Here is a 56876-nt window from a genome sequence, read left to right on the forward strand (position 1 = left end):
GGGCCTGCTCGACGTAGACCGTCCGCGGCGCCTGCTGCGGGGCCTCCTGCACCACCGGGATCGGCGGCTTGATCGTCTCGGCCGACGGCGGGTTCGCGGGCACGTCGGCGGCCTCCTGGCGCGCCGGGGCCGGGGCGGGCGCGGGGACCTGGCTGGGCACGATCGCGCTCTGGGCCGGGCTGGGACGCTGGTCGGCGGTGGGCCGGATGCTGATGGCCAGCGAAACCACAAGCGCGGCAACGCCGATCACGAACAGCGAGGTCAGTGCGCTGCCCACCAGCAGGAACGGTTTACGGCCTTCGTCGACGGGACGCATCTCGGTGGGGGCGAACTCGTCGACCACGTCCTCGGCGCCGACGGGCGCGAGCTGGGTGTCCGCGCCGGCCAGCCCGGCGTACACCGAGCCGGCCGTGGTGCCGTCGGGATCCTGGGAGTAGGCCAGTCCGACGGTGGTGGCCTCGAAGGCTGGTGCGGCCGCCGACGCCAGCGCGGCGCCGCGGGCGAGCGCGAGTTCCGCGTCGTCGGGCGCGCTGACCGGAAGCGACACGAGGTGCTCCAGGTGAGCCTTCACCGAGCTGATGTCCACCCCGGAACCGACGACGAACATGCCCTGAGGTGGCGCCTCCTGGGCCGCGACCGCCTCGGCCATCTCGGTGAGCACGGCCATCGCGTCCGCACTGTGCAGACTGCGGCTGAGCACTTTGACCACCGACCCGTCGTCGGTCTGCACGACCGACAGCGTGGCGGTGTCGCGGTCGACGAACAGCAGTGCGGTGGTGTCGTAGCCGACGGCCCGGCCCACCGCCTGGGCCAGCGAGGCCGCGGCGTGACCTTCCGAAACCAGCATGACGTCGTCGATGCCGTGCGTGGCCAGCGCGTCACGCAGCGCGGTGGCCTCGGTGTGATCGCTCCAGGTGACACCGATGGTTCTGAGGTGATGCCCCCCGGTCTCGGCGCTCTCCTTGGTGCCCTGGATCGCCGACACCACATGCTCGGCGACATTTGCTGACCCGTCGGCAGAGTCGACGTGGAAAACGTCGTGGTCAACCGTGACGCCGTCTGCCTTTTCCCCCTCGACCAGCACCATGCGCACCGTCGTAGGTGTCATCGACACACCTAATACGATGTCCACTGACCCCTCCCGAAACGTTTGCTGCAGCTTTGCGGTCGGCACCGCTCAATCGGGCACGGCGAGCCGACAACTAGATACTTCATCGGCGCTTTCAGCTGCTGCGTTACATCCCACACTGTTAGCTGACAGCGGTTGAAGACCTGGCCGGAACGCGACGGCACGAATGACCGGTGGCGCCGGTGCTCCCGACACTACCCCCGATGGATGAGATGCGACTGTGACGTTTCTGCTCAGTCGTTCTTGACGAAGTTCTGGTAAGACCGCGACGGAGTCGGGCCGCGCTGACCCTGGTATTTGGAGCCGACCGAGCTGCTGCCGTATGGGTGCTCGGCGGGGCTGGTCAGGCGCAGCAGGCAGAGCTGGCCGATCTTCATGCCGGGCCACAGCGTGATCGGCAGGTTCGCGACGTTCGACAGCTCGAGGGTGATGTGGCCGGAGAAGCCGGGGTCGATGAACCCGGCCGTGGAGTGGGTAAGCAGGCCGAGCCGGCCGAGGGAGGACTTGCCCTCCAGCCTGCCGGCGAGGTCGTCGGGCAGGGTGCAACGTTCCAGCGTGGCGCCCAGCACGAACTCGCCGGGGTGCAGCACGAACGGCTCGCCCTCCTTGGGCTCGACCAGGCTGGTCAGGTCGTCCTGCCGCTGGGCGGGATCGATGTGGGTGTACCGGGTGTTGTTGAAGACCCGGAACAGGTTGTCGAGGCGGACGTCGACGCTGGAGGGCTGGACCAGGCTGTCGTCGAACGGGTCGACGCCCAGCCTGCCCGCCGTGATCTCGGCGCGGATATCGCGGTCGGAGAGCAGCACCGCACGAGCGTATCCGCACGCCGCCCGGTCAGGGGCAGGCGGCGGGTGCGTCGTCGCGGACCGCGCGGTCGGCGGGCAGCGTGTAGGTGACCACCGCGTGCGCGTCGCCCGGACCTTCGTTGCGCACGGTGTGCGGCACACCGGCCGGGATGAAGACGGACTGACCGGCCGGGTAGGCGACGGGCACGCAGTCGGGTGCGGACTGGACGTGGACCGTGCCCTCGGTGATGACCGTGTGCTCGGGTCCCGGGTGGGTGTGCCAACCGCTGCCGGCCGGGCCGTTGAGCTCCAGCTCCTGGACGTACAGGGTGGTCGGTTGACCCACCGACACGATGACGACGGGCGCGTTGGTGGTGCCCTGGCCGAGTTCGGTGCGCTCGACGTCGCCCTCGGGCGGGGTGGCCCCGGCCGTGGCCGGGGCGATGGTGGCGGCGATGACGGCTGCGGCGAAGGTGACGACGTGCTTCATGGGCTTCCCTCGGAGTGTGTGTGGCCGGCCGGCGGCCACCTCCCGCGGACGGACCGCCGGATGTTAGCCTTCCTGATCAAGCAGGCCGATGTAGTTCAATGGCAGAACATCAGCTTCCCAAGCTGAATACGCGGGTTCGATTCCCGTCATCGGCTCCACGTTGAGCCGCGGAAACACTATGAGGAGTTCCAAGCGGCCGCTTGAAGTTCGTGAACGTGGGTCGCCGCCGCCTTGTGGCGGAGTCCCGTTGACCGGGCACTGTCCGCCGAAACCGATCCGCTCCCATTAGGTCGGCGTCGCGCCGAGGCTGATGTGCAAGTGTCGCACCACCGCGTCGGCAACGGCCTCAATCGGAGTCACCTTGCCCCTGGTCACCCAGTCGGTGAGCCACACCTGCAAAGCCGAGATAACCAGAGCGCCAGCAATTTCCGGACGCAAGCCGGTGATTTCCCCGGCCTTGACGGCGGCCTCGGCGGCTCGGGTGATCATCTCCATGCCGGTCCGCCAGGCGGCGCGCTGACCACCCCTCCCAGCGTCGCCTGACGGTGATGCCCAACTCAAGCCCTCGTTGATGTGGAGTTGCAGGAAGTGAGGATGCGCGGCGAAGAACTCGACCTCGGCGCGGACACCGACCAGGATGGCCTCCAACGGCGACTCGACCGTCTCCGTGCGAGCGTGCACGGCGCTCACGAACTCCTGCATGCGCTCGGCGTTGAGGGCGTCCCAGATGTCGTCCTTACCGGCGAAGTGCTTGTAGACCGTCGCCAGCGACACCCCGGCGGTCTTGGCGATCTCGCTCATCCGCGCATCGGTGAAGCCGGTCTGACTGAACTCGTACTCTGCCGCAGCCACGATCTGTTGCCGATACATCGTGCGGCGCGCATCGGCGATGTCGGCGACCGGCGATGAGGATCGGGGCGTCGCCATCATCACCTACCCGTCTTGAATCGACCCTTGCCACCCGCCAAGTGGGTGCTACGGTGCCACAGTAATTGCCGTTCTGCATGAAAGAACAATGATTACTCACCTGACCACGAAGATGAGGGAACGTGCCGATGGCGACCGTAGAGGCAGCACAGGAAGACGCGCAGCCGATCACTGCGAAACTGCCACGGTCGCGTGGACTGCGCATTGCGTGGATCGTGGCGTTCGGCTCGCTGGTCCTGTCGTTCCCGATCTACAGCCACCTGGCATTTCACAGCAGCGTGGACCGCGTCGTCATCGCCAACGCAATGGCCGTGCAAGTCACCCTCGCCTACTTCATCGGCATCTTCGCGGCGCTGCTTCCCATCCCATCGCTCCGCAACTGGACCCGATTCCAGCGCGTCCAAGGGGTCGTGCTGCCCTTCGTGATCGCCTCCTACACAACACATCTGACCTGGGAGCTTGGCTGGCTGATCATGCACAAGGCCATCGCAGGAGCGCGCAATGCGGCCTGGGCGTATCCCTGGTGGAACTACATCGACGGCGGCGATCTGCGCTACCTGCATGCCGAACCCAACTTCATGATGGTCGAGGTGCTCTCGGTGATGAACGCCTGCGTGGGCATCACCGGACTCATCCTGTTGTTCCGGTCCAAGTTCACCGACTACCGGGGAACCCTGCTCGTCATGACGACCGCCGTGACACACACCGTGCTGACCTGGTACTACTACGGCACCGAGATCATGGCCGGGTTCCCCTCGGTCAACACCGACAGCATCATGGACCTCGGCGTGAAGTTCATCCTGCTCAACGGTCCCTGGTTGATCGCGCCGTGGTTCGTACTCGGATGGGGATACACGATGCTCAAGAAGCAATTCGCTCTCGCGACACGGCCTTCCGCGCTGCCAGGTAAGTAAGCAGACCAACTGACGTGACCACGCAGCCACCGATCTTCAACCTGACCGAACCTGGACCCGCGTTCGCGGAGTTCGTTTCAGGGATCGACGGATCGAAACCATATCGGCGCGTCACTTTGTCGGCTCATCGCTCCCAGCGCAGTCGTCTCTCGGGCGTGATCGTCATCCCACGGGTACGTCTGGATCGAGAGCGTACGGTTCGTCCTTCCCCGCTCTCCGGTCTGCCGCCAGTCCGCAGCAATCTCGGCGGCCGCACGGCACGGCCAACGAAGCCAACGCGCTGAACTGCGGCTTCCCAACACCGCCAGCGCGGCAAAGGCCCGCAAACGCCCAGCACGTAATTCGCGCTGTACTACGACGCGCGTCGCAGTTCTTGTTGTCACGGCGATATCACAAAGTCACGCCGATCTGTGCGAACAACCACCGACACACCCGGACGCCGAGCCGCAGGTCAGTGCGCATCCACAGACCTTCGGAGACACCTGTGGATGCCCGGATCGACTTCCCGAGCTGAATACGCGGGTTCGATTCCCGTCATCGGCTCCACGTTGAAGAGGCGGCGCTTCCCAAACGCCCTCTACCCATCCCGCCAGCACCGTAGATTCGCGGCCATGGGCGGCAACCAGCGCAGCGCCGTCGGCCGCGGGATCGTCCTGGTCGCGCTGCTCGTCGCAGCAGGGTGCGGAGGCGGCAACGACGAGGCCGCCGACGAGCCGGACTGCCCTTCGGTTACTTCCCTCCCCCCTGGAACGACCCCGACCACCGATCCGCGGTGTGTCGAGCGCGCAACCGAACGCGAGACATCCGGTCCCGCTACCGCCGCGCAAGAACAGCGCAGCACCTGGACCGGCTCGTTCCACCTGGAGTCGACCGGGCACGACTGCACGTCGTCATACGACGGAGACGCCCGGGTTGAGGTAGAACCCGGGGGCGCAGCAAACGGTTTCGTCAGCGCAGACGGCTCGTACAGCTGCGCCGGGGCGCCGACGATCACCGAGACCCACAGCGCTCCACTGAAGGGGATGTTCACCGGCGACGCGTTCCGGCTGACCGCTCAGGGCGAACTCGGTCTCGCGACCACGTGCTTCCTCTCTGAGGTCACAGTCCCAGTGGAGGGGGATTTCGCGTCAACGGCATACACCTACACAGCACCCAGCGGCGACGTCTACAACTGCCGCATGACCCTCGACCGCGCGCCGGCCGGCTAGGCCGCATGGCCAAAGATTCCCAAACTGAGAACGCGGGGCGATCGATCCCTCACCATCGCAGGTAGCTCCGGGGGGAAGGAACTTGTCATGGCCATCACGCCTGATCAGGTCGAGCTGGTGGCCCGCCGCGTGGCTGACGACCTTCTGACACCGCTTAATAAGCGGGACCGCGACGTCGACGATCGGATGACACGCGAGGCTGCCGCACCAGTGGTCTACAACGCGTCCCGTGATCTGATGGCGGCCGTCGCGGGAAATGCCGCGCTCGACGAGGTGCTGATCGACGCGAAGCACTCAAGTGGGTACTCCACCGCGGGGTTTCGCGGCTTCAAGGCGAAGGTGCTGCTACTCGTCGCGACCAACCACAGACTTTGGTATTGCCGTCACGACGACGGCGCAATACAGCAGCTGCAGCCCGTCGACTACCGGTCACTTACCGTGACGAAGAAGCGCATTTCACTGACGGCGCCGAAGCTGGAGGGCACGACCATCACCTGCGGCGGCGCGACCGCCGAGTGGCTGACCCAGTTGCAGTCGGGTCGTCGCGTACCAGCAGCTTGGCTGCAGCCGGAGCAATCGCCCCGAGCAGCGGTCGCCACCCACGGCCGACCGCCCTCCGGCTGGCACCCCGATCCTTACCGGCGCTATCAGCTGCGGTACTGGGACGGCGCCCGTTGGTCCCAGCACGTATCGACAAACGGCGTCGCCGCCGTCGATCCGCTAGGCCCGTAGCACTTGTCCGTGCGGTGCCCGATCGGACAGGTTCGGCAAAGCCTCTGGCTGCACGACAGGCACATGGCGAACAGGGGTGATTGCAGAGGCCTCACGCGCGGGAAGAGCAGAGTCATCCAGTTCCCCGATGATCGGGACGATGCCAATCGCTGCGAGCGCATCGACCACCCTCGGGGGTGCGGGTCAGACCGCGCACGGTGTGTCCGTCACGGATCAAGCGCTTGGCAACAGCTACACCGATATAGCCGCGCGCCGGTGAGAAAGACGTCGATTGGAACTCCTGGTGTCAGAAACGATGGAACGACGGGTGTTTCAGCTGCGGAATCGTCCCGCAGCGCGCAGGGCATCATCCAGCGGCGCGCGTTGCTGTCGGTCACCGAACTCACAGATGCGGGTGATGCGGCCGTCGTGAACAGTGATCAGTAGGCAACGAGAGATACGCACCGTGACGCCGGACTCCAGCTCACCCGATGCGGTTGCCGCCATAGCGAAACCGTCGGTGTCGACCTTGAGCGACCAGACGTGGTCGGAGTGGCCCCGCACGATCTCGGCGGTCGCGCCGAGCATCCGTAGCATCGCGGCCGCGAACTCCCGACCCGGCAGCACCATCGTCTCGTGGTCGAAGCTATGCCAGACCTCGACATTCTCGGCGAACAACTCCTCGAAATCGGGATCTTCCTCTACCAACGTGTACGCCTGAACGAATCGGCCGGCAACCCGCGCAACCACACTCAGCGCTTCAGTATCGACCAACGGCTCCTTGGGTCCACCCGCGGCGGCCGTGGATGGGTCATCTTCAGTCATGATTCAACTCCTGAAATGTCTAGCGCGGGCGGAACTTCGGTTCGAGAACCTGTCCGTATCGAGAGTTCATCTGGACTGAACCATGCGCAAGGATCCTTGCTGTTCAGGCAAAACCACTACGCAACCGCCAGAAGGGTTTTCAGTTCGGTCCTGCCGGCTTCGTCCAGCGCCAGCAGCGGTGCCCGCGGGTCGCCGACGGAGACGCCGAGCAGCTCCAGTCCGGCTTTGACGGTGGTCGGCAGCCCACCGGCGACGATGAAGCGCAGCAACGGTGCCAGGTCGTCGTAGATCTCCTGGGCCCGGCTGAGCTCCCCGTCGCGGACCGCCGTGTACAGATCCAGGCACGGCTGCGGCCGCAGATTCGGCGCCGCCGTGCACCAGCCGGCCGCCCCCTCGGTCAGGGCGTCGAGCACCAGCGGGTTGCTGCCGTTGTAGAACGGTAGCGCTCCCCCGGTGAGCTCCTTGATGCGCTGCATACGGCTCAGGTCGCCGGTGGATTCCTTGACCATCGCGACGTTGTCGATGTCGGTGAACATCCGCACCAACAGCTCGGGGCTCATGTCGATGCCGCTGGTGGCGGGGTTGTTGTAGGCCATGATCGGCAGGTCGGTGGCCGCGGCGACGCTGGCGTAATGCCGGGCGATCTCACGGTCGGTGAGCTTCCAGTAGGACACCGGCAGGATCATCAGTGCGTCGGCTCCGGCCCGCTGCGCGTACTTGCCGCGCCGAATCGTGTTGGCAGTGGTCAGATCCGACGCCCCGACGATCACCGGCACGCGGCCGTTCACCACCCCGACGGTGGTGTCGACGACGGTGTCGAACTCAGCCTCGGTCAGGTAGGCGGATTCTCCGGTGCTGCCCAGCGGGGCGATGGCGTGGGCGCCGGTGGCGACCAGCTGTTCGACGAGTGCGGCGAGCTTGCCGGTGTCGATGTCCTCGCCGTTACTGGTGAAGGGAGTGACGGGGTAGGCGATGATGCCGTGGATCTCGGTGGTGGCGGTGGTCATCAGAGGGTTCCCTTACGTGTGGTCGGGTCAGCGGTCGAGGGCGTCGGGATGGTTGGCGAGGGCGCGCCGGGCGTAGTAGGCGAAGTTCGCCTGGCTGCGCTTGGGCGTCAGCGTCCAGTCGTGGGCCTCGCGGGCCAGTCGGTCGGGCAGCGGCGCGATGGTGCCCGCGGCCATGGCGGCCAGTTGCAGCTTGGCGGCGCGCTCGACGAGCATCGCCAGCGAGCAGGCCTCCTCGACGCTGGCACCGGCGACGACGTGTCCGTGGTGGGCCAACAGGATCGCCTTCTTGTCGCCGAGGGCCGCGGAGATGATCTCGCCCTCTTCGTTGCCCACCGGCACACCCGGCCAGTCGGGAAGGAACGCGCAGTCGCCGTACAGCGGCGCGATGTCCATCTGGGAGACGACGAGCGGAACTTCGAGCATGGACAGGGCCGCCACATGGAAGGGGTGCGTGTGAACGATGCAGTTGACGTCGGGGCGGGCCCGGTAGATCCACGAGTGGAAACGGTTGGCGGGGTTGGCCATTCCTTCACCGTCGAGGACTTTGAGGTCTTCGTCGACGAGCAGCAGATTGCCGGCGGTGATCTCGTCGAAGCCGAGGCCGAGCCGCTGCGTGTAGTACGTACCGGGGGCCTCCGCGCGGGCGGTGATCTGGCCGGCGAGGCCGGAGTCATGTCCGGCGTCGAACAGCGCGCGACAGGTCACCGCCAGCTTCTCCCTCAGCGTCAAGCTGGATTCGGTGACGTTGCGGCTCAATCCGTCGAGGGCACGCCGCATCAGATCGCTCTTCGAATCGTGCATGGTGCTGGTCATCTGAATCTCTCCTTCCGAGTTCCCGTGAATGACACGTTGGAGACGATAGGACACACAGTGTCCTATCGTCAATCGGGTATTCTGCTGGCGTGAGTGGTTTGTTGCGTGCCGTCCGCCAAGAGCGGGGTATGACGCTGGATGACCTGGCGGCCGACACCGGCCTGACCAAGAGCTACCTGTCCAAAGTGGAGCGGGGGCAGAGCGTCCCGTCGATCGCAGCCGCACTGAAGATCTCTCGTGCCCTTGAAGTGGATGTGGCGCAGCTGTTCTCAGACGATCCCGAAGTCGCGACGATCAGCGTCGACCGGGCCGCCGAGCGGGGCGCCGATCGCCACCACGCGGTCGCCGCGCGCATGCTGGGCAAGGAGATGTCGCCGTTCGTGGTGCGCCCGGGCCGCACCTTCACCACCCACCCCCACCCCACCCACCTCGGACAGGAGTTCATCTTCGTCCACTCCGGCAGGGTGGAGCTCAGTCACGACGGCCGGATCATCGCGCTGGAGGCCGGCGATTGCGCGTACTTCGATGCCTCCGCGCCACACAAGTTGCGCCAGATCGGAGAGGACGCCGCCGAGGTGGTCGTGGTGGCCGGCAACGCGCCGCGGCCGGGCGCGCCCAGGCGCCGCGGCTAGCGGACCCGCCGCAGCACGGCCGACAGGTGATGCTGCAGCGGCTGTCCCACCGCGGCCATCCGCAGCGTGTAGGTCAGTGTGTCGCCGCGGAGCTCGATGGACCTGCCGACGGCCGTCACCTCTTTCGCCGACCCACTGCGACCGATGGAGCTCGAGACCAGTTCCATCCGCAGCCCGTCGCCGTCCGCGGTGAGCTGCCCCTCCTGGATCTCGGTGATGCCGGTCGGGTGCGCGAGGATCCATTCGATGCGGTCCGGCGCAGACGCGCGCAGATAGCCGGTCTCGGCGTGCAGCGGCCGGCCGTCGTCTGCAGCCCGTGTGCGCTGGGCGTAGGTCAGGAACGGCTTGCCGACATGACCGAACGTGATCTCTTCCGTATAGCCGAACGGCTCGATCGTCGGGTATTCACCCGAGCCCTCACCGACCCAGGTGCCCAGCAGCGGTGCCAGCGCGGCCACATCGGGGTGCAGAGCGGGAACGGAATCAGCCATCAGGCCAGGGTACGTCGGGTCCGGAGCGATCCCCGACGGCCGGCGAATCTGCAGTTGTTGCTCACAATCACCGTGTGAATGAGCAGGAAGTTCAGTCTCGGCGGACGCGGGGAGGTGCTTTGTTGCGACGGCCGACTCGGGGCCGACGAAGTTAGCGCGGGCCGGACGGCGGGCCGGTCGGTGGGCCGGTCGGCGGGCCGGTCGGTGGGCCGGTCGGTGGGCCGGTCGGATGGCCGGTCGGTGGGCTGATCGGAGTCACGGTGATCGGCAACCAGTGGGTGCCCGGTCCCTCGCCGGGGCAACCCGCACCCCCGACGGTGATGGTCCGTTCACCGGAAAAGCTGCCGTCGGGGTTCGGGATCAGATAGTCCGAGCGCACCGACTGCACAGCGCTGGCGGGATTCATGCGATCGCAGAGGTAGGGATAGTCACCGCTGGTCTCCCAGCGGTCGTTGTTCCATCTGTACTCGAACACCGTCGGCGCACCGGGGTTTCGAGAAAGGTCGTCTGAGTTGTCCATGCTCACCGCGCAGCCAGCCACGTCGCAGCGGGCGGTGTATTCGACCTGAAAGGTCTTGGCGGGCATCGGCGTCGGCGCACCGTTGAACGTCTGCTTCGAGAAGTCGACGGACACGTCGTAGAACCCGTACAGCAGCGGAGGCGTAGGGCGATCCGCATCCGCGACCACGGGCGGCGCTGCCAGCACCCCGCATCCTGTCAGCGCTGCGGCGCCCAGTGCCCTGGCGAGATTCTTCGGCATCGGACCAGTTAACCCGCCGCGCACCGTCCACGTCCGGCAATCGGGCTGCCACCCTGCGCGGCACAGCCCTGCGCGGGCGCGAATCGCGATTAACTTTCTGACTCATTTTCGAGACGTCCCGCTAACGACAACATAGGTTGTCAAGGTCTCGGATGCCGTCGCCAGAAGGGAGTCGTCCGCGATGGAAGAGGTCGACCTCAGGGAAAGCCGCCGACGAATCCGGTCCCTCACGTACGGCGTCGCGGCGGCGACGATCGCCGCAGTCGTGGCGGCCGTTCCCGTACAGGGCACGGCATGGGCCGACTCCCCCACCGTCGAGTCGACCTCCAGCACGACCGTCGACGCCGCTCCGGCCGCGCCCGACACCGCCACAGACGCCGACACCGGGGAGCAGGCCCAGCCCGACGTCGGCGCTGAGGAGCCGGCCGAGTCCGAGGTCGACACCGAGGGGCCCGCAGATCCTGGCGATCCCGAGGAGCCGGCGGCCCCTGAACCCGAGGACACCGAGGACGTCGAGGAGCCTGGGGCCGTACCGGGCGAGGCGGAGGGCGGCGGAGATCCCCGGCCCGTCCAGCCCGACGAGACCGAAGCTGTTGCAGTAGAGTCACTTTCGGACGACAGCGACGCCGAACCGGACGCGGAATTCTCCCGCGACGTCGTCACCACCGGGCCCGCCGAGCGGACCGGTGCGGCGGTCGCGACGGTGACCCCCGCGGCGCAGCTGCTGACGATCGAGGTCCCCGACACCGAGGCGCCGGCGCTTGTCCCGGCCCCGGTGATCACCACCACGACCACCATCGAGGCGCCGCCGAGCGCGCCGAAACCGTTGTCGCCGTTGGCCAAACTGCTGCAGCTGCCCGGCCGGCTCATCAACGCCTTCCTGCAGGTGTTCGACCTCACGTCCTCGGCGAGCACCCCCCGCAGCCCGCTCAGCCTCGGGCCGATCAACGACCTGTTGTTCGCGGCGTTCCGCGAGTTCGAGCGGCTCCTCGGCCTGGATCAGCCGCCGGCGGTGCAGCCGGCGGTTCCGGCCCTGACGTACGACGGGCCCACGACGGCGACGACGCCGACGGTGGCCCAGTTCCTCAACGCGTCCGCGGCCGGCTACGTGCTGGGAGGTGCCCCCGCCGATCTGGTGCCGTTCACCGTCAACGGATTCCAGATGTCGTCGACCAACATCTTCTCGGGCATGGTGGCCAAGACGTGGGTGACGCCGCAAGGGCAGATCATCATCGCCTACCAGGGCACCACCGGCGGATCGAACCTGCTGTTCAACCCGCTCATCACGGTCAGCCAGGTGCTGGCCGACCTGCAGGTCATCTTCACCCGGACCACGCCGTGGGCCTTCCACGATGCGCTCTACTTCGCGAAGCGGGTGCAGATCAGGGCAGCCGAGCAGGGGTACAGCTCCGAGAACATCTTCGTCACGGGCCACTCGCTCGGCGGCTGGGAAGCCCAGTACGTCGCGCAGCAGATCGGTCTCGCAGGCATCGGCTTCGAGGCGCCCGGCATCAACACCCGCGTCCCGGGCAACGGCGCGGACGCGATGTTCGTCAATGTCGGCACCTACGGCAGCGCCGCTCCGTACATGTCCACCGATCTACCGGGCCTGCAGCCCTTCATGCCGCCCTACGTCCCCGGCGGCGGCAGCAAGCCGCACTACGGGCCGATCGTGATGATCGGGGACCCGGCTGCCATCACGCCGCTGCGCAACGCCTCCGCGCTGTGGGGCAAGAGCCTGATCGGCAGCGTGATCTTCCTGGTGGACTTCCTCGGCAACTTCTTCCAGTACCACCTGCCCGGCGTGCAGGCCCACCACCTCGACGTCGTCCCCGATCCCGGCATGGTGCCCTGGATGGGGCGGCCGAGCGGACCCGTCCACACCGGCTGGGGCGCCCTGTCGATTCAAGGGCTGATGAAGGCCGCGTCCGACGCTGGACAGCTGTTCAGGCCCTGACGGCAGATCGATTCCCGCGACATCGGTGGGTTTTGCAGCCAGAACCCTGCCCATTCCGTTTACCGTTTGAGGGTGCCAAGCATGGATCGTCGCCGCGCAATGTTGACGCTGGGGTTCGGGATGGCCGCTGCCGCCCTGCCATTTCCGAAGGCCGGGGCCCAGCCGGTGATCGGCGACGCGCCGCCCCCGGGACCGTCCGGACCAGGGCTTCCGGAGGCCGCCGTACCCGGGCTGCTGTTCGCCGACGAGTTCAACGGACCGGCCGGCTCGCCGCCGAACCCCGCGGCGTGGTTCATCGTCCCGGCTCGGGAGACCATCCGGAACCCGCACGAATGGGACAAGCCGTTCAACATGGGCCGGTACGTCACCGACCAGGAGCATGTCTTCCAGGACGGGAACGGCAACCTGGTCATCCGGGCGACGCGCGGTGAGGGCGCGAACATCCAGGAGAAGTACGCCAGCGCGAAGATCATCGGGAACTGGCGCGGCGGCGTCGGCACCACGTGGGAGGCGCGCATCAAGCTCAACTGCCTGACCGACGGCGCCTGGCCCGCTTTCTGGTTGATCAACGACAACCCCGTGCGCGGCGGCGAGGTCGACCTCGTCGAGTGGTACGGCAACCGGGACTGGCCCTCGGGCACCACGGTGCACGCGAAGCTGGACGGCACCATGTTCCAGACCCACAAACACCCGATCGACTCGGCATGGCACACCTGGCGTATGACGTGGCTGCCGACCGGCATGTACTTCTGGAAGGACTACCAGCCGGGCATGGAGCCGTTCTTCACCGTGGCGTCCAACTCCCTGCCGGACTGGCCCTTCAACGACCCGGGATACACGATGGCTCCGGTGTTCAACATCGCCGTCGGCGGCTCCGGCGGTCGCGAGCCCGCCGGAGGCACGTACCCTGCGGAGATGCTGGTCGATTGGATCCGCGTCTTCTAGCTGGCAAAATGACGTCTCGCTGACGTCTGCAACAATTCGAGCGGCGCACCCTCGCTCGGCGGTTACATTGCGCTCGTGACGTCAAGACGTTGGGCACTGTGGTTGTGGACCCTGGGCGCGGGCGCGTGCATCACGCTCGGGGCGGGAACCGGGGTGGCCGCAGCCGACACGGAGACCTCCGGCGGGGACGGTCCGTCCAGCCAGTCGGACGACCGTGATGCATCCGAGGCCTCCTCCCACGGAGCGCCGGACCAAGGCACCGGAGAGACGCCGGACCCCAACGCCGGTGACGGGGTCGATGCGGACGACTTGTCAGATCCCGCGACGGTGCCGGCGTCTGTCGAGCTTGCCGACGACGTGGTACGCGACGCGGACGACGAGGCGGCGCAAGAGGCCGACGCCGCTGAAGAAGTCGACGCCGACACAGAAGCCGAGACCGCAGCCGACACCGCCGCAGAGGCGGAGCCCGCCGCGGAATCCGGGTCGGGGTCGGGGTCAGCCTCGACCGTGGTGGACGAGGCTCCGGTCCAGCCGGCCGCCGCGGATGCCGAGCCGGTCCGGGCCACCGCCCCAGAGGCCGCGAACGTTGCCCCGGCCCCGGTGACCGGCGTCAAGACCGGCCGCGCCAAGCTGACCATCCCCGTGGGCCCCCACGATTACCGGACCCGCGCGGACTGGTATCTGCCGACCCAGGCGGACGGTTCGGTGGCGGCGACCGGTGTGATCTGGCTGCAGCACGGCTTCCTCGGAAACAAGGCGTCGCTGTCCAAGCTGGCACAGACGCTGTCGCAGCAGACCAACAGCATCGTCGTCGCCCCGAATCTGTCGTCGTTCCCACTCGCCTGCGCCGGCTGCTGGATCAACGGCGTACCGATGCAGGAGGCCGTCGCGGCCATGTTCCTCGGCGACCGGACGTCGCTGAACGCCAGCGCGAACACGGCCGGCTATCTGGGCACTCTGCCGCAGGATTTCGTGATGTCCGGCCAATCCGCGGGCGGAGGGTTCGCCACGGCAGTCGGCGGCTACTACACGGAGGACCCCGGCAACAACGGCAGCCTGCGCGGCGTGATGATGTTCGACGGCTTCTCGTTCGGCGGGGTGCTGACGAAGTCCCTGGCCAAGCTGGATGACCCCTTCATCCCGGTCTATCAGATCGCCGCACCGCCCCAGCCGTGGAACTCGTCCGGAGCGTCGACCAAGGAACTCGTGGCGGCCCGCCCGGGTCAGTTCGTCGGCGTGACCCTGGCCGGAGGCTCCCACGCCGACGCGCTGATCGGCGGGAACGCGCTGTTCGACTTCTTCGCGCAACTGGTGGCGGGGTTCTCCCCGCCAGGAAACACCGCCGCCGTCTACACGCTGGCCACCGGCTGGATCAACGACATGTACCAGGGTCTGGGGCCCAGCGACGGCACCGGCATCTACGGCGACCCCGACCAGTACATCGTCATGGGCGACACCGCCGCGATCGTGCTCGCTCCCCCACGGGTGGTCGACGTCGACCGCTATCTGGGCACCTGGTACGAGGTCGGCAGTGTCAAACAGTTCTTCTCGATCGGCCTGGTCAACACGAAAGCCGTTTACAGCCTCAATCCCGACGCGTCGATCAAGGTCGAGAACTCGGGCAACTACTTTTTCAACAACGGGCCCGAGTCATCCATCGTCGGGTCCGCACTGCCGGTCGATCCCACCAACAACAAGCTCAACGTCCGATTCTTCGGTCCCCCGTCGGCCCGCCCGCCGGGCAACTACTGGATCGTCGACCTGGACCCCGACTACCAGTGGGCCGTCGTCACCGACCCCACCGGCCTCAGCGGCTTCCTACTCAGCCGCGACCCCGTCGTCTCAGCCGATTTCTACCAGGAGCTGCTGGACCGGGCTTCGGTCAACGGTGTGAAGGGATGGATCACGCGGACCCGACAGCCCGCGGCGAACCAGACTCAGCTCTGAGCAGCGACCGCGGCCTCCAGGTCGGCGAGCACGCGTTCGGTCAGCGGGATGAGCGACCCGATATCGGGCACGACATCGCGGCCGGAGACATAACCGAACGTCACCCGGTCGGCGTAGGAGCACATCGTCACGTTCAGCGCCTGACCGTCGATGGCGGTCGACACCGGATAGATCTCTTCGAGATGCGCTCCATTCCAATACATCTCGGCTTGTGGCCCGGGAACGCTGGAGATCGACACGTTGTAACCGCGCCGTAGCCGCGGCGCCAACGGCGCGATCGGCGACAGGACCGTCACCGCGATACTCGGCGCGAGAAGCAGCATCGTCGCGTTCGATCCCCGGTCGGTCACCTGATGCTTCGCCCATGTCATCGCACGATGGATGTAGTCCAGCCGCTCGAGCGGGTCGGCCAGGTCGGTGCCCAACGGACACAGCTGAAGACCGAACAGGTTTCCGTGTTCGTCGTCCTCGGCGGAGTGCTCGCGACCGCGCACCGTCACCGGACAGATCGCCACCAGCGACGAGTTCGGTAGCTCGTCGCGGGCGAGCAGCCACTCCCGCAGCACACCGGCCACCACGGTGGTCAGCACATCGTTGCCGGTCACCCCTGCCGCCTTCTGGACGGCACGGATACGGGATTTCGGCCAGCTCCCGCCCGCGAAGCTGCGCTCACGTCCGATCCGCCCGTTGAACCTGGTGTAGGGCGCCTCAAGCGGCAGAGCGGCGGTCCCTGAACCGAGACTGTTTGCCACAGTGGATATTTCGGCGATGGCGAGCTGGCGCGCTGTCTCGATCCCCCCGGTGAGGCCCCGCAGTGCCACCCGGGCGAGCGACAGCGGATTGGGAATCCTTCGGCGTGAGGTGGAGCCGTTCCCGGCGGGCGACTTGTGGGCGTACAGGGGCCGCATCGAGCGCTTGTCGGGGTCGGGGGTCAGTGCGCCGGCGATCATCGCCAATCCGGCGACACCGTCGATCACTGTGTGGTGCACCTTGATGTAGTAGACGAATCGGCCATCGGCCAGCCCGTCGATCAGATACGCCATCCACATCGGCCGGGATCGTTCCAGCGGCTCGCTGTGCAGCTCACTGATCAGCCGCCACAGCGCTTCGTGATCGGCGCCGGCGGGCAGCGTTCGGCGCTGCAGATGCTTGCGCATGTCGATGATGTCGTCGGTGTGCCACACCCACAGGCCCGCGGTGTCGAGCCCCGCGTGCGGGTGCCTGCGGAATCTCGGATCGAGTTCTGCGGTATCGGCCAACGCCGACCGGTAGAGCTCGTCGACATATCCGGGGCCGGCGTCCGCCGGCGGGCAGAGGATCAACACCGCCGCGGTGTGCAGCGGCTCGGAGAGCACCTCCGCGGTGATCATCGCCGCGTCGAGCGGTTCCAGAAGATCCATCACCCCGGCGCTTCGGATCCGTAGTAGCCCAGCCGCAGCAGGTCCGAGATCTCGCTGACGAGAGGCATTCTCGGGTTGGTCCGGTTACTGAGGTCCTCGAAGGCGGTCATCGCCAGTTCCGGCAGCGCCGCGGTGAACGCGTCCTCCGATACCCCGATCGCCTTGAGTGAATCGGGCATGTCGAGTTGTTCGAGCAGGTCCTGCACGCCCAGGAACAGACGGCCGCGACTGTCTTCCGGTTCGTGGCCACCGAAGATGAGCTGGCCGATCTGGGCGTACTTGTCGGGTGCGATGTAGGCCGAATACCCGGGTGCAGGCATGAACTTGCTCGGCAGACTTGCGTTGTAGCGCAACACATGCGGCAGAAATATCGCGTTCGCCCGTCCGTGGGCGATACCGAACTTCGCGCCGACGGCATGGGCGAGGGCATGGTTGGTTCCGACGAAGGCATTCGAGAAGGCGAGGCCGGCCAGCGTCGCCGCGTTCGACATGTCGGTCCGCGCGGCCAGATCCTCCGGGTCGCGGTACGCCCTCGGCAGGGCGTCGAAGATCAGTCGCGCCGCCTGCGCACACAACGCATCGGTGTAGGGGGAGGCGAAGATGGAGACGACCGCCTCCAGTGCATGTGTCAGCGCGTCGATGCCGGTGTCCGCGGTCAGCACCGGTGGCATCGACGACGTCAGCACCGGGTCGACGATCGCGAGGTCGGGCACCAGGCTGTAGTCGACCAACGTCTGCTTCCTGCCGCGCACCGTCAACACCGCCGCGGGTGACACCTCCGAACCGGTTCCCGAAGTCGTCGGTACGGCGACCAATTGAAGACGGTGCCGGTCGGTCGGATAGTCGGCCACCCGCTTACGGGGGTCGAGGAACGGCATCGTCAACTCGTCGAGCGTCTTCTCCGGGTGTTCGAAGAACAGCCGCATCGCCTTGCCTGCGTCGAGCACCGAACCTCCGCCAACGGCGATGAGCACCTCGGGTTGCACCCGTTCCAGCAGCTGCACCCCGCGGCGGATCATCGACTCGTCCGGCTCCGGGGGCACCTCGCTGAACACCTGCACATGGCGGGTGCGCAGTTTCCCGCGTAACAGGTCGACCACACCACGCTCGTCGCTCGCCGCGTCGGTGACGATCACGACGGTCTCGCAGTCGAGGTCGCGGAGGTTCTCCAACGCACCGGCATTGAAGTACGTGTTGGACGGCACCCGGAACCACTGCGGCGGGGTGCGACGCTGGGCGACGGTCTTGATGTTGAGCAGCTGCCGATAGTTGACGTTCTCGGTCGTGCTGGAACCGCCCCATGTGCCGCAGCCCAGCGAGAAGGTCGGGGTCAGGTTGTTGTAGACCCCGCCGAGAGCGCCGACCGCGGTGGGCGCGTTGACCAGGATGCGGCCGGTGCGCACCGCAGCGCTGTACGCGTCGACCACTGCCTGGTCGTTGGCGTACACCGCCGATGTGTGGCCCAACCCGCCGTGCTCGGTGACCAGGACCGCGACGTCGATGGCATGGTCGACGCTGCGCGCCCGAACCACGCCGAGGACGGGCATCAGCTTCTCCTGCACCAGCGGGTGCGCGGCGAGCTCTTCGAGGTCCGCGGGCAGCGCCGCGAGGAGCACCTTCACCGTCGGCGGCACCGAGAAGCCGGCCCGTGCGGCCAGTTCCGGCGCCTTCTGCCCCAGGGCCTCGAGGGCGATCTTGTCGCCGCAGCCGAACGCGAAGCGGGCTATCGCGGAGGTCTCCTCCTCCGTGAGCAGGCGGGCGCCCATCCGTTCGAACTCGGCGATCATCGCGTCATAGATCTCGTCGTCGATGACGCACGTCTGCTCGGCGGGGCAAATCACCGAGGAGTCAAAGGTTTTCGAGATGAGGATGTCGACGACGGCCCCCCGGACGTCGGCCGTCTTGTGAATGTAGATGGGGGCGTTTCCCGGTCCGACGCAGAGCCCCGGTTTGCCGGCCGCATTGGCCAGCGCGACGATCTTCGGTCCCCCGGTCACCCAGAGGAAGTCGATCTTGTCGTGGGCGAACAGGTAGTGGGTGACCTCGTGGGCCTCGTCGGGGATGACCTGCAGCGCCCCGGTCGGCATGCCTGCCGCTTCGGCTGCCTCGCGCAGGATCTCGACGCTGCGTTCACAGCACCGCACCGCGTACGGCGACGGCCGGAACACGATGGCGTTGCGGGTTTTCGCGGCGACGATGGCTTTGAACAGCACCGTCGATGTCGGGTTGGTGACCGGCGTGATCGCCAGCACGACGCCGATCGGTTCGGCAACCCGGACGATGTTGTTCTCGATGTCCTCCTCGACCACCCCGACCGACTTCTTGTCGCGGAGATAGTCGTGCAGGAACTCGGTCGCCACATAGTTCTTGACGACCTTGTCCTCGAACACCCCGAAGCCGGTCTCCTCGATCGCCACCTGTGCCAGGGCGGCAGCTGCGCGGATCCCGGCGCGCACCATGGCCTCGACGATCGCGTCGACCTGCGCCTGGTCGAGCTTGCGGAATTCCGCGGCCGCGGCCGCGGCCTTGTCCACGACCGCGTCGATCTCGCCGCGTCTCATCTGTGTCGTCGACATACCCGAACCTCCTGCAACATGGCGCCGCCCTCGCCGATGCCCGCCGGTGACATCGTCACCTCACCGACGGCGACGCGAATAGAGGCTAAAGTCCGTGCCGTTATACCCGGGTGATCAGCCATCTACCGCGAAAAACCCTCGCGCACGCCGGTTTTTGAATGCGCAAACAGCTAGGCAGGCCTTCCGGCAGCTGTCACCATGATCAGATGAACGCAAAGACCACCTGTGCGGTCGTCGGCGGCGGACCGGCGGGCATGGTGCTCGGCCTGCTGCTGGCCCGCGCCGGCGTCGAGGTCACGGTATTGGAGAAGCACGCCGACTTCCTACGTGACTTCCGCGGCGACACCGTGCACCCCACCACGCTGCGCCTGATCGACGAACTCCGACTGTGGCCGAAGTTCTCCGCGCTGCCGCACAGCCGGCTGGAGCGGGCCACCGTCGACGTGGGTGCGGGCCGCACCATCACGGTGGTCGACTTCGGGCGGCTGCGACAGCCGCACCCTTATATCGCGATGGTGCCGCAGTGGGACCTGCTCAACCTGCTCGCCGAGGCGGGCGAGGCCGAACCCACGTTCACCCTGCGGATGTGCACGGAGGCCACCGGGCTCATCCGCGAGGGCGGCCGGGTCGTCGGGGTCCGGTACCAGGACCCCGACGGGCCGGGCGAGTTGCGCGCCGACCTCACCGTCGGCTGCGACGGGCGTGGATCGGTGCTGCGCGGGCTGGCCGGGCTTCAGGTGCGGGAGTTCCCTGTCAGTTTCGACGCGTGGTGGTTCCGGTTGCCCCGACCCGCCGACGACAGCATCTACACGTTGGTGCCCCGGATCGCGCCGGGCAAGGCGATGATCGTCATCCCACGGGAGGGCTACCTGCAGATCGCGATGCTCATCCCGAAGGGGACCGACGCCGAGCGGCGGGCCCGCGGCCTTGACGCGTTCCGCGCCGACGTGCTGGCGCTGCTGCCCGAGGCCGCGACCACCATCGAGACGATCACCAGCCTCGACGACGTCAAGCATCTCGACGTCCGGTTGAACCGCTTGCGCCGCTGGCACACCGACGGGTTGCTGTTCATCGGCGACGCCGCCCATGCCATGTCGCCGGCCGGCGGCGTCGGCATCAACGTGGCCATCCAGGATGCGGTGGCCACGGCGCGACTCCTCGCCGACCCCTTGCGCCGCGGCGCGGTGACCGAGCGCGACCTGGCCGCTGTCCGGCGCCGCCGCGTGGTTCCCGCCGCGCTGACGCAGGCGCTGCAGCGCCAGATCGACAAGCGGTTCCTGAGGCCGATTTTGGACGGTGACGTCACTGGACCGCCGCCCGCGCTGGTGCGTGCGATCGAACGCGCGCCCTGGCTGACCTTCGTTCCGGCGTACCTCGTCGGTGTGGGCGTGCGGCCCGAACGGGCACCCGAGTTCGCGAAACGGCGGCCCACGTAGGGTCACCCCATGACCGACGCCGCCCCGCCCGCCAACCCGTTCGATCTCACCGGCCACGTGGCCGTCGTGACCGGCGGCGGCTCGGGTATCGGGCTCGGTATGGCCGAGGGGCTGGCCCGGGCCGGGGCCACGGTCGCCATCCTGGGACGCTCGGCACAGCGGCTGGATTCGGCCGCGGCCACGCTGCGCAGCCATGGCAACCCGGTACTGCCCGTGGTGTGCGACGTCACCGACGAGCAGGCGGTGACCGACGCCATGGCCCGAATCCGGAGTGAATTCGGTTGGCTTGATTCATGTTTCGCCAATGCCGGGGTGCGCGGCAGGTTCACCCCGACGCTGGACACGTCGCTGGCCGAGTTCCGCGAGGTCACCCGTGTCGACCTCGACGGTGTGTTCGTCACGTTGCGTGAGGCGGCGCGCCAGATGATCGGGGCGGGGCGGGGCGGCAGCCTGGTCGGGGTCTCAAGCCTGGGCGCTGTGCAGGGCATGCCGCGGCAACCGGCCTACGCGGCGTCGAAGGCGGGGGTGACCTCGCTGATGGACAGCCTGGCCGTCGAGTTCGCCAGATACGGCATCCGCGCCAACACCATCCAGCCGGGATGGTTCGCCACCGAGATGACCGCGGACGGTATGGCCGACGAGCGGTTCAGGGCACGTGTGCTGCCGCGCGTGCCGGTGCGCCGGTGGGGCGCCGCCGAGGACGTCGGCGGTATCGCGGTGTATCTGGCCGGCCCGGCCAGCGCCTACCACACCGGTGATGTGCTGCGCCTCGACGGCGGCTACCTGAAGTTCTGACGTTTGGGGATGGGGTCGGCAGGACATGAGAAGACGGTGAGCCCGCTGCCCGGCATGCTGCCGACACCCGACGTGCAGATCACCGATGCCGGCGTCGACGCGACGCTGGCCGCCGCGGTGGCCATCATCAACCCGCTGCTCGACGTGCTGTGGGGGACGGATCCGCTCGGCCTGAAGCGACGTGACGACGGTGTGGGCTGGGCACTCAACGCTGCCGACCTTCCCGGCACTCCGGCCTGGGACGACATGGACGCCGACGCCCGGATCCACTGGTGGGTGTGGCGGGTCGGTGCATTGAACACCGTCGCGGTCGCCTTTCCCGGCGTGCTGGGGATCCTGGCCCGCCGATTGCCGATCCAGGATCTTCTCGGGTTCGTCAGCCAAGCCATCGTGCTGTGCGCGGTGGCGCGGGAACTCGGCGTGACCGATCAGCGCCCGCAGGTACGCATGCTGGCAGCGGTGTTGTGCGACCGGGATCTCTCGGTCGTCGTGTACCAGCCGAGCACCGACCGGCGTCTTGTCGACATCCCGCACCACCCGTTGGGCATCGTCAGCGCGGTGTGGAATCTCGTCGGTCTTTTCGACGCCATCGGTGACGAGGTCGGCAAGCGCCCGCAGCCGCGGGCTCCGTTCCGCTATCTGGGGCTGCTGCCCGCCGTCGGCGCGGTCGCCGCCTACTTCGGCGAGTGCGGTGCGCTCGCCCGCGCCGCCAAGATGGGCCGACGCTGGATCGAACGGCAGTCACAGACCTAGCGACTCCTGTGCCGCCCGCAATGTGGTCGCCGACGCCTGCAGGCCCTGCGACTCCGATTCCGACAGTGGCACTTCCAGCACCTGACCCGCGCCGTGCGCCGAGACGACCGTCGGCAGCGACAGCGCCACCCCCGAGATGCCGTGCGCGCCCTGCTGCACCGTGGACACCGGCAGCACCCGGTGTTGATCGCCGAGCACGGCCTCGATGATGCGGGCCGAGGACAGTCCGATGGCCAGGTTGGTCGCACCTTTCCCGGCGATGATCTCGTAGGCGGCGTTGACCACGTCCGTGGAGATGCGGCGCCGGTTCTGCTCGTCGAAGACGAGCACACCGTCGCGACGGAACTCCGTGGCCGGCACACCCCCGACCGACACACTCGACCACAGCGAGATCTCCGAATCGCCGTGCTCGCCGACGATCAAGCCGTGCACGTTGCCCACCGCCAGGTCGGCCTGCTGGGCGATCAGGTAGCGAAACCTGCTGGAGTCCAACACTGTTCCGGACCCGAACACGTGGCCCGGGGCGGCGTCGACCGACCGGGTGGCGGCGAACGTCACGACGTCGACGGGGTTGGTGACGAAGATGACGACGGCCTCGGGTGAGTGTGCGAGCAGCTGAGGGGTCAGCGTCTGCGCCATCGCGACGTTGGCCGCGGCCAGCTCCAGGCGACTCTGCCCGGGTTTCTGCTTCGCGCCCGCTGTCACGATGACGACCGCAGACCCGGCGGTGACCGCGATGTCGTCGGATCCGGAGATCCGGCAGTGCGGGACGAACTGACTGCCGTGCTTGAGATCGAGCACCTCGGCGCGCACCTTGGTGGAGTTGACGTCGTACAGCGCGAGCGCTCCGGCCGATCCCCGGATCAGGCACGCGTAGGCGATCGCGGTGCCCACGCTTCCCATGCCGACGATCGCGACCTTGGTGTTCTGTTCGACTGGCATGGACACATTCTTGTCGAGGTTGCGCCAAGGCAATTTGACGTGCGCGAAAACACTGGCGCTGCCTGCGTTTTCGTCCGGGACTCGGAGCGATCAGGAGGTTGCAGGCTGGAAGGAACCTGTGAATCTCGAGTTGCCGGACGGAAAATTTCCTCCAAAATGCTTACCGGACCGGAGAAGACCGTAGAGGCTTACGGGAACTCGCCGATAACAGCAGGGGAACCACACATGCACATATTTCGCCGAGCACTGATCATCGCCTGCGTCGCATCGCTGGCCGCTTTCGGAGTGGCGGCCTGCGGCAGCGACGACAGTTCCGGCGGCGGCGGGGGCAGCGGCGGTGACATCACCGTGAACGCAACGTCGTTCCCCGACTACATCGACCCGCAGCTGTCCTACACCGTGGAGGGCTGGGAGGTGCTGTGGAACGTCTACACCCCGCTGCTGACCTACAGGCACGCCAGGGGCAAGGAGGGCACCGAGGTGGTCCCGGCCCTGGCCGAGGCGCTGCCGGACATCTCCCCGGACGGGAAGACCTACAAGCTCAAACTGCGGCCGAACATGAAGTACTCGGACGGCACCCCGATCAAGGCGTCCGACTTCACGTACGCGATTCAGCGCCTGTTCAAGACGGATTCGGGCGGCTCGGTCTTCTACAACGTCATCGCCGGCGCCACGGAGTACGCCGACGGTGCCGCCGACACGATCACCGGCATCACCACCGATGACGCGACCGGCGACATCACCATCCAATTGACCGAGCCCAACGGCACTTTCGACAATCTGCTGGGGCTGATGTTCGCCGCGCCGATCCCGCAGAGCACGCCACTGGACGCCGACGCGACGAACAACCCGCCACCGGCGAGCGGACCGTTCATGTTCACCACGGTCGACGCCCCGCGCACGCTGACGATGGAACGCAATCCGCAGTTCCAGACCGTCAAGGACGCGGGCGCCGACGAGGTCGCCGACGCCGGGGTGGACAAGATCACCCTCATCGAGAACAAGAACCAGAGCGCGCAGGTGACCGACATCATGCAGAACAAGGTCGATTTCATGATGGACCCGGTGCCATCGGACCGGCTGCAGGAGGTGAAGAGCCGCTACTCCGACCGGTTCCGGATGGAGGACTCGATCAACACCTACTACATGTTCATGAACACCGAGCGGGCCCCCTTCAACGACGTCAGGGTGCGACAGGCGATCAACTACGCCATCGACCCCGAGGCGCTGAACCGGATCTTCGGCGGCCGGCTGCACCCGACTCAGCAGGTTCTGCCACCGGGCATGCCGGGCTACCAGGAATACAAGCTGTATCCGGGGCCGGACATGGACAAGGCCAGAGCGCTGATCGCCGAGGCGAATCCGGCCGACCGCGACATCACGGTGTGGACCGACGACGAGCCGGACCGCAAGCGCATCGGTGAGTACTACCACGACCTGCTCACCCAGCTCGGTTTCAATGCCACGCTGAAAGTGATTGCGGGCGACGTGTACTGGACGACGGTGGGCAACCAGTCCACCCCGGACGTGGACACCGGCTTCGCCGACTGGTTCCAGGATTTCCCGCATCCCGACGACTTCTTCCGTCCGCTGCTGCACGGTGACAGCATCCTGCCGACCAACGGGAACAACCTGTCCCGCGCCAACATCGCGGAGAACAACGCCAAGATGGACGAACTGGTCACCAAGCAGATCACCGACGAGGGTGTCGAACAGCAGTACGCCGACTTGGACCGGGCCTACATGGAGCAGGCGGTGTGGGCCCCGTACGGCAACGAGCAGTTCACCACGTTCCTGTCGGAGCGGATGGACTTCGACAAGTCGTATCATCATCTGCTGTTCAAGCAGGATTTCACCTCGTTCGCGCTGAAGTAGTGGTCGCCGTCCCCGAGGCACCCCCCGGGGTGCCCGAATCCCAGGTCCAGGGCCGCAACCCGTGGTATCTGGCGTGGCTTCGGCTGCGCCGCAACAAGGTCGCGCTCGGATGCGGACTGTTGTTCGTGCTGATCGTCGCGGTGTGCCTGGCGGCACCGCTGTGGGCGGATTATGTGGCCCACACCGGACCGAACGACAACCACATCACCGACACCGTTCTCATCGACGGCGTCGAGACCGACATCGTGGCGCCCGACGGCACCCCGCTGGGACCCGGTCTGCGGGGCCGGTACCTGCTCGGCGCCGATCAGAACGGCCGCGACGTGATGGTGCGGCTGCTCTACGGTGGCCGCACCTCGATCTACATCGGCCTGGCCGCCGCGGCCGTCACCACCGTCCTGGCTGTCGTCGTCGCGCTGCTGGCCGGCTACTACCGCGGCTGGATCGACGCGGTGCTGTCGCGGGTGCTCGACGTCATCTGGGCGTTCCCTGTGCTGCTGTTGGGTATCGCGTTGGGCACCGCGCTGGCGATCGGCGGTCTGAAGCTGGGAGTCATCGCCATTGCCGGGGATTCGATCTGGATCCCGATCCTGATCATCGGCCTGGTGTACGTGCCGTACATGGCGCGCCCGCTGCGCGGTGAGATCCTGGCGCTGCGCGAGAAGGAGTTCGTCGAGGCCGCCGTGGCCCAGGGCATGGGGCCGCTGCGCATCATGGTCGGCGAGCTGCTGCCCAACATCGTCTCGACGATCATCGTGTTCTTCACGTTGAACATCGCCAACAACATGCTGCTGGAGTCGGCGCTGTCCTTCCTCGGGGCCGGGGTGCGGCCGCCGAACGCCTCGTGGGGCACGATGATCGCCGACGGCTACCAGATGATCTACACGGCGCCGCACCTGACCATCGTTCCCGGCCTGATGATCGTGGTGACGGTGTTGTCGCTCAACGTGTTCGGAGACGGGCTGCGCGACGCACTGGATCCGAAGGCCCGGATCAGGATTGAAGCCAACGATGCGGGCCGGCACTGATGGCGCGGTTCATCGCCAGGCGGCTGCTGGGCATGGTCGCGGTGCTGTTCGCGATCTCGGTCATCGTGTTCCTGATCTTCAACGTGGTCCCGAACTCGGATCCGGCGGCGCGCATCGCCGGCAAGAACGCCGACCCGGACCTGATCGCCCGGGTCAACGCCGACCTCGGCCTCGACCAGCCACTGCCGGTCCAGTACGTGACGATGATGAAGCAGATCTTCACCGGCCAGCTGACCTCGTATGCCAGCAACCGCAATGTGGTGGAACAGATCTGGGAGGGTCTACCCGCCACCTTCTCGTTGTGTATCGGCGCGGCGGTGATCTGGATGTCGCTGGCGGTGCTGTTCGGTTACCTGAGCGCGGTGCATGCGGGCCGGTTCGCCGACCGCGCGCTGACGGTGCTGTCGCTGGTCGGGATCTCGATGCCGGTGTTCTGGCTGGCCGCGATCCTGCTCTATTTCCTGAGCTTCAAGGTGCAGCTGTTTCCGACCGGCAGCTATGTGGACCTCACCGAGGATCCGCTGGACTGGGCGTATCACCTTGTGCTGCCGTGGTTCACGCTGGCGGTGCTGTTCATCGGTTTCTACAGCCGGGTGCTGCGGTCCAACATGCTGGACGCGATGAACGAGGACTACGTGCGCACCGCAAGGGCCAAGGGCCTCAGTGAACGTCAGGTGCGGATCCGGCATGTGTTGCGCAACTCGATGATTCCGATCGTCACGCTGTTCGGCCTGGATTTCGGGATGGTCGTCGGCGGTGGAGCGATCCTCACCGAAACGGTCTACAACCTGCCCGGTGTCGGGCTGTACGCCGGTGAGGCGATCCGCAGCCTCGACCTTCCGCCGCTGATGGCGGTCACCATGTTCGGGGCGTTCTTCATCGTGTTGTTCAACACCGTGGTCGACGTCGCCTACGCGGTGTTGGATCCCCGGATCCGGCTGGGAGAGGCGGCGCCGGCATGACGCGGGAGCCACTGCTGCGGGTCGACGACCTGCGCGTCAGCTTCGCCACCGAGGACGGTGTCCTGCAGGCGGTCGACGGGGTGTCGTTCGACCTGGCGCCCGGCGAGGTCCTGGCCGTTGTCGGCGAATCCGGTTGCGGCAAAAGCGTCACCGCCCAGACCCTGACCGGGCTGACCCGGTCGCCCAACACCCGGATCTCCGGGTCGGTGACCTACCGGGGCAGGGAACTCACCGGACTCGGCGACGATGCGCTGCGCGACATCCGCGGCGAGGAGATCGCGATGGTGTTCCAGGATCCGATGTCGTCGCTGAACCCCGTGTACCGGGTGGGTGACCAGATCGTCGAGATGATCCGGGCGCACCGCGACGTGTCCAAGAAGGAGGCCCGGGAGCGTACGGTTGAGTTGCTCACCTCCGTGGGCATCCCGAATCCGCAAGCGCGCGTGCGTAGTTACCCGCACGAGTTCTCCGGTGGCATGCGCCAGCGGGTCATGATCGCGATGGCGCTGGCACTGGAGCCGGCGGTGCTGATCGCCGACGAGCCGACGACCGCGCTGGACGTGACGGTGCAGGCGCAGATCCTGCGCCTGCTCGCCGACCTGAACCGCGAGCGGGAGCTGGCCGTCGTGTTGATCACCCACGATCTCGGCGTCGTCGCCGAAGTCGCCGACCGGGTGGTGGTGATGTACGCGGGGCAGATCGTGGAGGACGGCACCGTCGACGACATCTTCTACAGCCCGCAGCACCCCTACACCTGGGGTCTGCTGGGCTCGCTGGCCCGGCTGGACCGGCCGCGCACCGGACGGCTCGCCCAGATCGCCGGTGCGCCACCGTCTCTGCTGGATCCGCCGTCGGGTTGCCGGTTCGCTCCGCGCTGCGCTTTCCAATTCGGCCGGTGCGATCAGCCGCCGCCGCTGGACCACGACGGTGGCACCCACCTGGACCGCTGCTGGCTGGGTGGCGACGTGAAGGCCGAGGTGCGACCGTGACCCCGCTGCTCGAGGTGAGTGACCTCGTCAAGCACTTCCCGATCAAGTCCGGCATCGTCATCGAGCGCGAGGTGGGCCGCGTCCGCGCGGTCGACGGCGTCAGCCTGACCCTCGGCGAAGGCGAGACCCTGGGCCTGGTCGGCGAATCCGGGTGCGGCAAGTCGACGCTGTGCCGGGCCATCCTGCAGCTGACGCCGCCGACCTCGGGGTCGGTGAAGTTCATGGGCCAGGAACTGGTCGGCATGTCCGGACGCGAGTTGCGCCCGCTGCGCCGCCAGATGCAGATGATCTTCCAGGATCCGTTCTCGTCGCTGAACCCGCGCAAACGCATCGGACAGATCATCGGCGACCCGATGGACCTGCACGGGTTGGCGAGCGGCGCGGACCTGAAACGGCGGGTGCAGGATCTGCTGGACCGGGTCGGCCTGCGCCCCGAGCACTACAACCGCTATCCGCACGAGTTCTCCGGTGGGCAGCGGCAACGCATCGGAATCGCCCGGGCTCTCGCGCTGCGGCCGAAGCTGATCGTGGCCGACGAGCCGGTGTCGGCGCTCGACGTGTCGGTGCAGGCGCAGATCGTCAACCTGCTCAAGGACCTGCAGGACGAGTTCGGGTTGTCCTATCTGTTCGTCGCGCACGACCTCGGGGTGGTGCGGCATGTGTCCGACCGCGTCGCGGTGATGTACCTGGGCAAGGTCGTCGAGGACTCCGGAACCGACGACCTGTACGACCGGCCCATCCACCCGTACTCGAATGCGCTGCTGTCGGCGGTGCCCATCCCCGATCCCCGGCGCAACGAGGCCCGCGAGAGGGTGGTCCTCGAGGGCGACGTTCCGAGTCCGAGCAACCCCCCTGCGGGGTGCCGGTTCCACACCCGCTGCCCCTGGGCCTCCGAGGTGTGCGCCTCCGACGAGCCGGCGATGAGCGACTACGGCCCGGGGCACGCGGCGGCCTGCCACCATCCGCGCAGCACGGCCTGACAGAAGAAATCGGCCCGATCGGCTGTCCCCTCCGCAGCCGATCGAACCGACACTGCCAACATTAGGCGCGGGGAACCCGGGGAGGAATCGGGGAAATCCCTATTTCTTGCCCCGACAACCGTGAAGGTCGGCGTGAATCCGCCGGTCAGGGGGTGTCGGGGACCGGGATCGGGATGGGGACCGGAACGAACGGCACCTCCAGATAGGTGGTGGTCATCGCGGTGGTCCGCGGCTGCTGCGTCGTGGTCGGCGGCGGCTCCGTCGTGGTCGGCGGCTCCGTCGTGGTCGGCGGCTGAGTCGTGGTGGTAGTCGGCGGGGTTGTCGTCGTTGTCGTCGTTGTCGTTGTCGTGGTTGTCGTGGTTGTCGTGGTGGTCGTCGGCGACGTCGTCGTCGTGGTGGTCGTGGTCGGCACCATCGTCGGCGGGGTGGTGACGACGGGCGGAGCAATGGTCGTCTGCGGCGGCGGCTGCACGGTCTGCTGGGAGACGGTGACGGTCTCGGCCGCAGGGGGCGCCTCCGACGGCACCAGCGCGCTGCTCAGCGGCACGTTTCCCGGTGTCGGCGTGGTCGGATCCGAGCTGTCGACGCTGGTCAGCGCAATCGCAGCCCCGCCGACCGCGAGCAGGGCCAGCGCGGCCACCACTCCGATCACCGACAGCGGGAATCGCGGCCCGGCCCCGGCATCATGGTCACGGTCGTCGTACGGGACGACGACCTCCGTCTCGTACGCCCCCGACAACGCATAGGGGTTGGGTCGCTCCTCGGGGATCTCGCCGGTGTACGGGACGACGTCGTCGACGGGCGAGTCGTCCTGCGACCAGGCCAGCGCGTACGTGCTGTCCGCCTCGGGCGCGGCGACGGTCGCCGTCTCGGCACCGCGGCCATAGCCGGCGAACAGCGCCGCGCCGACGGCGGCGTCCAGCGCCGGCTGGGGCGTCGTGACCACCGGCACCCGCAGGCGCTGCGAAACCTGCTGTGCGATAAGCGGGATGGCGGCGCCACCGCCGACCAACGCCACCGAGGAGATGCTGCTCCAGCCGATGCTGTTGCGCGCCAGCGCCTCTTCGAGCGCGACGAAGACACCGTCGAGCGGGCGGGCCATCAGCTCTTCCAATTCGGCTCGCGTCAAACGGATCTCGCCGCGATAGCCGGGCAGATCCGCCGTCACCTCGGTCGCCGTCTGCACGGACAGACGTTCCTTGGCGGCGCGGCACTGCTCGCGCAGCGCGGCCAGTGACCCGACCGCGGCGGTCTGGGCGGGGTCGACCCCGCCGCCCACACCGTCGAGCACATGGCCGAGGACCGCCTGGTCGATCTGGTCGCCGGCGAACTCGGCGTACCGCTGGGTACCGCCGATCGCGGTGAACGCCGAGGCGGCGTCGACCAGCGTGATGCTGGTTCCCCCGCCGCCGAAGTCCAGCAGCACGGCCACACCGCGACGGTCCAGACCCGGGTTGGCGTTCAGCGCGGTCAGGGCCGCCTCGGAGTCCGGTATCAGCCTCGGGCGCGATCCGCCCGGGGAGAGGATGGCGCTGGCTTCCAACGTGTCGGCGAGCGCGGCCGTCGTCGCCGGGGACCAGTACGACGGCACGGAGATCGCCACGTCGGAGGGGGCCTGCGCGCCGGCAAGCGCGGCCATCGACTCCAACGCCTCGACGACCAGCTGCGCGGCCGGATAGGTGTTCCCGTCGGCGGCCACCAGAGGTACCGGATCCCCGACGCGTTCGACGAACCCGGACAGCACCACGGCGCCGGTTTTCCCAGCGGGCTCACCGACCTCGGGAGCCGAATGTCCATACAGGGTGAGCACCGACCGCCGGATCACCGGCTGCCTGCCGACAGTGGCCGCCGCGAGGTTGGTGGTTCCGATGGACAACCCCAACGCATCGCTCATGATTCAGGCCACCCTAGACGATTTCGCGACCGGAGCCACGCAACGGTTCTGGTGTGTGCTGCAATGGCGCCCATGAGTGACATCGATGACATCAAGCAGGTCAAGTATCGCTACCTCCGCGCCCTGGACACCAAGCACTGGGACGACTTCGCCGACACTCTGACCGAGGACGTCATCGGCCGGTACGGCGAGTCCATCGGTGAAGAACACCACTTCACCAACCGCGACGACCTGGTCAATTTCATGCGTAACTCGCTGGGCCCGGAGATCATCACCGAGCACCGGTGCACCCACCCCGAGATCACCGTCGACGGCGACGAGGCGGAGGCCATCTGGTACCTGCAGGACCGGGTGATCGCGCCGGACTTCAACTTCATGCTGATCGGTGCGGGTTTCTATCACGACCGCTACCGCCGCACCCCGGACGGCTGGCGCATCTGCGAGACCGGCTACGACCGCACCTACGACGCCTCGATGAAACTCGATGCGCTGGAGTTCAAGGTCAAGGCCGGGCGCGCGATCAACATCTGATCCTCACTCGGTGATGGCGATCATGGCGCCTGGCCGCAGCCAGCGCATGATCGTCACCAACGTGGCGTCGTCAATCGCGACGCAGCCCGCAGTGGCTCCCCCGTCGGTGCTGTGCACGAAGAACGCGCCGCCCTTGCCGGGGATGCGCTCCTTGTTGACACCCATCACCACCGCGTGCGCGTACTGCGGGATGTCGAGATTCTCGGTGCCGGCGCTCAGCGACGTGTTGAACGGGCAGTTCTCCTTGTCGCAGACCTGCATGGTGTTGTAGGTCGGGCTCTTCATGTCGCCGTCCCACCAGTGGTTGGGCCCCACCTGGACGTACTTGAGGCCACCGCCGGGATTCGGCTGCGTGCCGAACGCGAAGTCGAGTGTGTAGATCCCCTTCGGCGTCATCATGGAACCGTCGAAATGGTTGGGCGACATGCCTTTTTCCCCGATCTTGGCGGGAATCCCGACCCCGCCCGCCACCGGCTGCCACCCGGCCGCGGTCCGCTCCCACACGTCGAGTTTGGCGTCGGAGCCACCGGTACCGGTGACCGCGAGCACCTGGGTGGCCGGACCGACCGAGTTCGCGAACCACGGCGAGAAGTCGGCCCCGGCCTGCGCGGGCGTCAGCAGGGCGGCCAGCAGCGCCGCGCACAGCAGCATCGGCAGTCGAAACATGCACCAACTGTGCCATCCCGCCGCGCCGTTTCGGTGATTCCGCGCCCCCGCGCGCGATTGCGTGGCAGATAGGTTGGCGTCATGGACCTTCTGCCTGGACGACGTCGCGGCCGTGGAATTCGTCAGATCGGGGAAGGCCTCGGCACCCTGGACCGCGAGGTCTTCGAGGCGGTGGCGGAGTCGCCGAGCCCGCTCCTCGACGCCGTGATGCCGCCGCTGACCAAGGCCGCAGACCACTCCAAGCTGTGGTTCGCGATCGCGGCGGGGCTGGCGGCGTTCGGCAGCTCCTCGGCCAAACGCGGCGCGACCCGCGGCGTCGTGTCGTTGGCGTTGACGAGCCTGCTCACCAACCAGGTGGCCAAGCGGGTGTGGAAGCGGGAGCGGCCCAGCCGCCTGCTGGTGCCGCTGGCCCGCCAGACCCGGCGCCATCCGACATCGAACTCTCTGCCGTCGGGACATTCGGCCAGCGGGGCGGCGTTCGCGGTCGGTGTCGGACTGGAGAACCCCCCGCTGGGCCTGGGGTTGGCGTTACTTGCCGGGTTGGTCGGGATGTCGCGGGTGGCGACCGGCGCGCACTACCCGGGCGACGTGCTGGCCGGCTTCGGTATCGGGGCGGGCATCGCGGTGCTGGGCGCTCGGGTGGTCCCGCCGATCGCCGAGGCCCGCATGCCCGGCGCGGAACCGCTGCGGGTGGACACGCCGGCGCGCCCCGACGGGGAGGGCGTCACCCTCGTCATCAACCCGGCCTCGGGCAGCGGTACCGGTGCGCGGGTGCTCGACGAGGTCCGCGAGGCGCTTCCCCGAGCCGAGATCGTCGAGCTCGGGGAGAACGACGACGTGGTGGAGGTGCTGCGGTCGGCGGCGCGGCGTGCGGAGGTGCTCGGCGTCGGCGGCGGTGACGGGACGGTGGCCGCGGCGGCGGCGGTGGCCGTCGACGCGGGCGTCCCGCTGGCGGTCTTTCCCGCGGGCACCTTCAACCACTTCGCCAAGGACATCGGGTGCGACACCGCCACCAAGACCGTCGCCGCGATCAAGCAGGGCACGGTGTCGTGTGTCGACATGGTGTGCCTCAACGAGAAGCAGATGGTGGTCAACACCGCCAGCATCGGCGCCTATCCGATGTTCGTGCAGACCAGGGAGAAGCTGGAACACCGGATCGGCAAACCGCTGGCCGGCATCTACGCGATGTTCCACACGCTGCGCCGCGATGAACCGGTCCGGATCGCCTATGACAACAAGACCCTGCAGACGTCGCTGTTCTTTCTGGGGAACTCGGCCTACCTGCCGTCGGGTTTCGCACCGTCGCGGCGCACCCGGATGGACGACGGCCTGCTCGATGTCCGGATCCTGGAAACCGGGCGGCGGATGAGCAGGCTGCGGATCCTGACGGCGGTCACGCTGGGCCGGTTGGAGCAGAGTCCGCTCTACCACGAGCTGCGTGTGCCGGAGTTCGCGTTCCGGTCCGTCGACGGGCCGACGGTGCTGGCGCTCGACGGCGAGGTCGGCACGGAGGTCGAGGAGGCCAGCTTCAGCGCGCTTTATCGAGCACTGCCGGTTTTTCGGCCCGCTCGATGACGGGAACTGACGGCCACACCAGCAGCAGGCACGCGACGAAGTAGGCGTAGCCGAGGGCCCAACCGGCGATCACGTCCGAGGGGTGGTGCACGTTGAGCACCACCCGGCCGATGCCGACCACCAGGATGACGGCGATTCCCAGCGCGACAAGCCAGCCGCGCAGCGCGGGACGGACCACGGGCAGTACGACGGTGAGCAAGGCCGCGACGGACACCATGACACCGAGGGCGTGGCCGGACGGGAACGACGTCGACAGCGCGGACACCATCGCGGTATCCGGGCGGGGACGGTCGACGATGTACTTGGCGGTCTCGGTGACCACGGCGCTGAGTTCCACGGTGACCGTCAGGAAGACGGCGAGCCGGAATCTGCGGCGGACCAACGCCACCACGATGACGACGAGGACGGCCAGCCGGAACGCGCCGGGACCGAGCAAGGTGCAGAGCACGTCCCAGGCCGTCACCCAGCGCGGGCGGCCGTCACCGAACCGGTTCGCCGGGTTCAGCACGTCGGCGTCGATGCCGGCCAGCCACACCCAGCCCTGCACGTAACCCACCCACATGAGCAGGTAGACACCGAGGGCGGCGGCGGCACTGCCGATCAGCCATCCGCTGCGCAATCTCACCTCACCAGCTCTACCACCCGGCGTGCTGAGCTACCGTGCGAGGATGGCCGTATTTCTGCGGAAACTGTTCCGAATCGGCAAGCTTCCCAGCGCGTTGCGCGCCGAGGTCGAGGCCGAAGGTGTGCTGTTTTTGTCCGAGTACGTGGCGGTCACGCGCCGATTCCGCGGCGCTGTGCCGGGGCTGCGGTCGGCGGGCAGCATCGCCAGCTACGTCGGCTCGCTCGTCCTGACCAACGAACGCGTGTTGGGAACGCTGTCGTCGGTGCCCAAGCTCGCCGGCCGGACGATCGATCTGCGCTGGGATGCCCCTCAGGCCGGCGCCGTCAAAGCTGAGCTGTCCGAGACCGGCCTGACGCTCGATGTCGACCTCGACGCCGTCGATCCACGCTTTTCCGGGGAGCTGTCCCTGCATTACAAGGAGCACATCCCTGCTGACGTGCTGGCCCTGCTGCCCCGCACGTCGCTGGCCTTCGACCCGCCGCCGGAATACATCTTCCGCGCCGTCGGTGTCGCCTACCACCCCTGAGCGCCGACCATCGCCCGGTAACCGTCCCACACGCTCGGGTATCGCGTCCGCCACGGCGTGGCGGCGCGCAGGCGCGCGTTGTTCACCCGCAGCGATCTCGTCATCGACGTGGCCCGGTCCCCCAACAACAGTGCCGCCCGCCCCGGCGGGGTAAGCCACGGTCGTACCCCCACCGCCGCCGCCATCGCCGCGCTGTGCTGTGTCGCGGTGACAGGGCAGTCGTCGACGACGTTGTAGGTACCCGGCGCAGCCTCCAGCGCAGCAACCACCGCGGCGGCCGCGTCCTCGAGGTGAATCGAGGACATGTAGCTGCCGGGTTTGCCCGCCTGAAACGTGACGCGACGACGCGCCAGTCGCATCATCGTCTCGCTGTGGCCCGCACCCGGCCCGTAGAAGAACCCGAACCGCAAAACCACGGCGTCCCTTCCGTTTTCCCCGAACCTGCGGTTACTCGCTTCGGCGCCGTGGTTGCCCGCCGCGATCGGGTAACGATCGACCGGCCAGTCTTCGTCGATCCAACGGGCGCCGCCGTCGCGGTAGATCATCGCGACCGACTCCTGCACCACTCGCCCCACCCCTGCAGCCAAAGCCGCGTCGATGACGGTCGCCGACCCCTGGATGCGGATGCGGTGACACTCCTCCCACGCTGACTTGAGCATGAAACGCGCGGGCGTCGGCAATGACGACGCCAGATTCACCACCGCCGTGTGACCACGAAACGCGGCGGTGAGCGCGTCGCGGTCGAACAACGACACCTTCACCGCCGTCGCGCCCTGCCGCTGCAGCACCGCGGCTTTGGCGTCACTACGCGCCACAGCCGTCACATCGTGCCCGGCAGCGATGAGGGCCGGCACCGCGTAGCCGCCGATCGCTCCGGTGCCTCCGGTGACGAAGACCCGCATGCCCGCCACGCTAGTCCGCTTATCAAAACGGTGGGGCATCGTCCTGAACGGTCTTCAACAGCGCCTCGTTCTCCCGGCGCTGCTCGGCGATGCGTCGGGCTCGCGCCTGCGCGCGGGTCTGCTTGCGCCGCGGCATACCCAGACCTGAGGGCCGGCCCGGGGCCGGGGCCAGGTCCGCTGAAGAGACGACAACCGGGGCCGTCGGCCGGCACAGCGCCGGGAACAACAGTCTGCTGCCGGGATGCGTGGTGAAAACCTGACCGCCCGGCGACGTCCACACCACAGTGCCGTCACAGTCCTGGGCATCCCTCCAACCCCAGAACGTCTTGAGCAAGTGGTGTTTTCGGCAAAGTGCCTTGAGGTTCGACGCCTGCGTCGGCCCCGCCGGGTAGGCGATCGTATGGTCGAGATCGCAGCGGTCGGCTGGCACGTCGCAGCCCGGGAACCGGCAGGTCATGTCGCGGCACCGGACGAAATCGGCCAGCTTCTGTGACGGCGTGTAGCGCGGCTCCGGCGGTGACTGGCCCGGGTGGACCAACCGTTTGATCGTCGCCGTGTGCGCCACGGTGGCCGCCAAAAGCGGCGCAGGCAGCATCCCTCCACCGAGGATCATCGCGGGCTTGGTCTTGGCCGGCCCGGTCGCCGGCGGAGGCGCGAGTAAGTCCTTGCCTCGTCCGGAGCCCGGCTCCTGGCGCGGTTCCCCGTCCGGTTGCAGGTCATGCGCCTCGGCCGCGTCCTGGCCCGCTTTCTCGTCCGGATCCTCGCCCGGGTGCACGTCCGGCTCAACGGCCGCGTCCGGCGGGCGTTCGCCGTGCCCGGCGAACGGGGTGTCGTCGGTCAGGCTGTCTTCGTGTGCGATCACGTGCACCACGACCGCGCTCGGCGTGCGCTGCGCGGCCTCGCAATCGTCGATGCCGCACAGGCACATCAGGCGGTCGGCCTTGGCCGCCATCGCCCCGATCGCATCCGACCGCAGTTGGTCCTTGGTTCGCGGGTCGCGGTCGCACACGCTGCGCGCCAACTCCTCGAGCCGCCGGTCCAGGGCCTCGCCGTCATGAGAGTGCAGCACCGCCTCGACGTAGCAGACGCCGGACCCGTTCTTCGCCGGAATCACATCCACGTGCCGTGACCGGGACGAACCCTCTGCCCGCACCACCGCAGAGGGGTCGAATCTGTCCACCCAGTAGTCGATCTCGGCCTCCTGCTTGGCCACCGACAACGACCCCCACGCGGTGAGCTGCGCGGCGATCTCGACATCGACCTTCGCCCTGGCGTCGCGGTCGGCGATCAACCGGGTGCGCTTCACCACGGTCCTGGCGAGGCGATAGGAGATCGCACCCGTGGCGAACACTTCCGCCACCCGAGGCAGCCGTTCCCGCATCGCCCAGGCGTCGAGAAGCTCATTCGACGCCACTCCGGGTGAGACATTCTGCGCCGCAGCCACCTCCGCGGACACCGCATCCCAGTTGTCCAGGCACCACTGGTCTCGCTCGGCACTGTCCTTGTCGGCCAGCTTGGCCTCCAGCAGGTCGGCCATCGCGAAGAGTCGGCGCGCCGCTGCGGCGTTCTCCATCCGGGCCCACGCCCCGATGGCAGCCGCTCCCCGCGACCGCACCGCCGACTCGACCAAACCTTCGAACATGCTTTCGACACTAATCCTCCCGAAAGCGAGCCGGGCGCTCGAACGGTGCGTCGAACTCTCCGCCTGTGGATGAAATCGGATTTGGGGAAGTCGGCGCGATGCGGCCCTGTAGTGCAGGCAGCAGCCCGGCGCGCGATCACGTCACCTGCGCGACGACGAACACCCGCCGGAACGAAAAGAAGGTACGGCCGTCGGATCGAACTGGATAGGCCTGCGCCAAAAGCGGGATGATCGCCTGCCGGTACCGCTCCCAGGCGTCATCGGACAACCGCTGTCGCACCTGGGTCAGCGCCGTCCCGGTGATCCAGTCCAATACAGGTGTCTCCCCGACCAACTCGTGCACATACGTGGTCTCCCAGGCATCGACGGTGCAGCCGGCGTCGGTGAGCAGACCGGCGTACTCGACCGGCGCCCCGACCACGTCCGCGTCCCGCCACGGCATGTCGGCCAGCGCTGCGGTGAACGGTTCGCGGCGGGCCACCTCCCGGATCGCGGCGTGCGACGGTGCGTCGAAGTTGCCCGGCACCTGAAACGCGATCCATGACCCGGGTTCCAGCTGCCCGGCCCAGCGCACCAGCAGGTCGCGGTGTTCGGGCACCCACTGCAGCGCGGCGTTGGCGATCACCACATCGGTGTCGGGTTCGGGGACCCAGTCCGCGATGTCACCGAGGCGGGCGTCCACACCACGTCCCCGCGCCGCGGCCACCATCTCGGGGGACGAGTCCCAGCCCTGCACCTGCGCATCCGTCCAGCGCCTGCCCAGCACCTCGGTCAGGTTGCCCGGGCCGCAGCCCAGGTCCACCACCCGGTGCGGGCGATCCGCCCCGACCCGGGCCAGCAGATCGAAGAACGGGCGGCCGCGGTGGTCGGCGAAGTTCAGGTAGACATCGGGATCCCACATACCCGCAGATTCTGCTCTTCTCGCGCGGGTGCATCATCGACTCGATGGACGAACCTGAATCGGTCCGGCGGATATGGCAGGCGCTGGAGCTGCCCGGCATCGTCGACGTGCACACACACTTCATGCCGAAGAACGTGATGGACAAGGTGTGGCGGTACTTCGACGACGCCGGCCCGCTGATCGGCAGGCCGTGGCCGATCACCTATCGCAGCGACGAGAACGCGCGGCTGCGCACCCTGCGCTCGTTCGGTGTGCTCGCCTTCACCTCGCTGATCTACGCGCACAAGCCCGACATGGCGGCCTGGCTGAACCAGTGGGCGGCCGGGTTCGCCGCCGACACCCCGGACTGCATGGCGACCGCCACCTTCTACCCCGAGCCCGGCGCCGCCGGCTACGTCAGCGCGGCGATCGAATCCGGCACCCGGGTGTTCAAGGCCCACGTCCAGGTGGGCGACTACGACCCGACCGATCCGCTGCTCGACGACGTCTGGGGCCTGATCGAGGACGCCGGAACACCGGTGGTCATCCACTGCGGGTCGGGCCCCGCCCCGGGGACGTACACCGGGCCCGCGCCGATCCGGGCCGTGCTGGCAGAGCATCCCCGGCTGCGCCTGGTCATCGCCCACATGGGTGGGCCGGAATACAGCGAGTTCCTGGACCTCTGCCAGGATTTCGAGCAGCTGCACCTGGACACCACGATGGCGTTCACAGGGTTCACGGAGAAGAACATGCCGTTCCCGGCCGGTGAGTACGGCCGGCTGCGCGACATGGGCGACCGGATTCTGTTCGGCAGTGACTTCCCGAACATCCCCTACGGCTACACCCACGCCATGTCGGTGCTCACCGAGCTACCGTGTGTCGACGACACCTGGTTGCGCAACGTGTTCCACGACAACGCGGTTCGCCTGTTCGGCGCAACCGGCAGCTGCCCCGGGCTACCATCAGCAGAGCCGCACCGGGTGAGGAAGGCAGCGCCGTGACCGAATCTCATGCTCCCGTCGATCCGCCCATCCCGGTGCCGGACGTCCCCGGCGCCGACGCCACCGCCCGCGGGCTGCCGCGCCGCCAAGATCTGACGTTGCGCCAGCGACTGATCGTGGACTCTTCGGCGGTGGCCGACCTGGCGCTGCGCACGTCGATCGCGTCCCTGCTGAGCGCCACCATGGTGCCGTCGGTGAGCAAGGCGCTGCGCAGGTCGGAGGCGGCCGCCGAGCAGGATCATCTGCGGTTCTACGCCGAGCTGGCGGCGGCCAGGGATCCGCAGGTGTCCTTCCCCGCGCCACAGTCGCCGCCGCGGGTGTCCTCGCGGCCCGCCAACCCGGTCGCGGAGTGGATCGCACGGGGCAACGTCCGTAATATCCGCTTCGACAGCAGCTTTCGGGCGGTGAATCCCGCACTGCGCGACCAGTGTGCCGGATTCGTGCGCAACAACGTCGTTCACGCCCAGCACTGGCGTCACGACGACGGCCCGCGGCCCACCCTGTGCCTGATCCACGGTTTCATGGGGTCGGCGTATCTGTTCAACGGGCTGTTCTTCTCCCTGCCGTGGTTCTACCGCTGCGGCTACGACGTGATGCTGTACACGCTGCCGTTCCACGGCCGTCGCGCCGAGAAGTACTCGCCGTTCAGCGGACACGGCTACTTCTCGCACGGCATGGCCGGTTTCGCCGAGGCGATGGCACAGGCGGTGCACGACTTCCGCTCGATCATCGACTACCTGGAGTTCACCGGCGTGGACCGCATCGCGCTGACCGGAATGTCGCTGGGCGGATACACCTCGGCGCTGATCGCCAGCGTCGACGACCGCGTCCAGGCAGTGATCCCGAACGTTCCGGTCGTCACCCCGGACCGCACCGTCGACGAGTGGTTCCCCGCCAACAAGGTTGTGGCGCTGCGGGACTGGATCGCCGGCACCGACACCGAACTCGTCGGCGCGGCGACCATGTATTCGTCACCGCTGAACTACCGGCCGCTGATCCCCAAAGACCGACGGCTGATCATCGCCGGGCTCGGTGACCGGCTGGCACCGCCCGAGCAGGCCGAGATCCTGTGGCGGCACTGGGACCACTGCGCGTTCCACTGGTTCCCCGGCAACCACGTGCTGCACGTCAGCCAACCGGACTACCTGCGGCGGATGACCCGCTTCATGGGCGCATTCATGTTCGACTGAGCACCGGCGGCATCAAACCGGTGGGACCGGGCAACCGCTGGTCCGAACCCGGCGCCATCGCGGCCAATGCCGCAGCGTGCCGTCCGTGTTGCGGGGTCAACCCCGGCGGCGACGCCCTGACGCCCGGCCGTTGAGCGGTACGCAGGGCGCAGGTCGCAGCGAACTCGGGTTGCGCTCTGTCGCCGGTGAATTCCACCGCCGTCCAGATCTCGTCCGCATCGAGAGCCCGGACCGCCGAGAACAAGCCGTCGAGCGGCTCGTCGGCGGCGATCCGGTACGCGGCGAGAAAGCCCCGGCCGTCCTCGACACCGCGCCACCGTTCCTTGGCGTCACCCGAGAGCGGGCCCGCCGCGGTGTCGTCGACCGACACTTCCCAGCCGGCCTCGCGAAGCTGATCGGCCAGCCGACGGCCCGCCAGTTCTGCGGTGTCGCGCAACGGGATCGCCGGCGAGCGGGCTGACAGCGCCGCGATGTTGTCGGCGGCACCGAGGGTGAGTGCGACCCAGGTCGCGGCGGCACCGGGGCCCGCGATGCGGCTGGTGACGCGGACCTTGTCGAAGCTGATGCCGTAGCGGTCCAGGTAGCCGGCCACCAATGACAGGGGCAGCTCGGCGGCTTCTCGTGGTTCGAGCCGCAGCGCGACGGTGGCGTACTCGCCCGACGGTGCCGCGTCGCGGATTCGTCCGCGGCGCAACAGGATCGCCGTCCGTCGACCGAATATGGCCGTCACGAACCGCCCACGCCAGGATGCGAACAGCACGACGACGACGGCGATCGCCACCCCGAGCAGCCAGCGCTGCGCTACGGTCTGCCACGGGTAGGTCATCACCGCCGGGATGACGAACAGCGCGGCCAGAGTGAGCCGGACGGTCATGACGACGTCTCCTTCCTTCTCGTGCTCATCAGGGACACGGTGAGCACGACGAGCGCCAACACTCCTGCACCGGCGAACGCGACTGCGCGCGGGACCGGATCCTTCGGCGGCGGTGGTGCCGGAGCGGCGACCGGCCTGGCCGCCGTGGTACCGATCTCTTCGGTGGCGGGCACATTCCAGGTCAGCGCCGCGACCGGGTCGATGCGTCCTGCGCCGACCAGGTTCGACGGGGATCTGGCCGCCGACTGCGCGGTGCCGGTGAGACGCTCGATCACCTGCCGCGCGGTCAGGTCGGGAAACCTGCTGCGCACCAACGCCGCAACGCCGGAGACGTACGCCGTCGCATAGCCGGTGCCACGGACCGGGTCGATCCGGTCCCGGTCGCCGGGCAGGCCGTTGGCGAGCCCACCGGCCTCGTCGTTGCTCACCGAAGTGATGTCCTCGCCTGGCGCGGCGATGCCGACCCACGGCCCGGCCATCGTGAACGACGACGGCGTGCCGTCGGGAGCGAGCGACCCGACCGACAGCACGTACTGCTGCCACCACGCCGGGATCGCCACGGCGGTGACCCCCGACCAGTTCCGCGGATCCGACGGCAGCGCCGGGTCGGACAGCGGGTTGGAATCGCAACCACCGGCAGCGCCGCCCTCGCCCGCGGCGGCGACGATCACGACGTCCCTGTCGACCGCGGCGTACCGCAGCGCCGCACCGAGGCCGCTCTGGTCGAAGTTCTCGCCGACAGGCACACACGTCACGGCGGAGATGTTGATGACGCGGGCACCAAGGTCCGCCGCGCGCACGATCGCGCCGGCCATCGCCTCCGTCTCGAGCATCGCGCGCGTGACGGCCGGGTCCTCGCCGGCATCCCGCGGCGCGTACCGCGGCGAGGACACCCGGATCGACAGGATGCGGGCGGCGGGCGCGACTCCGGAGAAACCGTCCGCGCCGGGCTGTCCGGCGATCAGTCCCGCGACGAGCGTGCCCTGCCCGTCGCAGTCGGTCAGACCGTCACCGGAGGCGACGTAGTCACCTCCGGCCTCGACGTCGGGGAGCCGCGGTCCGGGCTTGACCCCGGTGTCGAGTACCGCGACGGTCTGCCCCTCACCTCGGCTGTGGGTCCAGGCCTCGGACAGGCGCAGCGCAGTCCGATCCGGGGTTGCGGCGCCGGGGTCGGTGCCCGGGAGCGCGGTACTGATGACACACGGATTGCGTTGCGCCATCGCCCCGACCGGCCCCGCGCTGCCGCCCGGAGGGGGCACGGCAGGGTCCACCTCGGGCGGGGTGATGGCGCCGGCCGGCGGCGCACTGGCCGCCAGCAGCGCGACCGCGGCTGCCAGCGCCCACGGGTGTGCACGCACAGTCAGAATCCGTTCAGCGCCCAGGCGAAAAGCCCCACAAGGTAGGCCATCACCGGGATCACCGACGCATCCACCGCGGCGGCGGCGAAGCCGAGCAGGCGGCGCATCGGCAGCGAGTAGGTCTGCGGCTCGGCGATACGCGGGTTCAACGCCGCGACCACCCAGGCGGCGGCGAGGACGGCGAACGCGCCCAGCGTCCACCACGCGGCATCGTAGCGGCCGGTCACCGCGAAGATGCCCAGCAGCACCGCCGACATCAGGAACGGCTGGGCAAGCAGCCACGCCTTGCAGGAGGCGGAATCCCAGACGCGGGCGCGCAGCACCGCACCGAGTGCGGTGGCTCCCACCAGGAGCCAGGCCCACGGGGACGCGCTGCCGTCACCGCCGACACCGGGCCAGACCGCGAACACCGAACCGGTCACGCCGAGCAGCACACCGGCGGCGATGAACCCGGTCTGGTGCGCGTCACTCGCACGGATACGCCGCGGCAGGTCTTCGAGCACCCTCAGTGGGGGCGCCGACGGGGTCGGGTCACCCGGCGCGGGGATCACCGGTACCGGCAGCCTGGCACACATCGCGGACAACTGGGCGGCCTGCACCGTGACGACCAGCCCCGCCAGAATCAGGATGCAGCCGACGTGCACCGGTGTCAGGGTCCAGACCGACGCGACCGCGCTGACCAGCAGGACACCGAGCGCGGACGCCGCCGCGGCGGTGAACAGTGCGATGGCCCGTTCGCCGACGGTGATGCTGATGACCGACCAGGCCGCCACGCCCGCAGCGCCCAGCACGATGTTGGAGGCGCCGAAATCGCCGGGGACGGCGAGGGTGAACGCCGCGGCCACCGAAGGCAACGCGGCGGCGGCCAGCGCCGTGGCCAGGCGCGGCGAGCTGGCACGGGCCAACAGCGCCCCCAGCACCGCGCCGATGGCCACGGCGCTGACGGCGAACAGGCCGATCAGTGAATCGGTGAACACCCGGTGTGCGACCGCGAGCGCAGTGGCCACCACGATGAGACCGATCACCGCCGCGGTGGCCCCGCTCCGAATGTTCGCCACGCCCCAAGGCTTTTCGCGCGAGGCCGAGAAGATCATCGCGGCGTCGGCGATGTCCTCGACGATGCGGGGTGCCGGCGGGCCCGCCGGCACCGGCTGCAGCGCCAGAAGATCGCCGTCGACGACGCCGACCGTGTTCAGGGTGGCGTCCAGGCTGAACGGCGCGCCTCCGATCGGTGCGAGGCTGAGTTGTTCTGCGCCACCGGCAGAGTCGTCGCTCGGCGCCACGATGCGCTGCACCGCGGGGACGATCTCGCGCAGCGGGAGATCGGCGGGCAGCGCGATCTCGGTGATCCGCCCGGTCCGGTCCGCGGCGGCCTCGTCACCCACCGCGGCGGTGAGGACGGCGACCCGGACGATCGGCATGACGACGCCTGCGAGGGTGTTGGTGTCTAGCGGTGGCATATCTCTTCTCTCTGGCTTCTGCTGTCGAAGTCTCTGGTGACGGGCTGGTCCGGGAACCACGGTCCGTCGGGAAGTGCGGCGGTCAATCGCTCGACAGCGGTTGCCACGGCGATCGGGTCCCCGGGTGCGAACGTCGAGATCCATTCCCCGTCAGGGGCTCTGGTCGGGCTCACCAGCACGCGCCCCGCCGTGGTGTCCACGATGCTCACCCCGACGTCGGTGCTCACGCGATGTCCGTCGCGGTGCCGGCCGGCCACGATCTCGACGTAGTTGCGCGCCTCCTCGAACGCGGCCACCACCACAGGGCGCGCGGACGGGGGGACACCGAGATAGTCGAGCAGGTCCCGGACCGAGGCACCTCGGCGGATCTGGTCGTCGGCCTTCGCGCCGACCCGGGCGGGCAGCGAGAACTCCGCGAAGCGCGCGGGCGAGCGTCCCGACAGACCGACCGTCAGCACCGGCACCAACGCCTGCGGATGGTCGATCTGCATCTCGGTGAGGGTGATCAGTCCGCCGCTGCGCAGCGCCACGACCGTCCGCGAGGCGCCACGGGCGATGACGCCGCGCAACATCGCACCGCGTGCCCCGACGAACCGGAGCTCCAGCCACTGCGTGGGCCGGCACACCAGCCGGATCCACCGTGCCACCGCGGCATCCACCGCCCGGTCGGCGTTCATGACGCCCATCCGGGTCAGCCGTTCGGCCTGTTCGCTCTCGAACTGCGCCCGCTGCGAGTGGTCGCTGTACGGCGGGGTGATCGCCAGCACCCATGGAAACGTCCCTGCACCGAGGGTGTCGGCGAGAAACCAGGCGGCCTCGGCGGTCAGCTCGACGGCATCAGCGTGCACGGGTACCGATCAGCCCCACTTGGCGCCTTCGGCCTGATCGCGTGCGGCCATCGACGTGGTGTTCATCTCGTGGGTGCCGGCCATCGCACGGTAGGCCCGAACGAGTTCCTCCATGGCGCCGTTCCACTGCGCCTGCCAGGCCTGGTAGGTCAGGCCGGTGTCGCCCTGCCAGGCACTCTGCAGGGCGGTTTGCTCGGCGGCGATGTCGGCGCCGACGGCATGCAGCGCTCCGGCATAGCTGTTCATCTCGCCGGCGTGCGCGAGCATCGCCGGGTAGTTGTACATGATCTGGGACATCGTGGTCTCTTTTCGGTGAGGTGTCGGCCGGATCAGATGACGGTGTAATTGCTTGCCGCGGAGGCATCTTCGGCGACGTAGGAGGCCGCCGCATCGCCGATGTTGGCCTGTGCCAGGTCGAGCAGCGCGTTGATCTTCGCCGAGGCCTCCACGAAGCGCGCGTGCGCAGCCTGGAACGCGGCCGACGACTCTCCCATGTGGAACGCCTGCGCCGACTGCGCCGCCTGCTCGGCCTGTGCGATCGTGCTGCGCATCAGGCCGGCCTTCGCACCGAATGCCGCCTCGGAGGCGACCAGTTGCGGAATGTGAGCGTCCAGCATGCTCATGGTTGTTCCTTTCCATCGTGGTGGTTGTGGCGTTCGTCGGGTTCGGTGTCCGGGTCCCAGGTCCCCGGCAGCATCGGCGCTTTCGGTCCGCCGCCGAACGGGTCGCCCGGCAGCGTGGTCAACCCGCCGGCCTGTGCGGCGTCCCTGGACACCGTGCCGGCGAAGCCCATGGGGCCGGCACCGCGTCCGGTGGCGGCGATCCGCGGCTCCTGCCGCACCGGTGGTTCGTCGTCGGGCTCGGGCTCGTAGTCGGCGTACGCGTCGGCGTAGGCGCGACCGGCGATCTCGTCCTTCTGGCGGCGCCTGCGCTTACGCCGCTCCGCCGCCGAGGCCGCGACGCCCGACGCCGCCGCCGGGATGCCGGAGGCCGGCGCCTTGGCGCTGGTCGAATCACGCACGGTCGGCGAGAAGCCCGTTCCGGGGTCGCGGCCGGCCACCGCGTAGGGCACGAACGACGCAGTGGCGGCGGCAGGAGCGCCCGGTGCCGGCGCCGTCCCCGTCGCCACCGTGCCCACCGTCGCCGCCGCGCTGCTCGGTGGTGGGGGCGCCGAGACCGCGATTGCGGGACTCGGCTGGTCGGCGCGGGTGGGCGCCGGCGACGATGCGGCGGGTTCCTCGGCAGGTGCGTCTTCGGCGGGCGCCGGCAGGTTCTCCAAGAGGTAGGCACCCACCCCGAGCACGATCGCGAGCGTGGTCGCCACCAGCGGCAGGAGCAGAAGTGACGGGTACAGGATCGAGGCGCCCACCCACGAAACTGCTTGGTAGGCAACGGCAGCCAGGAACGGGCCCCAAGTGATCAGCGCCTGCGCCGGGTTGGTCAGGAAGTCGGTGATGAGCTTGATCGTGTTTCCGAGCGGGTCACGCAGGAAGTCGAAGATCGGTTCGAACAGGAACCTGAGCAGTTCACCGTAGGCGCGGATCAGGTCGGCGATGATGTTGGAAAGATCCAGGGCTGAACCGGCTTCCGCGGCCTGCGCCTGCGCGGCGAAGGCGGTGACGTCAGCTGCTGCCCTGCCGGCTTCCCCCACACCGGGCGCCAGCACAAACGGGGCGGGTGTCGCGGTCGGCGTCGCGGCCAGCGCAGCGCCCGAGACCGCCTGGTAGGTCGCCATGGTGGTGGCCGCCTGGATCCACATGCGGACGTAGTCGGCCTCTGTCATCGCGATCGGAATCGTGTTGATGCCGAGGAAGTTCGTGGCCACCAGCACGGCGTGGGTGGTGTGGTTGAGCGCCAGTTCGGACAGCGTCGGCATCGTCGCCAGCGCCGTCGAGTATGCGGCCGCGGCGGCCTCGTGCTGCGCCGCCGCGGCGGCGCCGGCCGCGCTCTGCTGCGCGAGCCACGCCAGGTAGGGCGTGTGCGCGGCCACGTACTGTTCCGAGCTCGGGCCCTCCCACGCCCCGGCCTGCACGTCGGCCAGAATCGAGCTGAGTTCTGCTGCGGCAGCGGCGTACTCGGCGCTCAGCGACTGCCATGTCGCTGCTGCGGCCAGCATCGACCCCGGACCGGGGCCGCTGCTGAGCAGCGCCGAGTGCACCTCGGGCGGCAGCGCCATCCAGACGGGGGAAGACATGGTGTCAGCCCCGGGCGATCAGGTAGGACGAGGCCGCCATCGCGTCACCGCCGGCGTAGGACGCTGCCGATTCGCCGACACCGATGCCGGACCGGCCCAGCTCCTCGACACCCTGGGCTGCCACGCTCTGGTGTTCGGCGGCCCTGGCGCTGAAGCCGGTGGCGGCCTGCAGGGACACCGCGTCTGCTGCCGGTGGGAGCACGGCGGTGACCACGGGAGCGGCCGCGGCGTGGGCTGCCGCCATCCGGGCGGTGAGCGCCTCCACCGCCGCGCCGGCCGCGGTCAGGCCTTCGGGGACTACACGCAGGGTCATCAGCTGTATTCCTTTCCGCTGTGGCCGGATCGGGCGGCCGTGCGCTCGGCGAGGGGGTTGACGAGCTGGACGAACGTGGGGCTGCCTGAGGAGTTGCGGTCGTCGAGCAGCATCGCCCGTCCGACGGAGAGGCGGGCGAACCGGTGGCCTCGGATCTTGCCGCCGTCGGCAGGGTTGCCCGACAGCAGGAACGTGGTGGCCTGCAGATCGTTGAGGCGCCGCAGCAGCGGTGCGGTCATCACCGCGTGCGCCGAGCCGGCCGCGCGGGCGGTGACGATCACGCGCAGACCCAGGTCCGAGGCCTGGGCCAGCAACCCGATCAACGCCGTCCAGGGCCGCTGCCCGGCGAACGGTCCGCTGATGGCCGGGCCGTCCGGGATCTGGTCGACGTCGTCGATGATCAGGTAGTGCAGGTGGCTGCCCGACCCGTTCGCACCGGCGCGGAAGTCCCACCGGCTCAGCTCCTGCGGGCTCAGACCCGCAGGCGGACGGCGCTTTTCGAGCAACGCCGACAGCCCGAGCATGGCCGGGGTGATCCGATCGATGTTGGGGGTGTACTCGTTGTCCGGGAAGATCGGTTCGTCGACCAGCTGCAGTCGCCGGTCGATCACCGTGAACGCGACCTGGTCGGGGCGCGAGTTCTCCCGGATCGTCCGGATCAGATGCCGCAGCAAGGTGGTCTTGCCGGTCTTGGCGTCACCGAACACCATCATCAACGGGTTGTCGCCGAAGTCGACGGTGACCGCGGCCAGGTCCTCTTCGCGCTGTCCGACCACCACCCGCTCCGGTGCGGGGTACAGCGTCGGGAATGCACTCGGCGACAGGTCGGTCGGCAGCAGCCGGACCGGCGGCGCGCTCCGGCCGGGATAACGGGCGTTGAGCGCGGGGATGGATTCGGTTGCCGGAGCAGCGAACAGGAAGTGCTCGGCGGCCATGGTGAGGCCGCGGCCGGGTTGATCCGCGGGCACGCTCTCGGCGGGCCGGCGCAACGCCGCGTCCTTCGAGACCACACGGACATTGCTGTCACGGGGGTCGTGCAGCCGCAGCTCCAACCGCAGCCCGAGCCCGTCACGCATCGTCAGAGGCACCTCGAGCCAGTTCGGCGTGGTGACGACGACGTGGATGCCGTAGGAAAGCCCGGTGTTGACGAGCTCGGTGACCCTCGCCAGCAACGGGTTCCGGACGTTGAAGGTGTCGGTGTTGTCCCTGCTGAACGCGTACAGATTGTCGATCAGCAGGAAGACCTCACCGTAACCGTCCCGGTACTGGCCGTCGGCAGCGGCGGCGCCGTGTTGTTGACGGGCCCGCAGCAGCTGCTCGAGCTCGCCGAACGTGCGGCGGATCCGCTCGGGTTCCAGCGGGGAGGCCACGCTGCCGACGTGCGCCAGGTTCTCCAGCGCGCGCAGCTGACCGCCGCCGTAGTCCAGGCAGTAGAAGCTCACGTCGCCGGGAGCGTGCAACGCCGCCGCGGACAGCACGAAAGTCTGCAGCGCGCTGGACTTCCCGGACTTCGGGCCGCCGTGGATCACCATGTTGGCCGCCGCCGACGTTGCGTCGAAGATCAGCGGGTCGCGGCGCATCTCGAACGGCCGGTCGATCTCGCCGAGCGGCCAGCGCCACTGCCGCGCACCGACACCGGCGCGCTCCAGCACGTCGCGCAGCGGGATGGGTTCGTCCAGCGGTGGCAACCACAGCTGGGGCGCCCGGGGTCCGTACTGCGCCAGCTGCTCGCCGATCGTGGTGATGAGCTTGCGCGGCGGCAGCACCTCGACGTCGGCGCCGTCGTCGACGATCACCGTGTCCGGCTCCGGGTCCACCCATCCGGCACTGAACAGCTGCGGCTTCGGGATCGCGTGTACCACGATCGACCTGTCCACCCGGGGCGGCTCGTAGATGCCGTCGACGTAGGTGCTGCGGAACTTGATCGGCAGCGCACCGGGCGCGGGCACCAGGAAGCCCTCGCCCTTGTGTTCGCGGCCGGACTCGATGTGGTACGCGTCCTCGACACCGATGATCTGCCGGGACACGGCCGGGCTGGCCACCTTCAGGCCGATGCGGTACGAGGTGTTCTTGTCGATGTCCTTGATCCGGCCGACGTCCAGGGTCTGCGACGCGAACAGGAGGTGGATGCGGAACGAACGACCCTTGCGCGCAACGTAATCGAACAGGTCGGCGTACTCGGGGTGCTCGGCCAGCATCAGCGTGAACTCGTCGGCCACCACGAACAGGGTGGGCAGCGGCGGAAGGTCGTGGCCCTCTGCGATCGCGTTCTCGTACTCGGTGACCGAGCTGAACGCACTGTTCTGGATACGGCGGCCCGCCTCCAAGAGCAAATGCTCGCGCCGGGCCACCTCGCCGCGCAGCGTGTCGGCGAACCGGTCGGCCAGCGAACGCTTTTCGGCCATGTTGGAGATCACGGCGACGACCTGCGGGAAGTTGCGGAAGATGTCCGCGCCGGCCTCGCCCTTGAAGTCGGCGTAGATCACGATCAGCCGGTCGGCCGGGTGAGTGGTCAACAGCGACAGCAGGATCGCCATCAGCGTCTGCGACTTGCCCGACCCCGTCATGCCGATCATCAGGCCGTGCGGGCCCATCCCGCCCTCGGCCTCGTCCTTGAGGTCGAAGATCAGCGGTTCACCGGTCGCGGTGACCCCGATGGGCACCCGCAGTTCGTCGTCGCGGTTGCGGGGCGCCCACAGCGCGGCGACGTCGAGTGCCGACGCGTCCGGGATGCCCAGCAGCGTGGTGAACGCCGCACCGCCGGCGCTCGCCGACCGGCCGTGATGGGGGTTGGAGTCCCACCGGGCCAACCGCCGCGCGATGTGCCGGGCGTCGTCGGGTGCCATCCGGTCGGCGGCGTCGACGAACGGAACCCAGCTTCCGTTCAGCCACCGCTCGATCCGCCGTGCGGCGACGCGCAGGATCGGCCGCTCCGGATCCGGGTACTGGTCGCGGTCGGGCTCTCTGTCGGTCCGGTGGATCACCGTCACGCCCGCCAGACCACGGCCGATGAACTGGCCGGGGTCCGCGTCAGGATCGTCGAGCACGACGAGCAGGTGTTTGGCGTCGGTGGGACCGTCCCCGGTGAACGGTGCCCGTTCGGCCAGGGCCGGGGCCAACAATGCGTGCAGCGCCGCGGGTTCGGTGGCCAGGTAGCGGGCGGGGCCGACCCCGTCGTTCTGCCCGGGTACGTCGGTGTGCGGCAACCACTTCAGCCACGACCACGCGTCGGATTCCAGACGCGTGCCGGCGAAGGCGACACCGAGCACCGACGGGTCGTGCCACGTCACCGCCTGGGCGATCCATGCCCGCAGCGCGCCGGCGACCTCGGCTCGGTCACCGATCACGGTGATGCGCGCGACCTTGGTCAGGTCGACACCGGCGGGGGCGTCGTGGATGGTGCGCTGGGTGTCGAGCAGGCTGCGCAAGGTGCTGTGCGACACCGGTTCCAGGTCGATCTCGTCGGCCGTGTCCTTGACGCGCAGCGCGGTGGCCAGTGGCTGGTCGTGCAGGCCGGCGCGCAGCACCAGGAAGTCGGGGTCGTGCGGATCGCGTTCCCACTGCCGCCGGGTGCCCGGGATGCTGACCAAGGCGGCCGGTTCGGGGTGCGACCACTGCAGCGCGGCGCGCTGCTGGTCGGCGTACGCGCGCACGTTGTCACGCACGACCGACAGGTAGCGCAGGTAGTCGGCGCGCTCGGCGTCGACCTCCTCGGTGCGCATCTTGTTGTCGGTGCCCCGGTACAGCGCCGTCGCGGCGAGCAGTAGGACGAACGGGAAGAACAGCATGGTCGGTGAGATCATCCGCAGCCCGGTCGCGACGAGCGCGACGATCATCCCGACGATCAGGATCACGATCAGGTACGGCAGCGCCCGGCGCAGCAGCGACGGCGGGATCACCCGCGGCAACTCCGGGGGCGGCTCGATGGTGATGGTGCCCTTCGGGACCACCGGCGCGGGCACCCGCTTGCGGTGCTCGAAGATCAGCCTGCTCATGGTTTCTCCAACGCAGAGGTGGTCTCCAACCGGGCCGGTGCCGGATTGGGGGCCAGTGAGTCGTGGGCCAGCAGCGCGTCCGTACGCGACAGGGTCGGGCCCACGGCGAATTGGGACAGCACCGACGACGGGATGGGCAGCGGTGCGGTGGTCAGCCCGAGCGCGGCCACGGTGTCGACGCCGTCGGAGCCGGTGTCGATGCCGTAACGCACGCCGGTGTCGCTGATCCAGAACAGCGAGCCGGCACTGTCGACGAAGTAGCCGGTGCCGGGCGGAAGCGCGACCCGGTCGGCTGGGCCGCCCGGTGTCCCCGAGCTGACCAGCTCTACGGTGCGCGCGCCATCGGCGACCGGCAGCACCGCGCCGGTCCGCAGCGTCAACGAAGCATCCTGTGCACCTTCTGGTTTGGCCCACTGCGCACAGGTCACCGGATCGGCGGCGACGTCGACGAGCGTGACCCGGTCCGACGGGTAGGCCGCATTGTCGACGCCGGCGGCCTCCGGGATCCTGGCCACCACATCGGCGTCCAGCCGCGGTGGCTGCGCCAGTCCGTAGGAGTTCGAGTTGCGCAGGATCGCGGCCACCACCGGCGAGACCGCCTGCAGCCCGTCGGCGAGGACGACGTAGTGCCGGATCGCGTTGTCGGCGTCGTAGGCGACGACGACGGCGCCGATCGGCAACGGTTCGGGCAGCGGGGCGGCCGACGGCGAACCCGCGCCGGGGATCGCCGGGGTGACCAGCGGCGGCCCCTCGGGTATCGCGTTGAACAGGCCGACGGAGATCGGTTGCGGCGCTGCGCTATCGACGCCGATACCGAGACCTCCGGTGACGGCGCGGTCGGCGAGGTCGATCGGGCTGCGCTTGCCGTCCCACAGCAACCAGGTGCGGCCCCCGTTCTCGGCGAGTACGGCATGGCCGGCGGGCAGCGCGGCGGCCCGCTCACCGCCGTCGGCGGGCCTTCCGGCGATGACGGTGACGCCGGCGGTCGATCCGGTCGCCGCGTCGCACACCGTCCAGTACGCGTCGCGGGTGGTGTTGGCCACCATGCGTTCCGGCGCTCCGGGGATGCCGATCAGATTGCCGCGCGGGAACTGGTCGAGTTCGCTGCTCTTGACCATGGCCGGGTTGTCGGGGCGGCCGGCGATCAGGCGGGCGGAGGTCAGGTTAAGCACCGGGTGCAACTGCTCGCCCAACCGGACGTAGAGCGCCGCGGTGTCCCGGTCGGCGAGGACGGCGTCGGTGCCTGCCGCGCCCGAGGGGCGGATCAGCGAGAACAGGAAGCAGCCGATCAGCCCGGTGACCAGGATCAGTGCGCCGACGAGCACCGAACGCGACTGCGTGCGCAGCGGGTCCACCAGCATCCGGGTGTCGTGCAGGGCGACCCCGGATGCGATGCGGCGCATCACGAATCGCCATCCGGTGACCTGGTGGCGAGTCACGAAGCCGCGCCGGTAGGTGACCCGGTCGGGGTTCCCGTTGGTGGGGGTGCGGGAGGCGAACGAGCGCCGCTCCTCCTCTGGCGCGCTCACGCCTGGTCCGAAAGTTGTTGCGGCATGGACAGTCCGAGGCCGCGTAGCAGCGGGCCGGCCGAGTTGGCGACGTCGGTGGCAGTGATCGTCATCAGCTCGTCGTCGGTGAAGTCGTCCGATTCCGAATGGTCGAGCCGGTATTCACGTTCCTCCTCGGAGCGCTCGACCAGGTTGCGCACGAAGCGGCCGTTGCCCGCGATGTCGAGGCTGCGCCGGTTCACGCCGTTGACGTCAGGTGTGGTGGCCTGCGCCAAATACTCGAACAGACGCTCCATGTCCCTGCGGGCCGCGTCCTCGAAACGCGAGTCGCGCTTCTCGGCCATGCGTGTGGCGATTTCGACGAGCTCCTTGCCTGAGTACGACGGGAAGTCGATGCTTCGGGTGAACCGGGACCGCAGCCCCTCGTTGGTGTCGAGGAACGTGTCGAGGTCCTTGCGGTAACCGGCGACGATGACGACCAGCCGGTCGCGGTCGTTCTCCATCCGGGCCAGCAGCGTGTCGATCGCGACCAGGCCGAAATCGTTCTTGGCGCCGGTGGAGACCAGCGCGTAGGCCTCGTCGAGAAACAGCACACCGTCGAGGGCGCTGTCGATGATCGCGTTCGTCTTGGCCTCGGTCTCACCGATGTGCTGACCGATGAGGTCGGCCCGGTGCACCTCGCGCACGGTCTCCTTCTTCAACAGCCCGAGGCCGCAGTAGATCTTGGCGACCACGCGGGCGATGGTGGTCTTACCGGTGCCGGGCGGTCCCGCGAACACCAGGTGGTTGGTGCGCTGCGCGACGGTCAGACCGCGCTCCTGACGCCGGATCGCCATGGCCACAGAGCTTTTCAGCCGGGCAACCTGATACTTGACCTCGTCGAGGCCGATGAACTCGGCGAGCTCGGCCTCGGCCTCGATGAGCAGGTGGGCCTTGCGGTCCTTGGCCCCCGGGTCGACGAAGTCAGCCTCGCCGGGTTCTGTCCCGGGATCCCACGGGTTGCTCCGTGCCTCGATGCGCGCCGCCGTCGTCGTCGGGATCCCGAAGCTGCTGTCGGACAGCGCTTCTTCGATCTGCACGTTCTCCGGGTTGGCGGCGTAGAGCTCCTGAAGCAGCTCGTGAGCCTCCTCGTCCTCCCCCTGGGCCCGCAGCGACAGCGCCTTGACCAACGCGCCGTCCACGGACGCGACGACCACGGGCCCTTCGGGCCGCTCAAGGTGCGACAGCGCCGGGGCGAACATGCCCAGCCGGGCCAGCGCGGTGCCGAGCGCGACGCGGGCGGCGTGGGCGGGGGTCTCCTCGAGGGACTGATCGGCCACCAGCGGGGTCAGCATCCGCACCACATCGTTCCAGCGCGCCGTCCGGTAGTGCAGCACCGCGCGCACCCACCGCGCCTCCAGCCACTGCGGCCGACGTTCCAACAGACCGGCGATGAGCTCGTCGGCTTCCTCGTAGGCGTCGGTGTCGCACAGGCGGACGGCGTAGGCCAGCGCGAAGTCGTCGCGGGTGGCGGCCCGAAACCGGAGGTACAGGCCGGTGTCGTAGAGGAAACCCAGCGCGCCGGGCGCGAGCTGGATCTCTCGCTGCAACACCCCGAAGGTCGCCGACGTGCGCCACACCGCCTCGACGACATGCGGTGCGTCGTCGCCGGCGGCGGCCAGGCCGACCCACGCGTCGCACTGGTCGTGCGCGATGCGCGTCAGCGCCGCGAAGCCGCTCCTGGCGGCGGCCAGATCGGCGGGCCGCCGGCGGTCGTGCACGACCAATCCGAGCGCGCGGCAGCAGGTCGCGAAGCGGCTGACCACATGCTGGTCCACGCGGACCGTTCCGGCCGCAGCCGCGAGCGTGTCACTTCCAATGTCCATCAACTGTTTTGGCGGTGCTGGACCCGGCGCAGGCCCCCCGCCGCCTCCTTGCGACGACTTATGTATGGCTAAGCTAACTTTGCTGAAGTTAGCATTGCATAAGCTAAGTGTCGAGGGGCACGGGGTGGCCGGCGGAAGTGACTCGGCTCACGGGTTCAGACGAGCGGACGGCCGGTGCGCACACGCCAGTCCAGGTCCTTGAGCAGGACGTTGAACGGGAACTGGCGGACGAATTTGGGAGAGACGCTGTTGACGGCCCGCAGCGCGGCCATCAGCCTGTCGAACCTGCGCTGCTGCCCGGCATCCCACGGCAGCCGCATCTCCTCGCGGAAGCGCTGCGGCAGGAAGCCCGTCGTGATCAGCAGCGCCAGCTTCTCGGTCTGCCGCTGCAACGGTCCGGGCAACGCCAGTCCGCGTAGCCGGGTCGCCGCGATCGGGTAGAGAAACTCTCTGACGGTGTCGTCGATGTGCACGTCGTCCAACGACTCCTGCCAATAGCGGTCGAACGCCGCACGGTCGGCGGGCCACATGTCCTCGGGCACCTGGAGCATCGTCGCCAGCGCCCGGCCCTGCAGATAGAGCCGGTCGGCGGTCTCCTCGTCCATCTCCCCGACGAACAGCCGGTGCACGTCGACCACGCCTTTGTAGAGGCAGGCGCCGACCCAGAGCTGCAGGTCCTTGTCGAAGGCGTGGTACTTGACCGGGCTCTCGTCGGTGGAGAACACCTGCGCATGCGCGCGGTTGACCGCCCGCCGGAACGCCGCCTGCTGCTCGGGGGTGCCGTTGGTGGACACCGCCAGGTAGGTGAAGGTGGTGCGGGCCCGCTTGACCGGGTGGCGGTCGATCCGCCCGCTCTCGACCCGGCTCTCCAGCACGCCGTATCCGACGCCCGGGCGCGCCAGTTGCATGATCACGTTCGCGGGGCCGGCGAGAAGACCCAGGCCGAGCATGCCGTCATCGGACCGGGTCGAGACCCGAGCACGCGGACCCGCGGGCACGGAGGACTCGCTCACGGGACGTTCGACAAGCGGTACGGGCGCACTGACCGATTCGTCCAGCGTCACGGGGAACACTCCTCTCGGGGGCGCCCGCCAAATGTGCGAACGCGTGTTTCCTGATATTGCTCCGCTGGAGCGACAAGTGTCAAGATGGTCGCCATGGGCCAGGTACGTCCGTACCGCGGAGTGGACGCTCGGCAGCGCATCGCCGAACGTCGCCGCCGGCTGCTCGAAGCCGGTCTCGATCTGCTCGGCGGGCAGGCCGCACCGGCCGAACTCACGGTGCGCGCGATCTGTGCGCAATCCGGGCTCGCGGCGCGCTACTTCTACGAGAGTTTCGCCGACAAGGACGTCTTTGTCGGAGCGGTCTTCGACTGGGTGGTCGCCGACATCGCCGCCACCACGCAGGCGGCCGTCGCCGCCGCGCCCGTGCGCGAGCAGAGCCGCCAGGGCATGGCGAACATCGTGAACACCATCTCCGACGACATCCGGGTGGGCCGGTTGCTGTTCAACACGCGGCTGGACAACCCGGTGGTGGTCCGCAAGCGGGCAGAGTCCGGGGCGCTGTTCGCGTTGTTGTCCGGCCAGCATGCGGGGACCGCGCTGCAGGTCGAGCCGAACGAACGGATCCGGGCGGCCGCGCACTTCGCCGTCGGTGGCGTGGCCCAGACGTTGAGCGCCTGGCTCGCGGGCGATCTCGCGTTCACGCCCGAACAACTCGCCGGCCAGCTCGGCGCGCTGCTCGACCAGCTCG

51 protein-coding genes and 1 tRNA gene (1 of these 52 running past the window's edge) are annotated in these 56876 nt (G+C 68.5%); 22 read left to right on the forward strand and 30 right to left on the reverse strand.

The genetic code is table 11. From position 1 onward, the window contains the following. From BN976_RS03600 to BN976_RS03610, 3 genes are all read right to left on the reverse strand, one after another. A partial coding sequence (locus BN976_RS03600; protein ID WP_036367988.1) for a DUF7159 family protein occupies window positions 1-1132 on the reverse strand: 1132 nt, incomplete at its 3' end. 230 nt (window positions 1133-1362) lie between these two features. Next, window positions 1363-1935: a dCTP deaminase gene (dcd, locus tag BN976_RS03605; protein WP_011777865.1), complete on the reverse strand. Its 573-nt coding sequence runs from the start codon at window positions 1933-1935 to the stop codon at window positions 1363-1365. A gap of 28 nt (window positions 1936-1963) precedes the next feature. After that, the gene (locus BN976_RS03610; RefSeq protein WP_036367992.1) at window positions 1964-2404 is read right to left on the reverse strand and encodes a cupin domain-containing protein; all 441 of its coding nucleotides are present in this window, start codon (window positions 2402-2404) and stop codon (window positions 1964-1966) included. Between the two features lie 84 nt (window positions 2405-2488). Between BN976_RS03610 and BN976_RS03615 the strand changes: the two genes are divergently transcribed. Further along, window positions 2489-2562: transfer RNA gene (locus BN976_RS03615), tRNA-Gly, on the forward strand. Window positions 2563-2689: 127 nt separating this feature from the next. On the opposite strand, the gene BN976_RS03620 is transcribed toward BN976_RS03615, so the two are convergent. Next, on the reverse strand, window positions 2690-3331 hold the full coding sequence (locus tag BN976_RS03620; protein ID WP_235621958.1) for a TetR/AcrR family transcriptional regulator: 642 nt from the start codon (window positions 3329-3331) through the stop codon (window positions 2690-2692). A gap of 128 nt (window positions 3332-3459) precedes the next feature. Here BN976_RS03620 and BN976_RS03625 point away from each other — a divergent pair, with 128 nt between their 5' ends. From BN976_RS03625 to BN976_RS03635, 3 genes are all read left to right on the forward strand, one after another. After that, on the forward strand, window positions 3460-4245 hold the full coding sequence (locus tag BN976_RS03625; RefSeq protein ID WP_036367995.1) for a hypothetical protein: 786 nt from the start codon (window positions 3460-3462) through the stop codon (window positions 4243-4245). 611 nt (window positions 4246-4856) lie between these two features. Next, window positions 4857-5453, forward strand: a complete 597-nt coding sequence (locus BN976_RS31930) for a hypothetical protein (RefSeq protein ID WP_051558268.1) — start codon at window positions 4857-4859, stop codon at window positions 5451-5453. An 87-nt stretch (window positions 5454-5540) separates the two neighbouring features. Next, window positions 5541-6185, forward strand: coding sequence for a DUF2510 domain-containing protein (locus BN976_RS03635; RefSeq protein WP_036367998.1), 645 nt, complete (start codon window positions 5541-5543; stop codon window positions 6183-6185). 312 nt (window positions 6186-6497) lie between these two features. Here BN976_RS03635 and BN976_RS03640 read toward each other — a convergent pair whose 3' ends face one another. From BN976_RS03640 to BN976_RS03650, 3 genes are all read right to left on the reverse strand, one after another. After that, on the reverse strand, window positions 6498-6989 hold the full coding sequence (locus BN976_RS03640; protein WP_036367999.1) for a nuclear transport factor 2 family protein: 492 nt from the start codon (window positions 6987-6989) through the stop codon (window positions 6498-6500). Window positions 6990-7105: 116 nt separating this feature from the next. After that, complete coding sequence (locus tag BN976_RS03645) at window positions 7106-7996, reverse strand: dihydrodipicolinate synthase family protein (protein WP_036368003.1); 891 nt, start codon at window positions 7994-7996, stop codon at window positions 7106-7108. 27 nt (window positions 7997-8023) lie between these two features. Further along, a complete protein-coding gene (locus BN976_RS03650) occupies window positions 8024-8809 on the reverse strand; it encodes an aldolase (RefSeq protein ID WP_036369108.1) in 786 nt (261 codons plus the stop codon). Window positions 8810-8898: 89 nt separating this feature from the next. Here BN976_RS03650 and BN976_RS03655 point away from each other — a divergent pair, with 89 nt between their 5' ends. Then, on the forward strand, window positions 8899-9441 hold the full coding sequence (locus BN976_RS03655) for a helix-turn-helix domain-containing protein (protein ID WP_036368006.1): 543 nt from the start codon (window positions 8899-8901) through the stop codon (window positions 9439-9441). On the opposite strand, the gene BN976_RS03660 is transcribed toward BN976_RS03655, so the two are convergent. Together BN976_RS03660 and BN976_RS03665 are read right to left on the reverse strand one after the other, a co-directional pair. Continuing rightward, window positions 9438-9932, reverse strand: coding sequence for a peroxynitrite isomerase (locus BN976_RS03660; protein WP_036368009.1), 495 nt, complete (start codon window positions 9930-9932; stop codon window positions 9438-9440). The two genes, BN976_RS03655 and BN976_RS03660, sit on opposite strands and share 4 nt — an antisense overlap. A 151-nt stretch (window positions 9933-10083) precedes the next feature. Beyond that, the gene (locus BN976_RS03665) at window positions 10084-10692 is read right to left on the reverse strand and encodes an MBOE_33420 family protein (protein WP_051558269.1); all 609 of its coding nucleotides are present in this window, start codon (window positions 10690-10692) and stop codon (window positions 10084-10086) included. 181 nt (window positions 10693-10873) lie between these two features. Here BN976_RS03665 and BN976_RS03670 point away from each other — a divergent pair, with 181 nt between their 5' ends. The 3 genes from BN976_RS03670 to BN976_RS03680 all read left to right on the forward strand — a co-directional run bounded on the left by BN976_RS03670 (window position 10874) and on the right by BN976_RS03680 (window position 15541). Further along, window positions 10874-12649: a hypothetical protein gene (locus BN976_RS03670; protein ID WP_036368011.1), complete on the forward strand. Its 1776-nt coding sequence runs from the start codon at window positions 10874-10876 to the stop codon at window positions 12647-12649. Window positions 12650-12730: 81 nt separating this feature from the next. Further along, window positions 12731-13594, forward strand: a complete 864-nt coding sequence (locus tag BN976_RS03675) for a glycoside hydrolase family 16 protein (RefSeq protein WP_011777766.1) — start codon at window positions 12731-12733, stop codon at window positions 13592-13594. A gap of 75 nt (window positions 13595-13669) precedes the next feature. Next, entirely contained in the window at window positions 13670-15541 is a 1872-nt protein-coding gene (locus BN976_RS03680; protein ID WP_036368016.1) for a lipocalin family protein, read from the forward strand. Here the strand turns inward: BN976_RS03680 and BN976_RS03685 are convergent. Both BN976_RS03685 and adhE read right to left on the reverse strand, forming a co-directional pair. After that, entirely contained in the window at window positions 15532-16941 is a 1410-nt protein-coding gene (locus tag BN976_RS03685; RefSeq protein WP_036368018.1) for a wax ester/triacylglycerol synthase family O-acyltransferase, read from the reverse strand. The genes BN976_RS03680 and BN976_RS03685 overlap by 10 nt on opposite strands. Then, window positions 16941-19517, reverse strand: coding sequence for a bifunctional acetaldehyde-CoA/alcohol dehydrogenase (gene adhE, locus BN976_RS03690; RefSeq protein WP_036368022.1), 2577 nt, complete (start codon window positions 19515-19517; stop codon window positions 16941-16943). The genes BN976_RS03685 and adhE overlap by 1 nt, the downstream gene beginning before the upstream one ends. A gap of 206 nt (window positions 19518-19723) precedes the next feature. Here adhE and BN976_RS03695 point away from each other — a divergent pair, with 206 nt between their 5' ends. From BN976_RS03695 to BN976_RS03705, 3 genes are read left to right on the forward strand one after another with little or no spacing between them, the layout of a single operon-like run. Then, window positions 19724-20953, forward strand: coding sequence for an FAD-dependent oxidoreductase (locus tag BN976_RS03695; protein WP_036368023.1), 1230 nt, complete (start codon window positions 19724-19726; stop codon window positions 20951-20953). Window positions 20954-20962: 9 nt separating this feature from the next. Next, a complete protein-coding gene (locus tag BN976_RS03700) occupies window positions 20963-21748 on the forward strand; it encodes an SDR family NAD(P)-dependent oxidoreductase (RefSeq protein ID WP_036368028.1) in 786 nt (261 codons plus the stop codon). Window positions 21749-21757: 9 nt separating this feature from the next. Continuing rightward, on the forward strand, window positions 21758-22501 hold the full coding sequence (locus BN976_RS03705; RefSeq protein ID WP_199558883.1) for a hypothetical protein: 744 nt from the start codon (window positions 21758-21760) through the stop codon (window positions 22499-22501). Here the strand turns inward: BN976_RS03705 and BN976_RS03710 are convergent. After that, window positions 22490-23443, reverse strand: coding sequence for an L-lactate dehydrogenase (locus tag BN976_RS03710; RefSeq protein ID WP_049778011.1), 954 nt, complete (start codon window positions 23441-23443; stop codon window positions 22490-22492). The two genes, BN976_RS03705 and BN976_RS03710, sit on opposite strands and share 12 nt — an antisense overlap. A gap of 225 nt (window positions 23444-23668) precedes the next feature. On the opposite strand from BN976_RS03710, the gene BN976_RS03715 reads away from it, so the two are divergent. From BN976_RS03715 to BN976_RS03735, 5 genes are read left to right on the forward strand one after another with little or no spacing between them, the layout of a single operon-like run. Beyond that, a complete protein-coding gene (locus tag BN976_RS03715) occupies window positions 23669-25318 on the forward strand; it encodes an ABC transporter substrate-binding protein (protein ID WP_036368033.1) in 1650 nt (549 codons plus the stop codon). Beyond that, the gene (locus BN976_RS03720) at window positions 25318-26346 is read left to right on the forward strand and encodes an ABC transporter permease (RefSeq protein WP_011777757.1); all 1029 of its coding nucleotides are present in this window, start codon (window positions 25318-25320) and stop codon (window positions 26344-26346) included. The genes BN976_RS03715 and BN976_RS03720 overlap by 1 nt, the downstream gene beginning before the upstream one ends. Then, a complete protein-coding gene (locus BN976_RS03725) occupies window positions 26346-27308 on the forward strand; it encodes an ABC transporter permease (protein ID WP_011777756.1) in 963 nt (320 codons plus the stop codon). The genes BN976_RS03720 and BN976_RS03725 overlap by 1 nt, the downstream gene beginning before the upstream one ends. Continuing rightward, a complete protein-coding gene (locus BN976_RS03730; RefSeq protein ID WP_036368036.1) occupies window positions 27305-28297 on the forward strand; it encodes an ABC transporter ATP-binding protein in 993 nt (330 codons plus the stop codon). The genes BN976_RS03725 and BN976_RS03730 overlap by 4 nt, the downstream gene beginning before the upstream one ends. Further along, on the forward strand, window positions 28294-29277 hold the full coding sequence (locus BN976_RS03735) for an ABC transporter ATP-binding protein (protein ID WP_036368040.1): 984 nt from the start codon (window positions 28294-28296) through the stop codon (window positions 29275-29277). The genes BN976_RS03730 and BN976_RS03735 overlap by 4 nt, the downstream gene beginning before the upstream one ends. Before the next feature lie 145 nt (window positions 29278-29422). Here the strand turns inward: BN976_RS03735 and BN976_RS03740 are convergent, their stop codons facing one another. Next, a complete protein-coding gene (locus BN976_RS03740; RefSeq protein WP_036368042.1) occupies window positions 29423-31171 on the reverse strand; it encodes an Hsp70 family protein in 1749 nt (582 codons plus the stop codon). 72 nt (window positions 31172-31243) lie between these two features. Between BN976_RS03740 and BN976_RS03745 the strand changes: the two genes are divergently transcribed. Further along, window positions 31244-31702 carry a nuclear transport factor 2 family protein gene (locus tag BN976_RS03745; RefSeq protein ID WP_036368045.1) on the forward strand — a complete coding sequence of 153 codons (459 nt, stop codon included), beginning with the start codon at window positions 31244-31246 and terminating at the stop codon, window positions 31700-31702. Window positions 31703-31705: 3 nt separating this feature from the next. On the opposite strand, the gene BN976_RS03750 is transcribed toward BN976_RS03745, so the two are convergent. Continuing rightward, window positions 31706-32368 carry a L,D-transpeptidase family protein gene (locus BN976_RS03750; protein WP_036368048.1) on the reverse strand — a complete coding sequence of 221 codons (663 nt, stop codon included), beginning with the start codon at window positions 32366-32368 and terminating at the stop codon, window positions 31706-31708. Between the two features lie 81 nt (window positions 32369-32449). Between BN976_RS03750 and BN976_RS03755 the strand changes: the two genes are divergently transcribed. Further along, window positions 32450-33943, forward strand: coding sequence for a bifunctional phosphatase PAP2/diacylglycerol kinase family protein (locus BN976_RS03755; protein ID WP_036368051.1), 1494 nt, complete (start codon window positions 32450-32452; stop codon window positions 33941-33943). Here the strand turns inward: BN976_RS03755 and BN976_RS03760 are convergent. Further along, a complete protein-coding gene (locus BN976_RS03760) occupies window positions 33897-34568 on the reverse strand; it encodes a phosphatase PAP2 family protein (protein ID WP_235621960.1) in 672 nt (223 codons plus the stop codon). The two genes, BN976_RS03755 and BN976_RS03760, sit on opposite strands and share 47 nt — an antisense overlap. A 43-nt stretch (window positions 34569-34611) precedes the next feature. Here BN976_RS03760 and BN976_RS03765 point away from each other — a divergent pair, with 43 nt between their 5' ends. Continuing rightward, window positions 34612-35094 (forward strand): hypothetical protein, encoded by a 483-nt coding sequence (locus BN976_RS03765; protein ID WP_036368052.1) that lies wholly within the window; start codon window positions 34612-34614, stop codon window positions 35092-35094. Here the strand turns inward: BN976_RS03765 and BN976_RS03770 are convergent. From BN976_RS03770 to BN976_RS03780, 3 genes are all read right to left on the reverse strand, one after another. Next, the gene (locus BN976_RS03770; protein ID WP_036368055.1) at window positions 35082-35996 is read right to left on the reverse strand and encodes an NAD-dependent epimerase/dehydratase family protein; all 915 of its coding nucleotides are present in this window, start codon (window positions 35994-35996) and stop codon (window positions 35082-35084) included. The genes BN976_RS03765 and BN976_RS03770 overlap by 13 nt on opposite strands. A 22-nt stretch (window positions 35997-36018) precedes the next feature. Next, window positions 36019-37638, reverse strand: coding sequence for an HNH endonuclease signature motif containing protein (locus BN976_RS03775; protein WP_036368058.1), 1620 nt, complete (start codon window positions 37636-37638; stop codon window positions 36019-36021). Window positions 37639-37774: 136 nt separating this feature from the next. Then, window positions 37775-38539, reverse strand: coding sequence for a trans-aconitate 2-methyltransferase (locus BN976_RS03780; protein ID WP_036368060.1), 765 nt, complete (start codon window positions 38537-38539; stop codon window positions 37775-37777). 44 nt (window positions 38540-38583) lie between these two features. Between BN976_RS03780 and BN976_RS03785 the strand changes: the two genes are divergently transcribed. Together BN976_RS03785 and BN976_RS03790 are read left to right on the forward strand one after the other, a co-directional pair. Continuing rightward, window positions 38584-39519 carry an amidohydrolase family protein gene (locus BN976_RS03785; RefSeq protein WP_036368063.1) on the forward strand — a complete coding sequence of 312 codons (936 nt, stop codon included), beginning with the start codon at window positions 38584-38586 and terminating at the stop codon, window positions 39517-39519. Next, window positions 39516-40709, forward strand: coding sequence for an alpha/beta hydrolase family protein (locus tag BN976_RS03790; RefSeq protein WP_036368066.1), 1194 nt, complete (start codon window positions 39516-39518; stop codon window positions 40707-40709). Before BN976_RS03785 ends, BN976_RS03790 begins: the two co-directional genes overlap by 4 nt. Here BN976_RS03790 and eccE read toward each other — a convergent pair. From eccE to BN976_RS03850, 12 genes are all read right to left on the reverse strand, one after another. Then, a complete protein-coding gene (eccE, locus tag BN976_RS03795) occupies window positions 40696-41583 on the reverse strand; it encodes a type VII secretion protein EccE (protein WP_051558271.1) in 888 nt (295 codons plus the stop codon). The genes BN976_RS03790 and eccE overlap by 14 nt on opposite strands. Continuing rightward, a complete protein-coding gene (gene mycP, locus BN976_RS03800) occupies window positions 41580-42941 on the reverse strand; it encodes a type VII secretion-associated serine protease mycosin (RefSeq protein ID WP_036368069.1) in 1362 nt (453 codons plus the stop codon). Before mycP ends, eccE begins: the two co-directional genes overlap by 4 nt. A 2-nt stretch (window positions 42942-42943) precedes the next feature. Continuing rightward, window positions 42944-44401 (reverse strand): type VII secretion integral membrane protein EccD, encoded by a 1458-nt coding sequence (gene eccD / locus BN976_RS03805; RefSeq protein WP_036368071.1) that lies wholly within the window; start codon window positions 44399-44401, stop codon window positions 42944-42946. Further along, entirely contained in the window at window positions 44389-45249 is an 861-nt protein-coding gene (locus BN976_RS03810; RefSeq protein WP_036368074.1) for an ESX secretion-associated protein EspG, read from the reverse strand. The genes eccD and BN976_RS03810 overlap by 13 nt, the downstream gene beginning before the upstream one ends. 9 nt (window positions 45250-45258) lie before the next feature. Continuing rightward, a complete protein-coding gene (locus BN976_RS03815; protein ID WP_036368077.1) occupies window positions 45259-45546 on the reverse strand; it encodes a WXG100 family type VII secretion target in 288 nt (95 codons plus the stop codon). 32 nt (window positions 45547-45578) lie between these two features. Further along, window positions 45579-45872 carry a hypothetical protein gene (locus tag BN976_RS03820; protein ID WP_036368080.1) on the reverse strand — a complete coding sequence of 98 codons (294 nt, stop codon included), beginning with the start codon at window positions 45870-45872 and terminating at the stop codon, window positions 45579-45581. Then, on the reverse strand, window positions 45869-47443 hold the full coding sequence (locus tag BN976_RS03825; RefSeq protein ID WP_036368082.1) for a PPE family protein: 1575 nt from the start codon (window positions 47441-47443) through the stop codon (window positions 45869-45871). The genes BN976_RS03820 and BN976_RS03825 overlap by 4 nt, the downstream gene beginning before the upstream one ends. A gap of 4 nt (window positions 47444-47447) precedes the next feature. Next, a complete protein-coding gene (locus BN976_RS03830) occupies window positions 47448-47756 on the reverse strand; it encodes a PE family protein (RefSeq protein WP_036368084.1) in 309 nt (102 codons plus the stop codon). Further along, window positions 47756-51751: a type VII secretion protein EccC gene (locus BN976_RS03835; RefSeq protein WP_036368087.1), complete on the reverse strand. Its 3996-nt coding sequence runs from the start codon at window positions 51749-51751 to the stop codon at window positions 47756-47758. Before BN976_RS03835 ends, BN976_RS03830 begins: the two co-directional genes overlap by 1 nt. Next, the gene (eccB, locus tag BN976_RS03840) at window positions 51748-53280 is read right to left on the reverse strand and encodes a type VII secretion protein EccB (RefSeq protein ID WP_011777733.1); all 1533 of its coding nucleotides are present in this window, start codon (window positions 53278-53280) and stop codon (window positions 51748-51750) included. The genes BN976_RS03835 and eccB overlap by 4 nt, the downstream gene beginning before the upstream one ends. Then, window positions 53277-55124 carry a type VII secretion AAA-ATPase EccA gene (eccA, locus tag BN976_RS03845; protein WP_084182187.1) on the reverse strand — a complete coding sequence of 616 codons (1848 nt, stop codon included), beginning with the start codon at window positions 55122-55124 and terminating at the stop codon, window positions 53277-53279. Before eccA ends, eccB begins: the two co-directional genes overlap by 4 nt. Before the next feature lie 155 nt (window positions 55125-55279). Further along, complete coding sequence (locus tag BN976_RS03850) at window positions 55280-56188, reverse strand: oxygenase MpaB family protein (protein ID WP_036369125.1); 909 nt, start codon at window positions 56186-56188, stop codon at window positions 55280-55282. 84 nt (window positions 56189-56272) lie between these two features. Between BN976_RS03850 and BN976_RS03855 the strand changes: the two genes are divergently transcribed. Beyond that, window positions 56273-56876, forward strand: the 5' portion of a protein-coding gene (locus BN976_RS03855) for a TetR/AcrR family transcriptional regulator (RefSeq protein WP_036368090.1). The gene runs 26 nt beyond the window's last position; the window shows 604 of its 630 coding nt (coding positions 1-604); its start codon is at window positions 56273-56275; its stop codon lies off the right edge, out of view.

Origin of the sequence: Mycolicibacterium austroafricanum (assembly GCF_000612725.1) — a bacterium.
Taxonomy (GTDB): Bacteria; Actinomycetota; Actinomycetes; order Mycobacteriales; family Mycobacteriaceae; genus Mycobacterium; species Mycobacterium austroafricanum.

What these genes read in the sequence shown, in the direction of transcription:
- BN976_RS03610 (WP_036367992.1), bottom strand. Translation starts at nt 2,404, where the DNA reads ATGAAGCACGTCGTCACCTTCGCCGCAGCCGTCATCGCCGCCACCATC.
- BN976_RS03620 (WP_235621958.1), bottom strand. Translation starts at nt 3,331, where the DNA reads ATGGCGACGCCCCGATCCTCATCGCCGGTCGCCGACATCGCCGATGCG.
- BN976_RS03625 (WP_036367995.1), top strand. Translation starts at nt 3,460, where the DNA reads ATGGCGACCGTAGAGGCAGCACAGGAAGACGCGCAGCCGATCACTGCG.
- BN976_RS31930 (WP_051558268.1), top strand. Translation starts at nt 4,857, where the DNA reads ATGGGCGGCAACCAGCGCAGCGCCGTCGGCCGCGGGATCGTCCTGGTC.
- BN976_RS03635 (WP_036367998.1), top strand. Translation starts at nt 5,541, where the DNA reads ATGGCCATCACGCCTGATCAGGTCGAGCTGGTGGCCCGCCGCGTGGCT.
- BN976_RS03640 (WP_036367999.1), bottom strand. Translation starts at nt 6,989, where the DNA reads ATGACTGAAGATGACCCATCCACGGCCGCCGCGGGTGGACCCAAGGAG.
- BN976_RS03645 (WP_036368003.1), bottom strand. Translation starts at nt 7,996, where the DNA reads ATGACCACCGCCACCACCGAGATCCACGGCATCATCGCCTACCCCGTC.
- BN976_RS03650 (WP_036369108.1), bottom strand. Translation starts at nt 8,809, where the DNA reads ATGACCAGCACCATGCACGATTCGAAGAGCGATCTGATGCGGCGTGCC.
- BN976_RS03660 (WP_036368009.1), bottom strand. Translation starts at nt 9,932, where the DNA reads ATGGCTGATTCCGTTCCCGCTCTGCACCCCGATGTGGCCGCGCTGGCA.
- BN976_RS03665 (WP_051558269.1), bottom strand. Translation starts at nt 10,692, where the DNA reads ATGCCGAAGAATCTCGCCAGGGCACTGGGCGCCGCAGCGCTGACAGGA.
- BN976_RS03670 (WP_036368011.1), top strand. Translation starts at nt 10,874, where the DNA reads ATGGAAGAGGTCGACCTCAGGGAAAGCCGCCGACGAATCCGGTCCCTC.
- BN976_RS03675 (WP_011777766.1), top strand. Translation starts at nt 12,731, where the DNA reads ATGGATCGTCGCCGCGCAATGTTGACGCTGGGGTTCGGGATGGCCGCT.
- BN976_RS03685 (WP_036368018.1), bottom strand. Translation starts at nt 16,941, where the DNA reads ATGGATCTTCTGGAACCGCTCGACGCGGCGATGATCACCGCGGAGGTG.
- adhE (WP_036368022.1), bottom strand. Translation starts at nt 19,517, where the DNA reads ATGTCGACGACACAGATGAGACGCGGCGAGATCGACGCGGTCGTGGAC.
- BN976_RS03695 (WP_036368023.1), top strand. Translation starts at nt 19,724, where the DNA reads ATGAACGCAAAGACCACCTGTGCGGTCGTCGGCGGCGGACCGGCGGGC.
- BN976_RS03700 (WP_036368028.1), top strand. Translation starts at nt 20,963, where the DNA reads ATGACCGACGCCGCCCCGCCCGCCAACCCGTTCGATCTCACCGGCCAC.
- BN976_RS03705 (WP_199558883.1), top strand. Translation starts at nt 21,758, where the DNA reads ATGGGGTCGGCAGGACATGAGAAGACGGTGAGCCCGCTGCCCGGCATG.
- BN976_RS03710 (WP_049778011.1), bottom strand. Translation starts at nt 23,443, where the DNA reads ATGCCAGTCGAACAGAACACCAAGGTCGCGATCGTCGGCATGGGAAGC.
- BN976_RS03715 (WP_036368033.1), top strand. Translation starts at nt 23,669, where the DNA reads ATGCACATATTTCGCCGAGCACTGATCATCGCCTGCGTCGCATCGCTG.
- BN976_RS03725 (WP_011777756.1), top strand. Translation starts at nt 26,346, where the DNA reads ATGGCGCGGTTCATCGCCAGGCGGCTGCTGGGCATGGTCGCGGTGCTG.
- BN976_RS03730 (WP_036368036.1), top strand. Translation starts at nt 27,305, where the DNA reads ATGACGCGGGAGCCACTGCTGCGGGTCGACGACCTGCGCGTCAGCTTC.
- BN976_RS03740 (WP_036368042.1), bottom strand. Translation starts at nt 31,171, where the DNA reads ATGAGCGATGCGTTGGGGTTGTCCATCGGAACCACCAACCTCGCGGCG.
- BN976_RS03745 (WP_036368045.1), top strand. Translation starts at nt 31,244, where the DNA reads ATGAGTGACATCGATGACATCAAGCAGGTCAAGTATCGCTACCTCCGC.
- BN976_RS03750 (WP_036368048.1), bottom strand. Translation starts at nt 32,368, where the DNA reads ATGTTTCGACTGCCGATGCTGCTGTGCGCGGCGCTGCTGGCCGCCCTG.
- BN976_RS03755 (WP_036368051.1), top strand. Translation starts at nt 32,450, where the DNA reads ATGGACCTTCTGCCTGGACGACGTCGCGGCCGTGGAATTCGTCAGATC.
- BN976_RS03765 (WP_036368052.1), top strand. Translation starts at nt 34,612, where the DNA reads ATGGCCGTATTTCTGCGGAAACTGTTCCGAATCGGCAAGCTTCCCAGC.
- BN976_RS03770 (WP_036368055.1), bottom strand. Translation starts at nt 35,996, where the DNA reads ATGCGGGTCTTCGTCACCGGAGGCACCGGAGCGATCGGCGGCTACGCG.
- BN976_RS03775 (WP_036368058.1), bottom strand. Translation starts at nt 37,638, where the DNA reads ATGTTCGAAGGTTTGGTCGAGTCGGCGGTGCGGTCGCGGGGAGCGGCT.
- BN976_RS03780 (WP_036368060.1), bottom strand. Translation starts at nt 38,539, where the DNA reads ATGTGGGATCCCGATGTCTACCTGAACTTCGCCGACCACCGCGGCCGC.
- BN976_RS03785 (WP_036368063.1), top strand. Translation starts at nt 38,584, where the DNA reads ATGGACGAACCTGAATCGGTCCGGCGGATATGGCAGGCGCTGGAGCTG.
- eccE (WP_051558271.1), bottom strand. Translation starts at nt 41,583, where the DNA reads ATGACCGTCCGGCTCACTCTGGCCGCGCTGTTCGTCATCCCGGCGGTG.
- eccD (WP_036368071.1), bottom strand. Translation starts at nt 44,401, where the DNA reads ATGCCACCGCTAGACACCAACACCCTCGCAGGCGTCGTCATGCCGATC.
- BN976_RS03815 (WP_036368077.1), bottom strand. Translation starts at nt 45,546, where the DNA reads ATGTCCCAGATCATGTACAACTACCCGGCGATGCTCGCGCACGCCGGC.
- BN976_RS03820 (WP_036368080.1), bottom strand. Translation starts at nt 45,872, where the DNA reads ATGAGCATGCTGGACGCTCACATTCCGCAACTGGTCGCCTCCGAGGCG.
- BN976_RS03825 (WP_036368082.1), bottom strand. Translation starts at nt 47,443, where the DNA reads ATGTCTTCCCCCGTCTGGATGGCGCTGCCGCCCGAGGTGCACTCGGCG.
- BN976_RS03830 (WP_036368084.1), bottom strand. Translation starts at nt 47,756, where the DNA reads ATGACCCTGCGTGTAGTCCCCGAAGGCCTGACCGCGGCCGGCGCGGCG.
- BN976_RS03835 (WP_036368087.1), bottom strand. Translation starts at nt 51,751, where the DNA reads ATGAGCAGGCTGATCTTCGAGCACCGCAAGCGGGTGCCCGCGCCGGTG.
- eccA (WP_084182187.1), bottom strand. Translation starts at nt 55,124, where the DNA reads ATGGACATTGGAAGTGACACGCTCGCGGCTGCGGCCGGAACGGTCCGC.